This is a genomic window from Caulobacter sp. ALps2, from assembly GCF_058681635.1.
In genome coordinates this window covers 2746506-2801802 of record NZ_CM178743.1, presented here as the reverse complement: position 1 = coordinate 2801802, position 55297 = coordinate 2746506, and the positions used below count along the sequence as shown (strand labels likewise).

The window sequence follows — 55297 nt, the reverse complement described above, 5'->3', positions numbered from 1 at the left end:
CTCGGGTATCGGTTACGCGGGCGTCTGGGCTTCGAACGTCGACTTCGGCGCCGATGATCCGACCGCCGAGATCGACGCCTATGTTGGCGTGCGTCCGACCGTCGGCGACACTTCGCTGGACTTCGGCGTCCTCTACTACGGCTACGTCAAGGACAAGGGCCTGACCCCCGGCTCGTACAGCTACGTCGAACTGAAGGCCGCTGCGTCGCGCGCCTTCGGTCCGGCCACCCTGGGCGCGGCCGTCTACTACTCGCCGGAATATCCGGGCAAGGGCGGTGGCGCGACCTATTTCGAAGTGAACGGCGCGGTGCCCGTCGCCGAGAAGCTGACCCTGTCGGGCGCCGTCGGTCGCCAGACGATCAAGAACTACGGCGACTACAACACCTGGAACGTCGGCGTGGCCTATGCCCTGACCGACAAGCTGTCGGCGGATCTGCGTTACCACGACACCGACGAACACAACTACGGCAAGATCTACGACAGCCGCGTCGTGGTCAGCCTGAAGGCCGCCTTCTAGGTCTTACGGCTTAGGATCAAGGATCAGCCGCTCCGGTTCGCCGGGGCGGCTTTTTCTTTGCCCGTCAGGCCACCGGCGCCTTGGGTGGGCGCATGGCCAGAACGGCGACAAACACCACCGCCGTCACCGCCGCGAACAGCTGGAAGGTCGGCGCGAAACCGCCCAGACGGTCGCGCATGGCCCCGGCGATGAATGGCCCCGCCGCCGAGATCGCCCCGACCAGGCAGGTCAGCGAGAAGAGCTCCAGATTGCTCTGGCGGCCGTAGTAGTTCAGCAGCAGCACGGTGACGGCCAGCACGGTCAGACCAAAACCCACGCCCGTGCCGATAGCGTAGACCAGCATCAGCGCCGGGTTGGCGGCCTTGGCCAGAGCCAGAAGACCAACAACCAGCATCCCCTGGGCGAAGACCAGCAGCCAGCGTGGGTCGACGCGGTCGCCCAACGCGCCGCCGGCCAAGCGGGCCAAGGTCTGCATCAGCGATTCCAGGCTCAGCATCTTGGCGGCCAGGGCGGCGGCGGCCACGGCGGCGACGCCGGCGGCGACGCCCAGTTCGGTCAGGTGAGTCACCGAGACGCTGGCGACGGTCACGCCCACCAGCAGGTGGCTGAAATAGGCGGCGACCAGGATGTAGAACTGCGGCGTGCGCAGGGCCTGCTGGACGGTCCACTCATGCGACGTGCGGTAGACGCGGGCGTCGGCGGGGGCCTGGCGGGCCTCCTGCTCGACTTCCAGGTCGACCTCGTGCGCGGCTTGGGCCAGCCACTTGGTCCCGCCGACCATCAGGGCGCAGATCAGGCCGACTGCGGCGGCCAGCACCGCCTGGACGATCCAGTAGAGGCGCCAATCATCGTCGCTGCCGCCCATCAGGGAGAGCGCCATCCACGGCCCGGCCGCGCCGCCCAACGAGCCGAAGGTGAAATAGATCCCGAACGGCAGGGCGCGCTTGCGAAACAGCGACGACAGCACGTGAGTGCCGGGGATCAGGGCCGCCATCTGGAAGCCGACGCCGCACGCGGCCGCGCCGACATAGTAGCTAAGCAGGCTCTCGGAATTGGCCAGCCCCAGGAACCCGGCCGCCAGCACCGCCGCCCCGGCCAACAGGGTCCCGCGCACGCCGATCTTGCGGATCAGGATGGCCGGCAGCCACGACGAGGCGCCGGTGAAGACGCCCAGCACGGAAAAGCCCAGGAACGCCTTCTCGAAGCTCCACTTCAGCTCGCCGATCATGGTCGGCAGGACGACGCCCAACGAGCCGTAGGTCGAGGCGGTGATCAGAAACAACAGCAGACTGAAACCGGACAGCAGCAGCCAGGGACGGAAGCGGTCTTCAGAAGTCCCTCGATGGAGATTTGGGGTCACGATCAGAACGTCCGCTTCAGGGTGGCCCGCCATTCCCGGCCCTTGCCCGGCAAGGCGCCGAGGTTGGCGTAGGTGTCGGCGTCTGGCGTGAAATAGAACTTGTCGAACAGGTTATCGATGTTGACCGACAGGGTGTACGGGCCACGGTTCACGAAAGCTGAAGCATTGACCAGGCTGTAGGCCGGATAATGCACCGCGTTCTGCACGGTGCCCGCGGTGCGGCTGACATGGCTGACGCCGAGCGTCGCGCCGGCCTGGCCCCAGTCGTAGCCCTTGCCGCTATAGGTCCCGTACAGGCTGACCACCGACTTGGGCGTCAGCGTGTAGGCATAGTCGCCGCTCCGCCCCGGCAGGCCGGCGAAACTCCACACGACGTACGAGCCGCCATAGCCCTGCGCGCCGGGCACACCGGCGGCATAGGCCGGGATGTACTGGAACGACGTATCCGGCCCCTTCACGGTCGTGCGCTGGCTGTTGCCGGCGAAGGTGAACGACAGGCGCTCGGAGGCCAGCCAACGGACTTCCAGCTCGACGCCCTTGGCCCGCGTGCCCTGCACGGTCGGCGGCGAGATGGCTCCGGCGATCTGGGTGCGGTTCTGCCTGTAGGCCGCCAGCGAGCCGATCAGGGTCCCGCGCAGAAGCTGGAACTTCACGCCGGCCTCGGTCAGGTCCGAGCTGGACAGCCACGCGCCGTCGGCCACCAGGTTCGGAGCGACGTCGCCGGCCTGGCTCATCTCCAGCGCGGTGGCCTTGGCGTAGCTGACATAGGGCATCAGCCCCAAGGGCAGCTTGTAGGTCAGGCTGGCGCTGTAGGTGGCCTTGTCGCGATCGCCCTTCTGCAGGCCGGCCGGCACGTAGGACAGGATCCCGGTGTCCTGGCTCTCGACGTTGTAGCGGTCCCAGCGGCCGCCCAGCACCAGGTTCAGCCGACCGACGTCGATGTCGGAAGTGGCGAAGACGCCGGTCTGTTTCCACTTGGAGCGGTTGTCGTTCTCCCACTGCACGCCGATCCCGCCCGGCTCGGTGTCGAAGGGGCTGTCGATGGTGTCGGTGGCGGTGGCGCCGAAGCTGATGTCGCGGCGGTCCAGGGCGATCAGGCCGCTGTTGTAGCTCTCGCGGCGGCGGCCCTCGAACCAGCGGTGCGAGCCGCCGACCAGGGTGCGAGCGCGCACGGCCCCGACATCGGTCGGGAAGGCGTAAGTTAATCGGATCTCGCTGACCTTGGCGTCCACCGCCGAGGGATAGCCGTACGAGACGAAACGCTTGTTGTCCTGGCGGTCGTGAAACAGCTGCAGCTTCAGCGACCGGTCGCCGCCGAGGTCCTTGGCGAGGTCGAAATAGAGCGTCTGGGTGTTGGTCTTCGAGAAGTCGGCCGGGCTGATATAGATCGTGCGGCGATCCAGCTTCGTCGTGCCGACGCCGACATCCAGGGTGTGGACCGCATCGCTCGTCGGGAAGCCATGGTACGGCAGGTAGAGGGCGCTGGCGTAAGGATAGAAGCCGATCTCGTTGGGCGTCAGCTTGCCGTCGCCGTCCACGTCCCGCAGCGTCGTGTCGCGACCGGTGATGTAGGTGCGGTTGTCGATCAGGTCCTGGGTCAGGCGGTTCCAGCCGGGCGTCTGCACGTCGCCGTCAGAGTGGAACACCATGCCGCCGAAGGCCGTGCTCCAGCCATCGCCCAGGTCGAAGTCGGACGACACTTCCAGCGTCTGGTGACGCGGATAGACACCCTTGTAGTAGCTGTGACTGTCTTCGACCTCGCCATAGACATAGACGCCGCCATCGGCGCGACCGAGGCCGACCGGCGCGCCGAACTGGCCGGTGACCAGCTTCTTGTTGTAGCCGCCGAAGGTGGCGGTGACCTCTCCTTCCGGCTCCGCGAGAAAGCGGCCCTCGTCACGGGCGGACTTGGGGATGAAGTTGACCAGCCCGCCGACCTTGCCGGCGCCATAGACCGGGGTCGGCGGACCACGCAGGATCTCGATGCGCGAAGCGCCGCCGATCGGGGTCGAATAGGTCCCGCGGTTCTCCACCCGCTTGAAGCCGCGGAAGTAGTTCTCGGCCAGGGTGCCGCGGATGTTCAGCGATCCGGGCACGCCGTAGAAGCTGGCGGTGTGGGTTCCTGGCGAGACCTTGGTCGCGCCGTCCAGGGTCAGCACACCGTAGCGCTCCAGGGTCACGTCGCTGACCAGGCTGGCCGAGCGTGGCGTCTCGATCAGCGGCTTGGCGATGCCGAACACCGTCTGGCTGGGCTGTCTTTCCAGCAGTCCCGCCTTGTCCCGCGCGACGATAAGCACGGCGTCGACCTGGTCGGCCACCTGCGTCTCGGCCAGGGCCGGCGACGCCAGCAGGGTCAGGGCGGTTGCGGAGAGAAGCGCGGTTCTGGACGACATCGGACAACAAGCCTTCAGGCCGCCAGGCGAAGAGTCTCCAGCGGTCGCGCTCCGATATCTGGTGACGCCATGATGTTCGTCAAAATGCCTTCTGACATTTCAGTTAAGATTGCGAAGACTCTGTGGCGCCGATGCCGCAGCTTACGTAAGGGCTAGGCCGCGCCGACGTGCGGCCGGGTCTGGGCTTCGGGCTGGACATTCAGGATCCGCAGCATGGCCTGGCGGGAGGCCTCGGCGTCACCGCCGGCGATGACACGGGCGACCTGGCGGTGCTCTTCGATCTCGTCCATCAGCTCCTGCTCGGTGGCCCCGTTGAACGAGAACACCCAGAAGCGGGCGGCCTTGTGCTGCAGCGGGATCAGGATCCGGGCCAGGGCCAGGTTGCCGGAAGCCCGCGCCACCAGGGCGTGGAAGCGCAGATCCATGGCCACCAGAGCCGGCAGGTCGCAGGTCTTGGCCGCGGCCTCGCCCTCGGCGAAGACCTCGTACATGGCCTGGGCCTCGGCCTTGCTGGCGTTGCGGGCGGCCAGCTGGGCGCAGTGCGGTTCGATCAGCACCCGCGCCTCGTAGCCCTGGCGCAGCTCCACCAGGTCCAGCGGCGCGACCATCGTGCCCGAACGGGCGCGGCGGATGACCAGCCCTTCCAGCGCCAGACGGCCCAGGGCGTCGCGCACCCCGGCCAGGCCGGTGTCGTAGTGGGCGGCCAGCGACTGCTCGTCCAGTCGCGCCCCGGCCGGCAGCGATCCCAGGATCACGTCCAGCAAGATCCGCTCATAAACCTTGGTCTTCTGCAGGTCGGGCGACCAGTCCTCGAGGCCCGAGGAGTTGGCGACGTCCAGCACCAGGGTGCGGCCGGGATTCAGCGAAGGCGAGGCCATGAGCGATCCGTGAGCAACGATCGCTGATAGGTAGTGTGAAATGTCAGACGGCGCTAGCTAGAACGCCGGCACCACCGCGCCGTTGTACTTCGTCGCCAGGAACGCCTTCACGTCCGGCGAGGTCAGGGTGGCGGCCAGTTTCTTGACGCGCGGGTCGTCCTTGTTGTCCGGGCGACCGACCAGGTAGTTCACATACGGGCTGGTCTTGTCCTCGGCGATCAGGGCGTCCTTGGACGGGTTCAGCTTGGCGTCGAGGGCGTAGTTGGTGTTGATGACCGCCAGGTCGACCTGGTTGAGAATGCGCGGCAGGGCCGGCGCTTCCAGCGCCTTGAACTTCAGGTTCTTCGGATTGCTGGTGATGTCCTTCAGCGTGGCAAGATCGGTCTGGTTCTTCAGGGTGATCACGCCGTTCTTGGCCAGCAGGAGCAGCGAGCGGGCCTCGGTGCTGGCGTCGTTGGGGATGGCCACTGTCGCGCCGTTCGGGACCTGCGCCATCGACTTCCACTTCAACGAATAGGCGCCGATCGGCTCGACATGGACTCCGGTGATCGTCACCAGGTTCGTGCCCTTGTCGCGGTTGAACTCATTCAGGTAGGGCAAGGTCTGGAAGTAGTTCACGTCGATACGCTTCTCGGCGACCTGAGTATTGGGCTGGACGTAGTCGTTGAACACCTTGATCTCGATGTTCAGCCCCTCGGCGGCCAGCTTCGGCTTGATGAACTCAAGCACTTCGGCGTGCGGGATCGCCGTGGCGGCCACCGTCAAGGTGTTGGGCGCGCTGGCCTTGGGCTCTTTCGGGCCGCAAGCAGCGAGCGTCATGCCTGAGAGCGACAGGGCGGCGAGGCCGAGAACGAGAATAGCGCGGCGGGCGACCATGAACGGCTCCATAAGGCGATCAGACGGGTAGGGTTTTGCCCGTTCAGCCGCCCCGGAGGAAATCAGATTTCCTGAGGGGCCGTCGAGCGATCACTTGACCCGGCCTCCGAACAGGCGGCTTGGATGGGGATGGCCAAGGAAACCGTCCACATCGTGCAGTCCTACATCGCCGGGCGCGGCAAGGGCCTGAAAGCCGAGCAGCAGGTCGGCTGCAAGACGGCCGAAGAGGCGCGCCGCAAGGCCGAACGCCTGGCGCCGCTTCGCGAGGGCGTCGTGGCCTTCACGGTCAGCGCCGACGTCGAACTGGGCGACTACGATGAGAACCCCGACATCCTGTTCAAGGCCGGCCGGCTGCCGTTCCCGTTCGACCAGGCCTAGTCCCCAAGCCTAGTCTTCGTCGTTGGCCGCTTCAGGGACGTCAGGCTCGCCGTGGATGGCCCAGTTGGCGACGAAGTCGGGCTTGTCGCCAGACAGCGTGGTGACGCCCGCTTCAGCGGCCTGGATCGCCGAGGTCTGAGGCGGCAAGGTGTAGGTGTCGCCGTCGTGCTCGCCCATCAGGTCCAGCACGATACCCTCGGCTTCGGTGGCGTCGATCACCACGCCGAAGAACTGCTGGCGCTCGACCACGTCGCCGTCGTCGTCCAGGAAGGTCAGGTTCATCAGCAGGGTCTTGCCGATCAGGCTCTCGGCGAAGGCGGCGTCCCAGTGCTCGTCGGTATCCGTGTCGTCGGTCATCTCTAGCTCTATTTGTGCGACACGCGGCGCACCACCGCATCGCCGATCATCTGCAGGAACTGCACCAGCACCAGCATCAGCACGACGGTCACGATCATGACGTCGGTCTGGAAGCGCTGATAGCCGAAGCGGATGGCGAGATCCCCCAGGCCGCCCGCGCCGACCACCCCGGCCATGGCGGTGTAGCCGACCAGGGCGATGGCGGTCACCGTCGCCGCGGCGATCAAGCCCGGCAGCGCCTCGGGCAGCAACGCGCCCAGCACCACCTGCCGCCGCTTGGCGCCCATGGCGAAGCTGGCCTCGATCACGCCCTTGTCGACTTCGCGCAAGGCGGTCTCGACCAGGCGGGCGAAGAACGGCGCGGCGCCCATGACCAGCGGCGGGATGGCCCCGGCCACGCCCAGCGAGGTGCCGACCAGGGCGACGGTCAGCGGGATCATCACGATCAGCAGGATCACGAACGGCACCGAGCGCAGGATGTTGACCAGCAGCGACAGCAGGCCGTTGGCGGCGCGGTTCTCCAGCATCTGCCCTTTGCCGGTCAGGAACAGGATCACGCCCAGCGGCAGGCCCAGGGCGATGGTCAGGATCATCGAACCGCCCAGCATGGCCAGGGTGTCGAGCGTGGCTTGGCCGATTTCCGACCAGTCGATGTTTTCCATCACGCGCCCTCCCCCGCCGATAGGTCATCGACGCGGACGCCCGCGGCCTGGAACTTGGCGATCGCCGCGGCGACGTCACCGCCGGTCAGCGCCAGGGTCAGCTGGCCGTAGGGCGTCTCGCGCAGGCGGTGGATGCGGCCGCCCAGGATCGAATAGTCGACGCCGGTGGTCCGGGCGACCTCGCCCAGCACCGGCTTGTAGGTCGCTTCGCCTCGGAAGGTCAGACGCACCAGGCGACCGTCGACGCCGGCCGCCGAGACCTCGCCATCCGCCTCGCGAACGAAGCGGCGGGCAGTGTCGCTGGCCGGATGCAGGAAGACATCCTCGACCGGGCCTTCCTCCACCACGCGGCCGGCCTCGAGCACGGCGACGCGGTCACAGACGCGGCGGACCACGTCCATCTCATGGGTGATCAGCACGATGGTCAGGCCCAGCTCGCGGTTCAGCCCCGAGATCAGATCCAGGATCTGTTCCGTGGTCTCGGGATCCAGCGCGCTGGTGGCCTCGTCGCACAAGAGGATCTTGGGACCGGTGGCCAGCGCCCGGGCGATGCCGACCCGCTGTTTCTGGCCGCCCGACAGCTGGGCCGGGAACTTGTCGGCGTGGGCGTCCAGACCCACGCGCTCCAGCAGCTCGGCCGTCCGCGCCTTGACCTCGCCCGCCGGACGACCGGCCAGTTTCAGCGGGAAGGCGACGTTCTGGGCGACGGTCTTGCCCGACAGCAGGTTGAAGTGCTGGAAGATCATCCCGACCCGGCGACGCAGGGTCCGCAGCCCCTCGACGCCCAGGGCCGCCACGTCGTCGCCATCCACCACGACACGGCCGCCGGTCGGCGTCTCCAGGCCGTTGATCAGCCGGATAAGCGTCGACTTGCCCGCGCCCGACGCGCCGATCACGCCGAACACCTCGCCGGCCTTCACCGACAGCGAAACCTCGCTCAACGCGGCGTGGCCACCTTTCGAATAGGTCTTGGAAACAGCCTCGAAGGCGATCACGTCGAAGGTCCTGTGATTTTCGGAGCGCTGCACTTAGGCGCTCGCGCTCCGATAGTCGAGGCCAGGAGGATGTCAGGGCTGTTTGATAACGGCCCCGCCCTTCATTACGAACACCGGCTTTTCCAGCGTCGTCACGTCGGCCAGCGGATCGCCCGAGACCGCGATGATGTCGCCCCAGCGGCCGAGGGCGACCTGGCCGACGTCCTTGGACTGACCCAGGGCCTCGGCGGCGGTGATGGTCGCGGCCTGGATCGCCTGCAGCGGCGTGGCGCCATAACGAACCATCACGGCGAACTGCTTGGCGTTGTCGCCATGCGGATAGACCCCGGCGTCGGTGCCGTAGATCATCTTCACCCCGGCCTTCAGCGCCTTCTTGAAGTTCTGGCGCTGGACCTCGCCGATGTCGCGGTCCTTGCGCAGGTTGTCTTCCAGCACGCCGTTCTTCTTGCCCTCGGCCTGGGTGTAGTCGGTGTTGTAGATATCCATCGAGAAGTAGGTCCCGTGCTGGACCGCCAGCTTGATCCCCTCGTCGTCGACGAGGCTGGCGTGCTCGATGGTGTCGATGCCGGCCTTGATGGCCTCCTTGATGCCGGTGGCGCCGTGGGCGTGGGCGGCGACCTTGAGGCCGGCCATGTGGGCCTCGTCGGCCACGGCGCGCATCTCGTCCTGAGTCAGTTGCTGCTGGCCCGGCTCGTCGCCGCGCGAGAACACCCCGCCCGTCGCGCAGATCTTGATCACCTGAGCGCCATATTTTTTCAGCGTCCGGACGACCTTGCGCGCCTCCTCCGGGCTGTCGATGTTGTAGGGGCTCTTCTCGTCCATCGACGGCGGGAAGAAGGTCGAGTCGCAGTGGCCGCCCGTCGCGCCGATGGCGTAGGCAGCCGTGATGACACGCGGACCGACCACGTAACCAGCATCGATCGCCTCGCGCAGGCCAACGTCGTCGAAATCGGCCGAGCCGACATTGCGGATGGTGGTGAAGCCGGCGTCCAGCGTCTTCTTGGCGTTGGCTACCTGGACCACGCTCCAGAAGCGGTCGGCGTACTGCAGGCTGTTGTAGCCGCCGATCTCGGCCAGGCCGTCGATGTGGGTGTGCATGTCGATCAGGCCCGGCAGCAGGGTCGCGCCCGGCAAGTCGAAGACCTTGGCGCCGGCCGGAACGGCGTCGCCCTTCTTGCCGATACTGGTGATGCGGCCGTCGGTGACGATCACCAGCGGATTGTCGACATACTTGCCGGTCGCCACGTCCAGCAGGCGGGCGGCGCTGACCGCCTCCACCCGCGCGGCCTGCGCGACGCTGGCCCCCAGCAGCACGGCAGCCGCCACGGCGGCCTCGATCCCCTTACCCATACGATCCGTCCCCCGTCCAAAATTGAGCACGGCGACGCTAGCACGGCGGTGGAGAGGGTCGAGCCCCCTTGAGCGCGCCGCCTCCACGTCAACAAATCAAAGCTTTGCCGCATAAATCTTAAGTACGTCGAGGAACCGACACAGATTAATTTCGCTAACTCTCCAGTTTCGTTTGAACAACTCGATCGCTCATCCTCCCAGAAGCAGCGACTTACGGAGACTTAGCCATGACCAATAGCAAAGCTGTTCTCATTTCGGCCGCAATCGGCACGCTCGCCATTGGCGCCGCTTCTTCCGCCCTGGCGCAAACCAGCGCCCAGACCCTGTCCGACCGCGCGCAATATGAGTTCGCGGCCAACAACAACTGGATCGCCACCAATATGCAGAAGCGTGTCGTGGCCGAAGCCCCGACCATTCCCAACCGCTTCAACCTGGCCACCGGCTATCAGCGCACCGGCCGCCTCGAGACCGCCAAGACCTACTACCAGACGCTCGCCAACGAAGGCGAAGGCGTCGGCATGGAGCAGGGCTGGCGCAGCCGAAACTTCGACGTCGGCATGACCTCCGCCGACCGTCTGCTCTATATCGACTGGCTTCAGAACGGCGCGACCCGCCGCTCGGGCGCGGTCGCGGCCGGCGAGGCGGCGACCAACGTCTCGGCCACGATCGGCGGCAATGGCGACGCCGAGGTCACCGACGAGCAGGCCCGCGCCCTGGACCGTCAGGCCCGCGCCCGCTGAGGCGTGGAAACACGCTCCCCTCCTCGACCCCGGCCGATCGATGGCTATGGGGTCGAGGCACGGGGACGTGTCTTCCTAGGATCAATGCTACCCCTTGTCCGCCCGAGGCCGTGGATTCCATAAGCCGGGGCTTCGGATGTGCTTAGGTTTTTCTTCGTTGAGCGCTAGGCGCGGCCCACACGCCGCGTCACCACCATTGCCCTTCGCTCATCGACACGCGACAATAGCGTGGAGCGCTCGATGCGCCGAGGGGAACCTGTGATTGCTCGCGCGGACAGTCGGCTAGGTCGTTACGTGGGGGCGTTGGCCGTCATGCTCGTGACCCTGCTCGTCGTCCAGGCGCCTATCGCGACCGTCGATCGGCTCCTTCATGACGCTGGGCGCGCGCACGCCGCCAACGCCTTCGTGGGCGCGGTCGTCGATCTGCCCGAGCATGAGCAAGATAGCCGCCACGATCACCCGAGCATCGCGGCCGACCATGACAAGCACGACGCCGCTCCAGCCGCACAGGCCCTCGCCGATGAACCGTCGTCCGACCCGGCGACACCGGGGCTGACCCATCACCATCACGACAACCCGTCCGTCTACGGACTTGTGGAAAGCCTGAGCCTGGCCGTCGCCTGGTCATCGTCGCCCACGCCTTTCAGGTCGGATGACGATCTCCGCAAGGGGATCGATGCATTCCTGCAAGACCGCCCGCCCAAAGCCCTCCTCGTCCACGTCGCCTGATCCGCGCGGCCCCGCGCCGCGTCCCCGCACGTTCGAGGATTTCCCATGCCTGCCCTCCACCAAGGCCGCGCTCCGCGGTCCTGGCTGCTCGCCACGGCGCTCGCCCTGGCGACTCCCCTCTTGGCGTATGCCGAGCCCATGACCTTGCCCGAAGCGCTGAGCCGCGCGGCCAAGGCCGATCCCTCGCGTCCGGCGTTGGCGGCCCGGCTCGACGCGGCCGAGGCCGCCGTCCGGCAAGCGGCGGTGCGTCCCAACCCTGTCGTCGGCGTCGAGGTCGAAGACGTCGCGGGGAGCGGATCCTACTCGCTGATCGATCGCGCCCAGGCGACTGTCTACTATCAGCAAAGCCACGAGCGCGGCGGCAAGCGCGCCGCGCGTAGCGCCCTGGCCCGCAGCGATATCTCGCTGACGCGCCTGCGCGACGACGTCCGCGTTCTGGATCTTCTCCATGAGGTGGAATTGGCCTGGATCGACGCCGTGGCCGCGGAGGCCGAGGCGCGGCTCGCCGCCGACCGGCTCGCGATCGCCCAGCGCGCGCAAGCCGAAGTCAATCGTCGTGTGAAAGCCGCTCGCGACCCCCTGTTCGCCGGCGCCCGCGCCGACGCCCAGGTCGCGGAGGCCGGGATCACCTTGTCCCAGGCCCAGGCCAAGGCCGCCAACGCTCGCCGGGCGGTCGCCGCCTTCTGGGGCGGTGGCGAGATCGAGATCGACGCGGCCGCGCTGGAGGACCTCTCCCCCGCCGACCAGGTCGCCGGTCCCGCGTCGGCGACCGATCTGGCGCTGATCGAAGCCCAGCGCGGCGTCGCCGCCGCGCGGGTTCGCGTCGAGCGGAGCAAGGCGGTCCAGGACCCGACCTGGCGCGCCGGGCTGCGCTATCTGAACGACGGCGGCGATGTCGCCGCCATCGTCGGGGGCTCCATCCCGCTGGGCCGCTACGACACCAATCGCGGCGCTATCGACCAGGCCCGCGCGGCTCAGACCGCCGCCGACCTCGAGCTGATCGGAGCCAAGACCGTGTTCGAGCGGAAGATCGCCGCCGTCCAGGCCTCCCTCGCGCAGAAGGCCGGAGAAGCGCGCCGGATCGAGGCCGAGGTCGTACCGGCCAACGCCCGCGCGGTCGATCTTGTTCGCGACGGCTTCAATCGGGGCGGCTTCTCCTATCTCGACGTCATCGAGGCCCAGAAGGCCCTGATCGACGCCCGAGCTCGCCGGCTGGCCGTCCTCAAATCCTTTCAGATCGACCGCGCCCAGCTCGACCGCCTGACCGGCGCATATGCGAGCCTGGTTCCCGCTTCGGAGACCACCCGATGATCCGCCGCAAAACGCGCCTCGGCGCTTCCCTGGCTCTGGCGTTGGCTGGGGCGCTGACCCTCTCGGCCTGCGGCGAGAGACCCAAGACCGCCGAAACCGAAGGCCATGCCGCCACGGCGGGCGACTACGAGCGCGGCCCCCATCGTGGCCGCATGCTCCGCGAAGGCGATTTCGCCGTCGAAGTCACGATCTTCGAGGATGGGGTGGAGCCCGAATTCCACGTCTACGCCTATCGCAAGGACAAGCCGATCGCGCCCAAGGACGTTCAGCTCTCGATCGAGCTTTCGCGCCTGGACGGCGAGGTGAACCGCTTCGCCTTCGCGCCCAAGGAGGACTATCTGCGCGGCGGCGGGGTGGTTCACGAGCCGCATTCCTTCGACGTGAAGGTGGTGGCGACCTATCAGGGCCAAACCCACCGCTGGGGCTATGCGTCGTATGAAGGTCGCACGAGCTTCTCGGCCGCGGCGGCTCGAGCTGGCGGTGTCAGGACCGAGATCGCCGGGGGCGCGCAGATCGCCGAGTTGGTCGACATGGCTGGCCGTGTCGAGATAACCCCCGAGGGCAAGGGCGAGGTTCGCGCCTGGTATCCCGGCCGGATCATGAGCCTGCGTGGCGAGCTGGGCCAAACCGTTCGCAAGGGCCAGATCCTGGCGCGGGTGGAATCCAGCGAGAGCCTGCAAACCTATTCGATCCCGGCCACGATCAGCGGGGTCATCGTCGAGAAGAACCTGAACGTAGGCGATGTGGCCGGCGAGCGGGCCATCTTCGTGATCGCCGATCCCACCAAGCTGCACGCCGAGTTCCTGGTCTATCCGCGCGACGCCGAGAAGGTCCGCGTTGGCCAGCCCGTGGAAGTGCGCAGCCTGTCGGGCGACACCAAGCTGATGGCCAAGGTCGAGGCGGTGCTGCCGACGGCCGACCTCGTCAGCCAGACGCTGGTCGCCCACGCTCACCTGCCTGGCGGCGCGGCGAGCGCGTTCCGGCCCGGCATGGGCGTGGAGGGCTCGTTCCAGGTCGGCGCCACGAACGCGCCGCTGGCGGTGCGGACCAAGGCCATCCAGCGCTTCCGCGACTTCCAGGTCGTCTTCGTGAAGGTGCGCGACACCTACGAGGTGCGGATGCTGGAGCTGGGCCGCCAGACGCCCGAGTGGACGCAGGTGTCGAGCGGCCTGAAGCCCGGCTCCGAATACGTCACGGACGGCGCCTTCCTCATTCGCGCGGACATCGAGAAGTCCGGCGCGAGCCACGACCACTAAGGGGGCGACCATGCTTGAACGCATCATCGCCGCGTCGATCCGGCTACGCTGGATCGTGCTGGCGCTCGTCGCCGTGTCGGCGGCCGTTGGCGTCTGGAGCTTCCAGCGCCTGCCGATCGACGCCACGCCTGACATCACCAATGTCCAGGTCCAGATCAACACCGAGGCCCCGGGCTTCTCGCCTTTGGAGGCGGAGCAGCGGATCACCTTTCCAGTCGAAACGGCCATCGCCGGGCTGCCGGGGCTGCAACACACCCGCTCGGTCTCGCGCTACGGCCTGTCCCAAGTCACCGTCGTCTTCAAGGACGGGACCGACATCTATTTCGCTCGCCAACTGGTCGGCGAGCGACTGCAAAGCGCCCGCGCTCAGCTGCCTGCCGGCCTGAATCCGGAGATGGGCCCCATCTCCACGGGGCTGGGCGAGATCTTCATGTACACGGTCGAGGCCAAGCCCGGCGCGCGCCGTCCCGACGGCAAGGCCTGGACGCCCGAGGACCTGCGCACCCTGCAGGACTGGGTGATCCGCCCCCAATTGCGCAACACGCCCGGCGTCACCGAGGTCAACACCATCGGCGGCTTCGAGCGGCAGTATCACGTCACGCCTTTGCCCGACCGGCTCTCGGCCTACGGGCTGACCATGGCCAACGTCGTCTCGGCGCTGGAGCGAAACAACACCAATGTCGGGGCGGGCTACGTCGAGCGCTACGGCGAGCAGTACCTGATCCGCGTTCCTGGCCAGGCGACCGGCGTGGACGATCTGCGGGCCGTGATCGTCGCCAGTCGCAACGGCGCGCCCATCCGTGTCGCCGATGTCGCCGACGTGGGACTGGGCAAGGAGCTGCGCACGGGCGCCGCGACCGAGAACGGCCAGGAGGTCGTGCTGGGTACGGTGTTCATGCTGGTCGGCGAAAACAGCCGCACGGTGGCGCGCGCCGCCGCCGAGCGCTTGGCCCAAGCCGCCAAGGCCCTGCCTGCCGGTGTCACGGCCGAGCCGATCTATGACCGGACCCATCTCGTCGACCGGGCCATCGCCACCGTCGAGAAGAACCTGGTCGAGGGCGCGATCCTGGTGATCGTCGTGCTCTTCCTGCTGCTGGGCAACATCCGCGCGGCCCTGATCACGGCGGCGGTCATTCCACTGTCGATGCTGCTGACCATCACCGGCATGGTCCAGACTAAGGTCTCCGGCAATCTGATGAGCCTGGGGGCCCTGGACTTCGGCCTGATCGTCGACGGCGCGGTGATCATCGTCGAGAACTGCTTGCGGCGTCTGGGTGAAGCCCAGCATCGCGAAGGCCGGCGCCTGTCTCGCGACGAGCGGTTCGGCCTAGTCGCCGGCGCCGCCAGCGAGGTCATCCGGCCGTCGCTGTTCGGCATCCTGATCATCACGCTGGTCTATGTCCCGATCTTCGCCCTCACCGGCGTCGAGGGGAAGATGTTCCACCCGATGGCCATCACCGTGGTCATCGCCCTGACCGCCGCCTTGGTGCTCTCCCTGACCTTTGTCCCCGCCGCCGTGGCCCTCTTCGTCACCGGCAAGGTCGAGGAGAAGGAAAGCCCGATCATGCGAGGCGCGCGCCGGCTCTATGCCCCGGCCTTGGAGACGGCGTTGCGTCTACGCGTGGCCTTTGTCGCCGGCGCGGTCGTGCTGGTGGCGATCGCGGGGTTGGCGGCCTCGCGGATGGGCTCGGAGTTCGTGCCCAATCTCGACGAAGGCGACATCGCCATGCACGCCCTACGTATTCCCGGCACGAGCCTCTCCCAAGCCATCGCCATGCAGACGGCGCTGGAAGCCAAGGTCAAGACGCTGCCCGAAGTCGATCGGGTGGTCTCCAAGATCGGCACCGCCGAGGTCGCCACCGATCCGATGCCCCCCTCGGTGGCCGACACCTTCATCATGCTGAAAGACCGCAAGGACTGGCCCGATCCGAGGAAGCCGCGCGCCGAACTGGTGGCCGACCTCCAGGCCGTGGTCGTCAAGGTTCCGGGCAACAACTACGAGTTCACCCAACCGATCCAGATGCGCTTCAACGAACTGCTCTCGGGCGTTCGGGCGGACGTCGCGGTCAAGGTGTTCGGCGACGACCTCGACCAGCTTCTGGAGATCGGCAAGCAGATCGGGGGCGTGGTCGAGAGCGTGGAGGGCGCCCAGGACGTTGGGGTCGAACAGGTCACGGGCCTGCCTGTCTTGCAGATCACGCCCGACCGCGCGGCCCTGGCCCGTCTTGGCCTCAATGTCGACGACGTCCAGTCTGTCGTCGCCACCGCCATCGGCGGCACGGTGACCGGTCAGGTGTTCGAAGGCGACCGGCGCTTCGACGTCGTCGTGCGCCTGCCCGAGGCGGTGCGAGGCAAGGTCGACGACATCGGCCGGCTGCGGATCCCGCTGCCCGGGACCATCGATCAGCCGCGCGGCTTCGTGCCCCTCCAGGACGTCGCCAAGATCGAGATGGTCATCGGCCCCAACCAGATCAGCCGCGAGGACGGCAAGCGCCGCGTCGTGGTCACCGCCAATGTTCGGGGCCGCGATCTGGGCTCGTTCATCACCGAACTCGAGCAGACGGTCGGCGCCGAGGTCGAGCTGCCCACGGGCTACTGGATCACCTATGGCGGGACATTCGAGCAGCTGATCTCGGCGGCCAAGCGCCTGCAACTGGTTGTGCCGGCGGCGCTGCTGCTGATCCTTGGCCTGCTCTACGCGCTCTTCCGATCGGTGAAGGACGCGGCCATCGTCTTCTCAGGCGTGCCCCTCGCCCTCACCGGCGGGGTGGCGGCGCTGATGATGCGCGGCCTCCCGCTGTCGATCTCGGCGGGTGTCGGCTTCATCGCGCTGTCGGGCGTGGCGGTGCTGAATGGCGTGGTGATGGTCAGCTTCATCCGCTCGCTCCGGCGGGAGGGCGCGGATATAGACCATGCGATCCGCGAAGGCGCCCTGACGCGCCTGAGGCCAGTGTTGATGACCGCCCTCGTGGCGAGCCTGGGCTTCGTGCCCATGGCCTTCAACGTCGGAGCCGGCGCGGAGGTGCAGCGGCCGCTCGCCACCGTGGTCATCGGCGGAATCCTGTCCTCCACCCTGCTGACGCTGGTGGTGCTGCCGGCCCTCTATCGACTGGTCCACGGCCGAACCCAGACGCCACGCTAGTCCTAAGCCCGCGTTGGCTAAGCCAGCGCGGGCGACCAGACCATCGGCTGCTCGCCTTTACGGATGGCTAGGACCGTCGATCGCCCCGCGGAGCTGGCCGGGTCCAACGGTGGCGCGCTGACCTGGCCCGGCGTATCAAAGGCGGATGTTCTACTTCATCATGAAGTGCGCGATCTCCGGGCTCCTGATTGGCGCCGCGTCAACGATCGCGCGTCGCTATCCAGGCGTGGGCGCAATGATCGCATCGCTTCCGCTTGTTTCGGTATTGGGAATGATGTGGCTTTGGCGTGAGAAGCCCGATCCGGCCAACATGGCGGCGCATGCACAGGCCACGTTTTGGTATGTGCTGCCGTCTCTGCCGATGTTTCTGCTGATCCCAATGCTGCTTCGGCGAGGCTTGGGGTTCTGGTCCGCGCTGGTTGCGGGGTGCGCGCTCACAATCGTGCTGTACCTCACAATGACCTGGGCGGCCCCAAAGCTCGGACTTCGCCTGTAGAGCGCCAGCAGGGGTCCTTGGATCACCTCCAGGAAGGTGACGTTTAGCGGCGCGCCGCGCTTTCGCACCACGCTGTGCGGCTGCCCACCTCGGCAGTCATGCGGTTGTTGCCGGCTCATCCCACGGGGCAGCCGCGGGCCTCGTGGTGGCCCTAGTGATGGTCGAACGGAAGCCGATACATTGGGTCCAACGGTGGCGCGCGGCTAACGCCGAATTTCGAAATCACCTCACCATGGAGACCGGTCGATGCGCTTGACGTCGAACAGGGTCACCGGGCCGCAGGCCGACAGTGTGTGCGGGCCATCACGATAAGCGCCCGCGCTCAATGGCCCGAGCAGCGGCGCACTCGCCTCGGCCTCGAAGCGACGGGGCGAGAGCTCCAGGATCTTCAGCACGCGTAAGGCCCCGCCATAGGTGCGCTTACAGTCCTGGACCGGCAGATGTGGAACGCCATTCTCCAGCCACGCCGTGCCGCCCGGTCTGCTTGACGCCAGGTCGTCGCGCACCGGATTGCCCGGGTGCGGTCGCCACGGCCCCGTCAGCCGTTCGGCGAACGCGAAATGCAGGCGTCCCTGTTTCCAGCGCTGGGATCCGGCTGGCGAATAGGCCAGCCACCAGAAACCGTCGTGGCGGAAAGGCGTGGCGTCGATGGCCGGCGTGTCCAGTTCCAGCCGAGCGACCGGCTCCCACTGATGCGGAAATGCCGAGGCGCGATAAAGCGTCAGAACGCCGGAGCGGTGCGCCTCCGGCATCATCCACCAGTCGCCGTCGGCCTCGAAGACCTGCGGATAGGATAGATGCCACGGCTCGCGCAGGACCACCGAACGCCGCGCGGGCGAAAAGTCAGCGCCCAGCTCGATCAGTTCGATGACGCCATGGCGGGTCCTGTAGTCATAGGCCTCGGCGAAGAGAAGGAGACGTCCGTCGAGCCAAACGCCAAACGGATCGGCCACGAACTTCAGGCGTCCTTGTTCCGGCAGCCAATGGACTGGCGCGTCGGGCGGAAACCCGTGGTTGGCGATTTCCACGATCGGCGCCTCGACCACGCCGATCCGCCAGATATCCCGCCCAGGAAGGCTCCACCTAAACATTCGGCGCGCCTGTCTCGGCGGCGGCGGCGATCGTCCCGCTCGGAGGCGCGCATAGACGGCGGATCAGGTCCACCGCGCTCAGTCCGACGATGACCACGAGATGGAGCAGAAGCGTCATCAGCGCCAAGGCCGCCAGCAGCACCGCGATCGGCGCGTGGGCGCCCAGCAGCAGCAGGACCAGATTGCCGAACACCAGATCCTTGTTTGAGATCAATGGAATGCGCGAGACCAGACAGCGGACCGCCAGGAGGGCGATCCACATGCTCGGGGTGGACTCCGGCAGCGCCATCCGCCAGATCAGGACGGTGAGGCCGGCCCAAATGGCCAGACGCAGGCAGTTGACCGCGCCGATGTAGACGAGTTGCGTCAGGGGTAGCGAGAACACCCGCCGCCCGAAGAGCAGGACCCCGACCGAGATCGCCAGCGGGATGACCCCTGACCAGAGCGCCAGCCCCACCTGCCGGATGAAATCGAGTTCGCGCAGCTGCGTCGCGCTGATCGCCGCCAGGACCAGGGTCAGGACGTTGCCCAGCAGGGCCGAGACGATGCCGGCGTCCTTGATGGCGGCGAAGGGCGCGACCGCCGTGTCGGCCTCGCGACGCGCCCAGACATAGAAATAGGCGTCGCCGCTATAGCCGAGCACGACCTCGTTGATGACGTTCTTGCGCAGCAGCGCCTCAAGACCCGCCGGAGGCAGGTTCCAGAGCCGCCGATAGACCATGAAGTCCAACAGCGGCTGGCTGAGATATAGCAGCAGCAAGGTGGGCCAGACGAGCGGCGGCAACCTGGCCATCGTCGCCAGCACAGTGTCTGTCGCGCCCCCGAGCTGCAGCACGATGGCCAAGGCCATGCCTGCCCCGAGGACCCCGCCCAGCCAGACCCAGCGCCGCGAGGCCTTGTTCCCGAGAGCGTTCGACGCCGCGTGATCGGCGACATCCCGCGCGCTCATCCGCGTCACGCCCGTGCGCCGGCCGCGACGGACCAATAATGGTCGAAAAGGTCGGCGAAATGATCGATATCGCGCCGAACCCTGATCGCCGCCTCGATCGCGGCCGCCTTCAGCGCGATGGGATCCCGGGCCAGCAGCCGGCCAAGAGCGGCTGCCGCGGCCCCAACATCGCCGGCGCGGTAAACTTCCGAGATTTCCGGTTGGGCCAGATGGGCAAAGCCGCCGCGGTCGGGACCCACGACCGGCAGCCCGCTAGCCATGGCTTCCGCGGGGATCAGGCCGAAGGTTTCCGACTCGCAGCCATGGACCAGGACGTCGGCGCTGGCCAGGTGGGCGGCGAGTAGGGCGCGGTCACGAATGGGCGGGAGGATTCGCACATTAGGATTGCCGGCGGCGGCGCGCTGAACCCGCTTGCGGTCGATGCCGTCGCCGACCAGCACCAGGCCGATCGGGGCGCTGGCGCTGGCCCGCGTTACCGCCTCGATCATCATCGGCCAGCGCTTTTCGGGATGAAATCGGCCAACGCCCAGGACCAGGCGGGCCGTGTCGGAACAGCCGCAGGCGTCGAGCAGCGCCAATCGCAGGCGCTCGTCGCGCATGGCGGGCGAGAATGCGCCGCGGTCGACGCCCAGGGGGACGCTGGTCACCAAGTCGACGCCCTGGCGCCAGAGGCGGTCTGACAGCCATGGCCCGCCGGTGACGATCGAGGAGAACCGCCTGGTCAGACCGCGAAGGTACGACCAGAACCAATCGAAGAGGCGATCTACCCGTTGGGGACTAGCCACCGGGGCCAGCCAACGCTGGGGATAGGACGCCACCGGATCGGCGTGCATGAACATGGCGCGGGGCGCGGCGCCAGCCCAGCTGGCTACGATCCAGCCGCCCCGCCAGGGCGACGAGGCTTCGACGAGGTCGGGCGAGAGCCGGTCGAGCCAGCCGTGCACCGGCGCGGCGTCCCAGAACATGTGATAGTTGGCGTCGAACGGCAGGCCGGGCGCGCGGACCTGGATCACCCCGCCCGCCTCGCGGGCTTCGAAGGCGTCCGAAGGTCCCGGCGCGATCACGAAGAGCTCGTGGCCCATGTGCGCCGCCGCCTCGAACTTGCGGTCGATATAGGTCCGAACGCCCCCGCCGGTCGGGGAATAGAACTCGGCGACATCCACTACCCGCATCGCACCTTCGCAGCTTTCTGAACACGCTCGCCTTCGCCGCGAAAGCATCACCGTTACGGTGATGAGGGGGCTGGCTTCACAAAAGGACGGCGAGGGCCGGTGTATCCCTCATCGATTTCGAAAATCCATGTGGTGGCGCTGGCGGCGCGTCGTCTTGGTCGGCGGGACCGGGCGACGATTTGGAAGGACTAGCATGGACATCAAGGCTTTGACGGGCGTCGAGCGCGCGCGCCTGATGCGGATCGCCCTGTTTTCGGGGAACTACAACTATACGCTCGATGGGGCCAATATGTCCCTGAACCGGCTGGTGGGCCATTTGCAGGACACCCTGGGCGCGACCGTGCGGGTCTATTCGCCGACCTCGCCGACGCCGGCCTTCGCGCCGGTCGGGGACCTGGTGTCCGTGCCTTCGGTGAAGATCCCGTTCCGGGCCGACTATCGCCTGGCCCTTGGTCTTCCCGGCGCAATCCGCCGCGACGTCGAAGCCTTCAAGCCCGATCTTATCCACCTCTCGGCTCCCGACCCTCTGGGCCGCGCGGCGCTTAAACTCGGCCGACATCTCAAGGTCCCGGTCGTCGCCAGCCTGCACACCCTGTTCGACACCTATCTCGACTATTACGGACTGGGCTTCCTTCGCCCGAAGGCCCGTCGCCAGCTCTGGAGATTCTACGGCGCCTGCGACTACGTCATGGCGCCGACCGACGCCATCGCCGACGAACTGCGCAAAGAAACCCGCTCGACGGCGGTTCGCACCTGGGCGCGCGGCGTCGATCCCGAACTCTTCCATCCTGGCCGCCGTGACGAGGCCTGGCGGCGGCGCGTCGGTTTCGATCCCGACCGTCCGGTGATCGTGTTTCTAGGCCGGCTCGTCTTGGAAAAGGGCCTGGCGGCATTCGCCGACACGGTCGCTCGGCTCGAGAACGCCGGCCACGCGCCTCAGGTCCTGGTCATCGGCGACGGCCCGGCCCGCGCCTGGTTCGAGGCGCGGCTGCCGCGCGCCGTGTTCGCTGGCTTCCTGACCGGAGAGGCCCTGGCCGCGGCGCTGGCCAGCGGCGATATCTTCCTCAACCCCAGCACGACCGAAACCTTCGGCAACGTCAATCTCGAGGCCATGGCCTGCGGCCTCGCCATGGTCTGCGCGGATGCGCCCAACACCCGCGCCATAATGCGCCATGAGCGCAATGCCTTGCTCTGCGCGCCCGACCATCCAATGTCCTATGCCGAGGCGCTTTCGAAGCTGCTCGTCGACGACGACGCGCGGCGCGGGCTGGGGGTCGAGGCGCTCGAGCGCAGCGCCGCCTATCGCTGGTCGGAGATCCTGGACGAGGTCGCCAAAGTCTATGTCGAGGCGCGCGATCGTCATGCCGCTTCGCCGGCGCTGGTCAAGCCGTTGGCCGCGGACGCCTCGCTTCTTCATCCGGAACGGAGCGGTCGCGTCGAACCCCAGCCGGCCGGCCTGCCCGCGCTCTAGGCCGGACTGAACAATGATCCTGACCCGCCTCGACCGGTACCTGCTGCGGCGGGCGGTGACGCCGATGTTCGCCGTGCTGATCAGCACGATGGTGGCGTTCCTGATGGAACGCCTGATGCGCTCGTTCCAGCTTCTTTCGCAAACCACCGAGGGCTTCAAGTTCCTGACCGAGCTGCTGATCAACCTGGTGCCGCACTATGTGGGGCTGACCCTGCCGGGCGGCTTCTTCATCGGCCTGTTCGTGGTGGTCAACGGCCTCAACAAGAGCTCGGAGATCGACGCGATACTCGCCAGCGGCATTGCGCTGGGCCGCTTCGCCGCGCCGTTCGTCGGTCTGGGGGTCGTGCTCATGCTGTTCAGCATGGCGCTGTTCGGTTTCATCCAGCCTTATAGTCGTTATGCCTATCACGCCGTGCTGCATGCGGCCGCCAATGCGGGCTGGAACGGCGACATTCGCCCCAAGGCGCTGCTGTCGGCGGGCCCGGACGTCTTCCTGACCGCGGACGACACCGACGCCAGCGGTCGCCACCTGCGGCGCGTGTTCATTCGCAAACTGGATCCGGAAGGCCGCGAGGACGTGCTGACCGCCGGCTCCGCCGACGTCCTCAAGCCGCCGGGCGCGCACGAGGTCACCCTGGTGCTGAACGGCGGCCGGCAGGTCAGCACCACACGCGAGGGGCAGGTCTATGTCACGGATTTCGCCAGCTTTAAGTTCGATCTGCCCCTCGCTCAGTCCGCCAAGCTCCTGCGCGCGCGCGGCGACGAGGTCAGCGAGCTGACCTTGGTCGAGCTGGCCCAGCAGGGTTTTGGCCACCTCGAACCGGCCCTGCCCCGTCAGGTCCTGCTGGCCGAGCTCTTCTCGCGGCTATCCCGGGCCCTGATGCTGCCGCTCCTGCCGCTTCTCGCCGTCCCCTTCGGGCTGAGCGCCAAGCGCGCGGGCGCGGGCCCCACGATGGTGATCGGCGGACTGATGCTCTTTGGCTTCGAGACCGCCATGATCCTGGGTCAGGCCATGGTGACGTCCACACCCCTGCCCGCCGCGCTCACGATCGGCGGACCAGCCGCTCTCTTCGCGACCGCATGCGTGGCGACCTGGATCGCCAGCCGCAAGCGGCCGGGCCAGAACCCGGTCAGCTGGCTCTCCGAGCGCGTCGCTGAACTCTTCGCCGCGATCGCCAGCACCCTGGGCCAGCGACAGGCCCCGTAGGAATGTCGCCGCCGCCGGACGGCGTCAGCGCTTGCCTTCGCCGCTCCGGCGCTTCATGTCTCAACCTCCCACCAACTCTGTCAGCGGGCCCCGCGTCCTGGCGATGACCAACGATGCCGACCGTCAGATCCCGCCCCCGCGCCAGAGCTGAAGATGAAGGACACTTCCCCCGACCTCTCGCCCCTGGCGAGCGCCTATCTAGAGCGCCGCGACGACATGCGACGCTTTTTCCTGGCGCGCCTGGGCGGCCGGGGCGATGTCGAGGACCTGGTCCAGGACCTGTATCTGAAAGTCCAGGCGGTCACCGAGGCGCCGATCGAGAACCCGCCAGCCTATCTCTACCGCCTGGCGTCCAACCTGATGCTGGATCGACTGCGGCAGGCCAAGCGGTCGGGGGCCCGCGAGACCGAATGGCGGCGGACCCACCATGCCAGCGTCGGCGCGCTGGACGTGGCCGACACGCCCGACGCCGAGAGCGCGATGATCGCCCGCCAGCGACTGGAGAAGCTCTCTTCGGCGCTGGAGGCGCTGGCGCCGCTGACCCAGAGGGTCTTCCGCCTGCACAAGTTCGAGGGCCTAACCCACGCCCAGACCGCCGAACGCCTCGGCATCTCGCGCAGCGCCGTCGAGAAGCACGTCAGCCTGGCCCTCGGCCATCTCGTCACCAAGGTGGGGCGATGACTGTGGCACGGATGCATCGCCACACCGGGATGTGGGGAGGGCCTTGGGGCGGAGGGGCGTCATTGTGGCGACGCCCGTCCAAGGCCGGGCGCGAAGAAAGCGCGAACCGCCGATGACCGAGCTCCTTTCTCAAGATGCGATCCATCAGGCCGCCGCCGACTGGTTCGCCAGATTGCAGGGCGACGCCGCCCTGGAGGACTGGACGGCGTTCCAGGCCTGGCTGGAGGCCGCCCCCGAGCACGCCGCGGCATATGAGGCGGTCGAGGCCGTCTGGCTCGATCTGGAAGACCTGCCCGCCGATGCCCCGGAGACATCGCCACTGGCCGCCGATGTCGTCTCCCTGCGCCCGCGCTCCAGCCCTCCGGCGAGACGCGGGCTGCTGATTGGCCTTGGCGCGGCCGCGGCGGCGGCCATCGTCGTCCTGGCGCTGACGCCGCGGTTGACGGGCCCGTCCTACACCGACTACGCGACCCGGCGCGGCGAGACGCGCGAGATCGTCCTGGCCGACGGCTCGCGCCTGACCCTGGGCAGCGCGACAACCCTGCGCGTGCGCCTGGGCCGCCAGCAGCGCGATGTGACCCTGGTCGATGGCGAGGCCAGCTTCGACATCGCTCATCTGGAGAACCGCCCGTTTGTCGTGGCGGTCGGCGCGCGGGAGGTACGCGTGCTCGGCACGGAGTTCAACATTCTCAGCCACGCCGGGCGCCTTGCCGTCTCGGTGCGCCGCGGCCGGGTGGCCGTTTCGGGAGGGCGGGAAGGGACGGTCAAGCTGGCGCGGGGCCAGCAGTTGGTCCAACTTCCCGGCGCGAGCGCGCGAACGCGCGAGGTGGTCCCGGACATGGCCTTCGCGTGGAAGTCCGGCAAGCTGATCTATGACCGCACGCCCCTTACCGAAGTGGTCGACGACCTAAATCGGTATGTCGCCACGCCGATCCGCGTTGATCCAAGCGCCGCCGCGGTGACAGTCTCGGGCGTCCTGCTGATCGACGAGGAGGCCGCCATGGTCCGTCGCCTGGAACTGTTCGCGCCGATCGTCGCCGAGACGATGGCGGGCGAGGTAATCCTCAAGGCCAAGACGGCGCGCCGCTGATCGTGACGGGGCAGGTCGACCGCCTCACCGCCCGACTCCGGGCCGCGGCCCTGGGCGCGGGCCTGGCAGGCCTTGTCGGCGCTCCCGCCGACGCCGCGCCGCGACTGTTCGCAAGCCGCGGCTCCCCCGTCGTCCGGTTGCGGATCCCGGCCAAGCCTGTCCGTGCGGCGCTGATCGAATTCGCGCTTCAGGCCGAGCTCTCGCTGGGCGGCGATCTCGACGCGTGCCGCGGCCAAGCCCCCGCCCTGACGGGCCGCCTCTCCGTGTCGGCCGCGCTCGACGGCATCCTGGCCGACAGCGGTTGCGGCTACCGCCAGCCCGATCCGCGCACGGTGATCATCCACCGCCTCGCGACAGCGCCCGCGCGTCCCGCGCGGCAGGCCCCGGCGCCGGCGCCGATGGGCCTGGGCGAGGTGGTGATCACCGCCCAGCGCTATCCCAACCTTCCGGGCCGCACGCCCTACGCCATCTCGGTGGTCTCGGCCGATGGGCTTGAGCGCCAGGCGCTGAGCAGCCTCCACGACCTGACCGGTCAGGTCGCCGGAATGACGGTGACCAACCTTGGGCCTGGCCGCGACAAGGTGCTGCTCCGTGGCCTGTCGGACGGCGCCTTTACCGGTCAGGCCCAGTCGATGGTGTCGCTCTATCTCGACGACGTGCCGATCACCTACAGCGCTCCGGATCCAAACCTGCGTCTGACCGACGTCGCGCGGGTCGAGATCATGCGCGGCCCGCAGGGCACCCTCTATGGCGGCGGCTCGTTAGGCGGGGTGATGCGGATCGCCACCCGCAAGCCCGATCTCGACCGCTATTCGGCCAGCGTGCTGACCGGGGTCGGCTTCACCCAGGGCGGCGGACGCGGCGGCGAGCTCGAGGCGGTGGCCAACCTGCCGCTCATCCGCGGCCGGGTGGCGCTGCGGGCGGTGGTGTATCGCGAAGCGCAGGACGGCTATATCGCCAACCCCAGGCTGGGCCTGAGCCGCGCCAACGGCTCCGACCAGGTCGGGATGCGAGCGAGCCTGCGCGCGATGGTGACGCCGAACTGGACTTTGACGCTGGGGATGACCCACCAGTCGAACGACAACCAGGACACTCAGTACGGGCTGCGGCGGCTGGGGCCGAAAATCCGCGACTCCTTCGTGCGCGAGCCGCACGACGGCGACTTCGATCACGCCTCCCTGACCGTGGCTGGCGAAGGCGGCTGGGGCCGGGTGACGGGCGCGGTCTCCCGCCTGTCGCACAATTTCGGCAGCCGCTACGACGCCACCGCGGCCTCGACGCTCTACGGCCTGGCGGAGGTTCCGGCGGCGTTCGACGAGGACAAGGGCATCAACCTGACGGTGGCTGAAATCACCTACTCCACGCCCAGCCAATACCGCCTGCACGGCCTGGTCGGGGCGTTCGCCTCGGATGGCGCGATCGGGCTCGCCTCCAGCCTGCACGCCCTGCCCCGCTCGCCGTTGGTCTACGCCGAGCGCCGTCGCGACGAGATCAACGAGGAGGCCCTCTATGGCGAAGTGACCCTCGACGCCACCGCGCGCCTGTCGGTCACGGCCGGGCTGCGCTGGTTCAACTTCAGCTTCGACACCGATTCCACGGTGACCCAGCCGGCCGGCCAGCGCCAAGTCCGTCAATCGGCTGAAGCCGCCGGCTTCTCGCCCAAGCTGCTCGTCACCTATGACGTTCGACCCGGGGTGCTGGTCTACGCCCAGGCGGCCGAGGGCTATCGGCCAGGCGGGTTCAACACGGCCGGGCGGATCGGCCAGATGTTCGACGCGCCCGAAACGCCGCCGCGTCGCTACGCGGCCGACGAGCTGTGGAACTACGAGCTGGGGGCCAAGTTCCGGGCCTTTGATGACCGCCTTCAAGGCCGAGCGGCAATATTCTACGCGACCTGGGAGTCGGTCCAAAGCGATCAGTATCTGGCCGACGGTACGGCCTACACCGTCAATATCGGCGACGGCGCCAACCGGGGCTTCGAGGTCGAAGCGGCCTTCCGCGTCAGCGAGCGACTCGACCTGCGCGCCGCGGCCCTGCTCAACGATCCCGAGGTCACCACATTCAACGCCGCTTTCAGCACGCGCAAGGGCGCGGCCCTTCCCGGAGTCTCCCAGGCCTCGGCCAGTCTCGGCGTCGACTATCATCGGGATCTGGCGGCGGGGCCGACCCTGCGCCTGCAAGGCCAAGCCTCCTATGTCGGCTCGTCCTATTTGACCTTCGGCGCCGACAGGGCCCACGAGATGGGCGATTTGATGAGCCTGCGCGGCGTGGCGAGTCTGACGACGCCGGGCTGGACGCTGAGCGCCATCCTGGACAATCCGCTGAACGGCCAAGCCAACAGTTTCTCGTTCGGCAATCCCTACCTGATTAGCCGGGACCAGATCATCACGCCGCCTCGCCCCCGCACCGTGAGCTTTCGCTTCAGCAAACGGTTCTAGAGACACGCGGAGGCGCGCGGCGGGTGGCGCACCAGGGCCGCGCGATGCTGGAGATAGGCCGATCGCACGGTCGCATAGGGATCCGTCGCGTTCTCTAGCGCCCGAACCTGAGGGTCGAGACGAGTCCGCGTGTTCAAAAGGGTCGCGGCGAAAACAGGAACGGACCGTGGTCGAGTTTGTGTCCCAGCAGCCCCGGAGTTCACCGATCGTTCCATTCCTCACATCAGCGAAAGCCTTGTGATTGGGGCCAGAAACCCTTACGCCACGGGCATGGGGACGTGGCGGAATCGGTAGACGCGCCGGACTTAAAATCCGTTGGAGCAATCCGTGTGGGTTCGAGTCCCACCGTCCCTACCAAGACTAGAAAAACAAGCGGTCCACCTGCGAGGTAGACGCCGAATTACTTCTCGCCATTCGGGAATAAACATTCCTTGCAGGAATAAACGTTTCTCGATGCTTCGACTCCCGCCACGATCGCGCCCGCGTCACGCAGGACGGTCGGTCTCGCGCGACGGCTCGATGAGCTACCTCCCACCCGTCGCGTTCGAGTATCTGACATGGCTGAAGACAAGACCCCCGATCCCGTCGACATTCATGTCGGCCGCCGCCTCCGCATGCGCCGCAAGGACCTGGGCTATTCCCAACAGGCGCTTGCCGACGCCCTGGGCCTGACCTTTCAGCAGGTGCAGAAGTACGAGGGCGGCAGCAACCGCATCAGCGCCAGCAAGCTGCAAGCCACGGCCATGTTCCTGAAGACGCCGATCGGCTTCTTCTTCGAAGGCCTGGACGATCCGGAAGGCACGGACAGCACCGCGGCCGATCTCGCCAACGAGATGGCCGATTTCTGGTCGCTGCCCGGCGCCCCCGAACTGGCTCGCGCCTTCACCGCCATCAAGTCGACCGGCATGCGCAAGCATCTGGTCGACCTGGCCAAGGCGGTCGCGGGCGAGGAATGACCGAGGTTTAGGCCGGCTCCGCCAGCAGCTCGATATTGCTGGCGCCCGCCTCGGTCAGCGCCGTGATCAGTTCGGCGACCGCCGCGTCCAGCTCCGCCGCGTCGCGTCCGCGCAGCACCAGGTTGGCGCCGTAGACGTCCGGCGGGCTGAAGAACGGATAGCTGCCCAGCGACATGTCCGGATGGGCTTTCGCCACCGCTTCCAGCGGCGCGGCGATCGTGCCCTCGCCCGTGCCGGTGACCCGCACCGTCTTGCTCAACACCACCGCGCCCGTGCGCAGGCGCGGTCCGACGTCCTCCAGCATGCCGCGCATGATCGCCGGCACGCCCGCCAGGACGAAGACATTGTCCTTCTGGAAGCCGGGCGGCCCCTGCACGGGGTTCTTCACCAGGCTGCCGCCCTCGGGCACGTGGGCCATGCGACGACGGGCGGCGTTGGGCTCGCCCCAGCGCTCGCGCAGCATGGCCATGATCTCGGGATGCTCGGGCGCGGTGACGCCGAAGGCCTTGGCGATCGAGTCCGCGGTGATGTCGTCGTGGGTCGGGCCGATGCCGCCGGTGGTGATGACGTAGTCATAGCGCGCGCGCAGGGCGTTGACCGCGTCGACGATGTCCTGCTCGACATCCGACACCACCCGCGCCTCGCACAGGTCGACGCCATAGGTCCCCAGGTATTTGGCGATGGCCGAGAGGTTCACGTCCTGGGTGCGGCCCGACAGGATCTCGTCACCGATGATCATGACGGCGGCGGTGACGCGCTCGCCTTTCCCACTTTGAGTGGTGGTCATCGCTTCGATCCCTTATGTCGCTTCGGTCTTACGCACCGACTTAGGCCCCGCATGCTGCTCCCGCAACCGCTCGTTCATGGCCGCCTGGTCAGCCGCTACAAGCGGTTCTTCGCCGACCTCGTGCTGGACGACGGGCGCGAGATCACCGCCCACTGCCCCAATCCCGGCGCGATGCTGGGCGTGCGCGAGCCGGGCCAAGGCGCCTGGGTGTCGTGGTCGGACGATCCCAAACGTAAGTTGGCCTGGACCCTGCAGTGCGTGGAGCAAGGCAACGCTCTGGTGGGCGTCAACACCCTGCTGCCCAACAGGCTGGTCGCCGAGGCCTTGGCGCAGGACGCCATTCCGGAACTCGCCGGCTACGAGACCATCCGCCCCGAGGTGAAATACGCCGAGGCCAGCCGCGTCGACTTCCTGCTGACCCATCCCGACCGCCCGCCCTGCTGGCTTGAGGTCAAGAACTGCCATTTCAGCCGCACGCCGGGCCTGGCCGAGTTTCCCGACTGCGAGGCCGCCCGCTCGACCCGCCACCTGGAGGACCTCGCCGCCCAGGTGCGTCAGGGCCACCGCGCCGTGGTGCTGTTCATCGTCCAGCGCGAGGACTGCGAGACCTTCAGCGCCTGCGCCGACCTGGACCCGGCCTTCGCGCGCGGCCTGGACGCGGCGGCCGAGGCGGGGGTCGAGGTGCTGGTCCATGCCTGCGCGATGAGCACGGAGACGATCCGCGTCGCCCGGCGGATCCTGTGGACCAACGCTCACCTAACAGCGATTTAACCCGCAATCGTCGCGCCTTCGGTTACCCATGCGCACGCTAACGGCCAGGGCTCGGGGACTAAGGGGATCGCATGAAGAGGACCGTTCTGGCGCTCGCCGTCTTGGCGCTCGCGGTGTCGGGTTGCGGGCCTAACGATCCGAGCAAGCCGGAGAGCGGCTTCATGACCGGCCTGCGGGCTGTGTTCGCATTCAAGGCCTGCGCCGGCGAACTGGAAGACCGCTTCGGCCTGAAGGAAATCGGCGGCGTCAATTCCAACGACATGAAGCCCGTCTCGACAGGCAAGCCCGGCGAGTGGGACGTCAGCTTCACCGCCGACGTCACCGAGAAGGAGAGCGGCCGGGTCACGCGCTACAAGGGCGTCTGCCATGTGCGTCGCGACAAGCCCACGGCCCTGGACGCGACCTTCATCAAGGAAATCCGTCCGGCCACTGACACCGTGCGACGCATCAACCCATCCCGCTAGGCGTTTGAAAGCGGGCCAGGGGTTGAAATTCGTGCTAGGATCAGCAGATACGCCCCTTCCCGCCTGATCGCCGCCCCACGCGCGGCGGCGACCGCTGAGTAGAGCATGACCTTGGACAACGCCCTCGAGATCGAAGCCGAGACCCGTACGGGCCAGATCAAGATCCACAAGCCGGAAGACTTCGAGGGCATGCGCAAGGCCGGCAAGCTGGCCGCCGAGTGCCTGGACATGCTGGTCCCGCACGTGCGGGCGGGCGTCTCGTCAGACGAACTGGACCGGCTGGCCCGCGAGTTCATCCTGGACAACAAGGCCCTGCCGGCCTGCCTGTACTACCGCGGTTATCCCAAGACCGTCTGCATCTCGCGCAACCACGTGGTCTGCCACGGCATCCCGGGCGACTGGTCCTTACGTGACGGCGACATCGTCAATATCGACGTGACCGTGATCGTCGACGGCTGGCACGGCGACACCTCGCGCATGTACGGGGTCGGCGAAGTCGGCCCGCGCGCCCGTCGCCTGGTCGAGATCACCTATGAAGGCATGAAGCGCGGTCTGGAGGCCGTGAAGCCGGGCGCCACGCTGGGCGACATCGGCCACGCTATCCAATCCTACGTCGAGGCCCAGCGCTGCAGCGTCGTCCGCGACTTCTGCGGCCACGGTCTGGGCAAGGTGTTCCACGACGCCCCGAACATCCTGCACTTCGGCCGTCCGGGCCAGGGCGCCGTGCTGAAGCCGGGTATGTTCTTCACCGTCGAGCCGATGGTGAACCTGGGCAAGCCGGCCGTGAAAGTGCTGAACGACGGCTGGACCGCCGTGACCCGCGACAAGTCGCTGTCGGCCCAGTGCGAGCACTCGATCGGCGTCACCGAAGACGGCTACGAGGTGTTCACCGCCTCGCCCGCCGGTCTGTTCCAGCCGCCGATCCTGGGTTGATAATCTGCTCCCCCGCTGGGGGGAGCTGTCGGCCCACGGGTCCGGCTTTGCCGGCCCGAGGATAAACTCCGCCGACTGAGGGGGCGTCGCCGGCCTATGCCGAGCGACCCCCTCCGGCCCTCTGGGCCACCTCCCCCAGAGGGGGAGGAGATAACACCCCGAGTATCCCTATTTCCCCGCCACGCTCTTGGCGTAGGCCTGCGCGCCGGCGACCAGGCGCAGCACGTTGCCGCTCCAGATCGCCTGGATGTCGGCGTCCGAATAACCCTCCGCCTTCAGGCGGGCGGTGATCTTGGGCAGGTCGGCCACGTCCTCGAAACCCTCGACGCCGCCGCCGCCGTCCCAGTCGGCGCCGACGCAGACGCCCTTGGGTCCCGCGATCTTCAGGGTGTGCAGCATGCTGGCCATGAAGGTGTCGAAGTTGGCGCGGACCGGCGGATACTGCTTGTCGACCGCCACCCGCTTGGCCATCCACGCCACGACGTCGGCCTGGCTGGCCTCGTCGCGCGGCGGACGGCCGATGGCCTCCAGGGCCGCCTTGCGCTCGGGGCTGTCGGCGCTGGCGCGCAGATAGACCGAGTTGATGCAGATCGCGCCGCCGCTGTCGGCGATCTTCTTGATGCGGGCGTCGTCCAGATTGCGCGGGTGATCGAAGATCGCCTTGGCGCCCGAGTGCGAGGCGATGACGGGCGCCTTGGACAAGGCCACCGACTGATCGACGATGTCGTCGCTGGCGTGGCTGACATCGACCAGGATGCCCAGACGGTTGGCCTCGGCCAGCCAGCGCAGACCCAGCGGCGAATAGCCGTTCCAGATCTTGCCCTTGGGGTCGGTCGAGCTGTCGGCGAACTGGTTGTTGCGGAAGTGGACCGGCCCGGCCATGCGCACGCCGGTGGCGTAGAAGGTCGACAGCAGGGTCAGGTCCTCGCCGATCGGCCAGGAGTTCTCGATGCTCTGGAAGACGAAGCTCTTGCCGGCCTTGTTGATCCGGACCGCGTCCTCGGCGGTGTAGGCCAGCTCGAACTGGTCGGGGTGGGCGGCGACCATCTCGCGGATCTCGGTCGCGCGCTCCAGGGCGAAGTCGCGGGCCTTGCGATAGCCCTCGGCGGTCAGGTCGCCCTGGCCGGTGTAGATCACATAGAAGCCGCCATCCAGGCCGCCGGCCTTCATGCGCGGCAGGTCCACCTGGCTGCCGTCCTTGGCGACGCCGTGCTCGTCCAGCATCGACCAGCCATGGCGGGCGAAGTGCTCGGGCGTGTCCAGGTGGGTGTCCAGGGTCAGGAAGCTGTCGTGCAGCGTCTTGATCGCCTTGGTGACTTCACCGGGCTTCTCTGGGGGCTTCTTGTCAGCCGCATGAGCCATGCCGCCCAGCAGGGCGGCCGATCCGAGCAGGATGGTGAGCAGGCGACGCATGGGCAGACTCCGGACGAAACCAAGGCCGCGACGCTCAAGGTTTCGATGCGGGGCGTCAAGCCGAGCTGGGCCGTCCGGCTCAGAAAATTCCCATCCTGATCAGGCAAGTCGCAGCGCTACATCAAGCCCAGCGCCTTGAAGCTGGCCACACCCTCGCGGCCGACCACCAGGTGGTCGTGGACGGCGATCTTCAAGGCCTTCCCCGCTTCCACGATCTGCCTGGTCATGTCGATGTCGGGCCGCGACGGGGTCGGGTCGCCCGAGGGATGGTTGTGCAGGATGATGATGTTGCTGGACGACAGCTCCAGCGCCCGCCGCATCACCTCGCGCGGATAGACCGGCGCGTGGTCGACCGTGCCGCGGTTCATCACCTCGTCGGCGATCAGCTGGTTCTTCTTGTCGAGGAACAGCACCCGGAATTGCTCGCGCGACTCGTTGGCCAGGGCGACGCGGACATAGCCCAGCAAGGCGCTCCACGATGAGATCACCGGTCGCTTGACGATCTTGTCGCGGCCGGCCCGCAAGGTCGCCTCGTGCAGCAGCTTGAGATCCATGGCCGCCGCCTCGCCGACGCCCGGCACCGTGGCCAGCTCCTCGACCGTCGCGCCCAGCACCGCGCCCAGCGAGCCGAAGCGGGTCAGCAGCGCCTTGGCGATCGGCTTGACGTCGCCGCGCGGAAAGGTGCGGAAGAGATAGAGCTCCAGCAGCTCATAGTCCGGCAGGGCCACGAACCCGCCCAGCTTGGCCCGCTGGCGCAGGCGGTCGCGATGGCCGGCGTGGTGGGCGTGGGCGGAGGGCTTCTTGGCCTTGACCGCGACCGGCGTCGTCGGAAAGAGCTCGGCGTCCGAGACGCCCAGGGATTTGACGCTGACCATGCCGCCCTCGACTCCAGGCGAACATTACGCGTTATCGCCCCATGGTTGTCTAGAGGGCGGTTTGCCTCCTGGCTTCCCAGACCCGCCACCCCATCAGCAAGACGAACACCGCGCCATAGATCAGCGGCGGCCGATGATCGGCCTTGACCAGCAGGTAGTAGTGCACGACGCCCAGCGGCACGATCAGATAGATCAGCCTGTGCAGCCGGCTCCACGCGGCGCGGCCCATGCGGATCACCCAGCCGTTGGTCGAGGTCACCGCCAGCGGGATCAGCAGCAGAAAGCCCAGCATGCCCAGGGTGATGAACGGCCGCTTGAGGATGTCCTTCCACAGCTGGCCCCAGTCGAAGAACAGATCGACGCCGATATAGCTGGCCAGATGCAGCAGGATGTAGCTGAAGGCGAACAGGCCGATGGTGCGCCGAAACCTCACCAGCCTGGGCATTTTCAGGATGCGCGCGACCGGCGTGATCGCCAGTCCGACCAGCAGCAGGCGCAGGCCCCATACGCCCAGCTGGCGGATCAGCTTCTCGATCGGATTGGCGCCCAGGTCGCCGCTGAAACCCTTCCAGGCCAGCCAGACGATGGGCGCGAAACAGGCCGCCCAGACCAGGGCGTAGACCAGGTTGTCCCGCGCCTTCGAGGGACGCTTCTTGCCCCCCCCTTTTGTGTTTGGCGCCATCAGTAGAACTTCTTCAGGTCCATGCCGCGATAGAGGTCGCCGACCCATTCGCCGTAGCCGTTAAATGGCAGGGTTTCGCGGCGACGGAATTCGCCGATGCGGCGCTCCGTGGCCTGCGACCAGCGGGGGTGGTCCACGGCCGGATTGACGTTGGCGAAGAAGCCGTACTCTCGGGCCGCCAGCTTGTTCCATGAGGTGACCGGCTGCTTTTCCACCAGGCTGATGCGGACGATCGACTTGACGCCCTTGAAGCCATACTTCCACGGCACGACCAGCCGCAGCGGCGCGCCGTTCTGATTGGGCAGCACATCGCCATACAGGCCCACGGCCATCAGGGTCAGCGGGTGCGTGGCCTCATCGATCCGCAGGCCTTCGCGATAGGGCCAGTCGAGCGTGTTCCAGCCCTGGCCGGGCATTTCGGACGGCCGCATCACCGTCTCGAAGGCGACGTACTTGGCCTTGGATGTCGGCTTGACCGAGGCGATCAGGTCCTTGAGCGGGAAGCCGACCCACGGGATGACCATCGACCAGCCCTCGACGCAGCGCATGCGATAGATGCGCTCCTCCAGCTTGGCGCCGCCGATCAGGTCCTCGATGCCGACGGTGCGCGGCGCCTCGCAGGCCCCGTCGATGCGCACGGTCCAGGGCTGCGGCTTGAACTTGCCGGAGTTCTCGGCCGGGTCGCCCTTGTCGACGCCGAACTCATAGAAGTTGTTGTAGCTGGTGATGTCCTCTTTCGAGGTCGCCTTCTCGGTCGTCGAGAAGCCCTTGGTGAAGGCCAGGCCCGCCTTGGCCTCGCTGGCCATGCCGACCAGGCCCGCGCCCGCCAGCCCGGCCATCAAGGTGCGGCGCTTGAGGTAGAGGCCGTGGTCGGTGACGTCGTTGTCGGTCAGGTCGGGAGCGTGGCGGATCAGCATGGGAGACTCCGAAGCTACGTCCAGAGATACGTCGGCGCGGACCGTTTGGTTACGTCCGTCGTGAATTATTCCTGGCCGCCATTCCGGGCCGCCTTGCGCGGGGCGTAGATCCGCGACAGGCCTTGCGCCAACACCACACGCTCCTGGGGCGACAGGGTGGCGGCGTAGCTCGCCAGCGCGGCCTCGACATTGCCCCGGGCCTGGATGTCCAGCGTGCGGGCCGTGGTCAGGCGGCGCGAGACCTCGGCGGGGTCGAAGCCTGGTGAGGCCAGAGCATCCAGCGCCGCCTGGCGCTCGGCGCGGGCCTGGCGCGTGATCGGGCGGTTCTTCTGGTTGGCCGCGTGCAGGGCCAGGCGCAGGGCGCGGCGGCTCCCCGGCGACAGGCGTTCGCCAGCCGACCACAGCGGCGGCCGAGCCTGGCGCTCGCCTTCCCGCGCGGGCGGCGCGAGCGGCGCGGGCCGCGCGGGGCGGCTGGGCGCGACCCGATCGGCGGGCGTCGGCGCCGACGCGGCCCGCGGGAGATAGACCGTCTGGGGCCGCGGCTGAGGCGTCGCCGGAGGCGGACTGGTCAGGCGCACATAGGCCATGCCCGCCACGCCGCCGACCAGGAACACGTTGAGGGTCGCCGAAGCGATCAGGCCGATCAGCAGCGGACGCGACAAACTCATAGCTCGGAAGCCTCCTCGAGGGCGTCCTGCAGGTCGGTCGAGACGTCGACGGCGGTGATAGTGTCGGCGCGCCCCATCGCGATCTTGGCCGTGATGACCGGCGCGGCGGCCTGGGGCTGGGCGTGGTCGGCGATCGAGACCCCGACCAGCACGCCCGCGAAGGCGGCGGCCGACAGACCCACGGCCGCGCCCAGGCCGGCGAGCCAGCGCCGCGCGGTGGTGGGCGCTCGTGGCGCGGCGGCGATCAGCCGGCCCAACAGGGCGGCGTCGGCGCTCTGGGCGGGCGCCAGGTCCAGCAGGCGGTCCAGTTGCGCCGCGCCGGCCAGCACCGGCGACAGGCGCTCGGGGTTGGCGACCAGCAGGGCGCGCGCGGCCTCGCGCTCGCCTTCCGGCCAGCGGGCGATCTCGCCGCCATAGATCTCGGCCAGGTCCTCGAACCTTTCAAGGGTCATCACAACCACGCCTCCTTCATCCCCCTGCCCCCCGCAGATCCGCCAGCGACGCCTTGAGGGCCCGACGCCCTCGCCCCAGCAGGCTTTCCAGCGCCTCGACGCTGATCTCCATCAAACGCGACGCCTCGATATTGCCCAAGCCCTGGTGATGACAAAGCACGATCGCCTCGCGCTGGCGCGGCGGCAAAGCGGCCAGGGCCGCCTCGACGCGCCTGGACAGGTCCGCCCCGATCAGGCCGGCGTCCGGCGCGGGGCCCGGATCGACCTGTTCGGGAGGCTCGCTGGTCACCACCTCGCGGCGGCGACGCAGGCGGTCGTAGCAAAGGTTCAAGGCCACGCGGTGCAGCCAAGTGTCGAACCTGGCCTGGCCCGGCGTCCAGCTCCGCGCCTGCTTCCAGGCGCGCAGGAAGGTCTCCTGGGCCACATCCTCGGCCTCGCCAGCGTCGTTCAGCATCCGCCGGGCCAAGGCCAGTATGCGCGGCAGGCGTCGGTCCAAGAGCTGGCGTACGGCGGTCGGGTCGCCCCGTCCCACCCCCGCCAGCAAGGTTTCGTCGGGATCGTTCCCGTCGGACGCCAAGCTTCAACCCGCCGCGCACGTCGTCATCAGACCCCGACCTTGGCCTTGCCCTTCTTGGCCTGCAACTCTTCAAGCGTGAGGATGCCGTCATTGTTGGCGTCCATTCGCTTGTAGCGCCAGGCCAGCACGTCGTCGGCCTCGGCGCGCGAGAGGAAGCCGTCCTTGTCCTTGTCGAAGCGCGCGAACATCCGCTCGCCCCGCTTGCCGGCCTTGGTCGCCTTGGCGTCGACCTCGGCGTTCTGTTTGCGGAAGGCCGTGAACTCCTCGGCGGAGATCTTGCCGTCCTTGTTGGTGTCCAGCCGCGTGAACAGCTTGTCGCCGTTCGAGGCCTGGAACCGCTGCAGGGTCATGCCCTGCGGAGCCGCCCCGCTGGCGGTCTGCGCCAGGGCCGGCGCCGCCGCGGCGAGCACGCCGGCGGCGATCAGGATGCGTATGATCATCAGTCTCTAGGTCTCCAAGGGTGGAAGGCCCGTCCCATGGAGAGATGAACGCGTGGGAGTGGGGATTCCGTCGCGCGATTTATCCCGGCGCCTTCACGATCGCCTCATAGGCTGCCCGCGCCTCGGCTTTCGCCTTGGCCAGCTTGGGTTTCAGCGACTTGAACTGGCTGACGTGGCCGGCCTTGGCCAGCAGGGCCTTGAAGGCCTTGGGCTCGGCTTCGACGTCGAGACTGTCCTCAAGGGCGACCTTGATCAGTTGGGAGAGGTCCTGCTCCAGTCGCCAAGCGGCTTCCAGCCGGGCCAGCGCCCCATCGTCGGCCAGGCCGGCCTCGCGCAGGGCCGCCAAGGCTTCGCCGGTGTTCTGGCGCAGCGGGCCGCCCTTGGCCGCGTGGGCCAGTTGCAGGAACTGGGCGGCGAACTCGACGTCGACCAGGCCGCCGGGATCGAGCTTCAGGTCCCAATCGCCCTTGCCGGGCCGCTCGCGCTCCATCAGCTCGCGCATGTCGATGACGTCGGCGGCGGTCTTCTTCCACTCGCGGCTCCGGCGCAGCGCCGAGGCGATCGCTTCCTCGGCGCGGGCCTTGAAGGCGGGCGAGCTGGCCCAGACCACCCGGGCGCGGGTCAGGGCCAAGAGCTCCCAGGTCTCGGCCTCGCGCTCGTAATAATCCTCGAAGGCCCCGAAGCTGACCGCCACCGGGCCCTTGGTCCCGGACGGACGTAGCTTCAGGTCGACCTCATACAGGGTCCCCTCCGCCGTCGGCGCCGACAGGGCCGAGGTCAGGCGCTGGGTGAAGCGGGCATAGAAGGTGTCGGCGCTCCATTCCTTCAGGGCGGAATGGGCCGCTGGCCCATCGGCGGCGTACAGCGTCATCAGGTCGAGGTCGGACTTGGCGGTCATCTCGCGCGAGCCGGCCTTGCCCAGGGCCACCACCGCGACCTGGCCTGGGAAGGCGCCGCCCAGCCGTTCGGTCTCGGCCAGGGCGGCGGGCGCCAGGCCGCCGATGATCAGGTCGGCCAACTCGGCGAAGGCGCGGCCGATGTCGCGGGCGTCGGCGCTGCCGCTCATCACCCGCACGCCGATGCGGAAGCTCTGGTCGCGGAACAGCCGGCGGGCGGCGTCCATCGCGCCCTCGAAGTCGGCCGGGTCCCACGGCGCGACGGCGGGCGTCTCGATCGGGCCAAAGAAGCTGGGGTCCAGCAGGGCGTCCAGCGCCGTCGGCCGCTTGGCCATGGTCGCGGCCAGGCGCGGGGCGAAGGCCATGACCTCGACGATCAGCTCGAACAGGCGCGGCTGAGCCAGGAACAGCGACTGGATCTGCACGCCCGAGCTCAGCGACGCGAAGAAGTCGGCGAAACGATTGAAGGCCTGGTCCGGCGCGCCGGTGGCGTTGGCCGCATCCAGCAGGCGCGGGGCCAGGCGGGTGAAGAGCTCGCGGCCGCGTTCGGTGCGCGTGGCGGCGATATGGCCGTGATGCCAGCCGCGGATGGTGGCGGCCACGCGCTCGGGACTGGAAAAGCCCATGCGCTTGAGGGTGGCCAGGGTCTCGGGATCGTCCTCGACGCCGGTGAACACCAGGGAGCCGAACCGCGAGGACAGCTCCTCCTCGCCGGCGAACAGGCGGCCGTAGCGCTGGTTGACGCCCTTCAGGATCTTGCCGACGGCGGCGTCGAAGGTTCGCAGATTGTCGTGGTTCCAGAGCGCGGCGACCTTCTTGCGGTCGTTGTCCGACTCCGGGAGCTTGTGGGTCTGGTCATCGGCGATCATCTGGGCGCGGTGCTCCAGGGCCCGCAGGTCCTGATAGGCCTTCGACAGCCAGCCGGCGTCCTCCAGCGTGACGTGGCCGGCGGCGGCCAGGGCCAGCAGGGCGTCCAGGGTGCGAGGGCCGCGCAGGTCGGGCTGCCGGCCGCCCAGGATCAGCTGCTGGGTCTGGACGAAGAACTCGATCTCGCGGATGCCGCCCCGGCCCAGCTTCAGGTCCGCGCCCTTGGCGGTCAGGCGGTCGTCGACCTTGTAGGTGTGGATCTGGCGCTTGATCGAGTGGATGTCGGCGATGGCCGCGAAGTCCAGGTTCCGCCGCCAGATGAAGGGCTGCAGCCCCTCCAGGAACGCCGCGCCCTCCTTGAGGTCACCGGCCGCGATCCGGGCCTTGATGTGGGCCGCGCGCTCCCAGTTCTGGCCGACGCTCTCATAGTAGTCCATCGCCGCGTCGACCGGCATGGCCGGCGGGGTCGACGACGGATCGGGGCGCAGGCGCAGGTCGATGCGGAAGACGTAGCCGTCGCCGGTCCGCTCCTGCAGCACCCGGCCCAGATGATTGGCGATCCGCACCGCCACGGCCTGGGGTTCGTGCCCCTCGGCGACCGGCAGCTTCTCCGGCGCGTAGAAGATCGAGAAGTCGATGTCGCTGGAATAGTTCAGCTCGAACGCGCCGTGCTTGCCCATGGCGATGCAGAACAGACCCGGCGCGGGGCCGTCCTCCCCCTCGCCCACATGGGTCAGCGCGCCGCGATCGACCTCCTGCCGAACGGCCTGGGCCAGGGCGGCGCGCAGCACGGCGTCGGCGAAGCGAGTCAGGGCGCCGGTCACCTGGTCCAGGTCCCAGACCCCGCCCAGGTCGCACAGCGCCGTCAGCAGGTGCAGGTCGGCCTTCAGCTCGCGCAGGGTCCGGCGGGCGGTCTCGAAGTCCGGCTCCGCGGCGACATCCAGGGCGGCGGCCAGAATGGCGGCCAGGGTCCGTCCGGGATCGCCGTCCAGAAGCCTCGGCAGCCGCTGCCCGTCGCGACGCGCCAGGCCGGCCAGGTACGGCGAGGCGGCGAAGACCGGGGCCAAGGCGGCCCAGGCGGCGTCGACGCCGGCCATGGCCTCGCCCGCCCGCTTGGCGATCGCCTCGTGCGCCCGCTCGGCGGCCTTGGCGTCGAGGACGGGACCGCAGGGGCCTAAACGATCAGCGAGACGAGTCATGCGGGCACCGTGGCCCGCGCTGCTCGTGCGGGCAAGATCAGGCGGCGCGCGGGCCCATGCGGGCGAAGAGGTCGGCGATGGTCGTGATCGCCGCGCGCGCCTCGGCCATGTCGGCGACCTCGCGATCATCGGCGTAGCCATAGGCCTCGCTGTCGCCGACCTGCTGGAACACGATGCCGTCGCGGCGGGGCAGGACCGACACACCCTTGTAGTAGAGGCCGTAACGCAGCTCCGGCTGGGGGATCAGCCAGGCGATCTGGCCCCGCACCGGCACGACGGTCTCATCCTTCCACAGCGCTCTGGCGCCATAGCCGGTGCAGTTGACGACCACCGGCTGCGTCAGCCCGGTGAGTTCGCCGGGCGCGTTGAAGGTCCGCGTCTCGATCTTGCCGCCCGCCAGCAGGTAGTCGGTCATCAGCACGTGAGCGTATTCGGTCACGTTGAACTGCAGCGAGGCCGCGCGGCGGGCGTTGGCGACCGGGAACGGATTGGCCTCCGGCGGCAGGGCGACGGCCCGAGGCGAGATGTCCCGCACGCGCTCGACGTACTGCGCGAAATGCGGCGAGCCGGGCGTCGCCGCGCCCTGGCGCTCGCCCGGGGCCCCGTCGAACAGGGTGTAGCGGTCGCTCCACTCGACCGGCGAGCCCGCCAGCCCGACGTAGTTCTGGAACGCGGCGAACGAGGTTCGGCACATGGTTTCCCAAAGCGCCTCGAAGCCCGCCGGCGTCTCGCCTTCGGCGGCGATCCGCGAGTCGGGCGACCAGGTGCCCGTGGCCCGCGCCGAGCGCGTCTGGGGCAGTTGCTCCGCGGCATAGATGGTGACGTTGGCGCCCGCCCGGCGCAGCACGGTGGCGGTGGTCAGCCCCAAGGCGCCGCAACCGATCACCGCCACGTCCCGCGCTCCGCTGGCCAGGGCCTGGCGCGTCGCATGCTCGGCCGCGCCCCACGACAACGACCAGCCGCTGCCGCCGTGGCCATAGTTGTGGACCACGGTCTTGTCGCCCAGCGTCTCGACGTCCATCCGGGGCCCGGCCTTGCGGAACGGCCGCAGGCAAACCGTCACCCGGGTGATCCGGTCGAGCTCCGCGCGGACCGGCGGCAGGAAGGATCTGGCTGGCAAGATCAGGCCAGGCTTGGTCGACGGCATCGGTCCGCCAGCGCAGCCCGCCAACCCCGTCGCCCCCCAGCCGGCCAGCCCGGCAAGCACGCCGCGCCGCCCCAAAGTCGCCATGCCCATGGTCAAGATTCACCTCCGTCGCCGCGCGCCGATCGCCAGTTGATGTCGTCCGCGTCGTCGGGTCACGCCCCGAAAGAGCTAGACCCGCGAGTTTGTCGGGTGCGCTTCGTCACTGGGCGCCCCTTCCTGTAAGCGTAACAGTTGCGGTCATTCCGAACACACGCCGGCTTGACGCGAGAAATTACAGTTGTAACGATTGGATCCGGGAAACGGTCAGGACTGCATCCGACGATGATCGAGCTCTTCGCCCTCGCCCTGGTTCGGGCCCAGATCGCCGCCGCGGCCGCCGTGCTGCTGGTCGTCATGCTGCGTCCGTCCGCGCGCCAGCTGTTCGGCCCGCGCCGCGCCTACGGCCTGTGGGCCATCGTGCCGGCCGCCGCGGCCGCCGCCTTCCTGCCCAGCCTGGCCGAGACCATGGACCTGGGCTCGCCCGCCCGACCGCTGGGCGCCTGGGCGTCCAAGCTGATCCTGCTGTGGCTGGCCGGCTGCGCGGTCGCCACCGCCATCCTGGTCCTGCGCGAGCGCCTGTTCCGGCGCAAGGTCGAGCAGGGCCTGGCCGGTCCGGCCGTCATGGGCGCCCTGTGGCCGCGCGTGGTGCTGCCGTCCGACTTCAACCAGCGCTTCGACGCCCGCGAGCGCGAGATGATCACGCTACACGAGCGCACCCACATCAATCGCGGCGATCCGATCGCCAACCTGGTCATCGCCGGGGCCGGGGTGCTGGGCTGGTGCAATCCGATGATCGCCCTGGCCGCGCGCCTGGTCCGCATCGACCAGGAACTGGCCTGCGACGCCACCGTCGTGGCCCTGCGCGGCGACATCCGCGCCGACTACGCCAAGACCCTGATGAAGGCGCAGATGAGCGTCGCCACCTCGCCCCTGGCCTGCGGCTGGGCCACCCATCCGCTGATCCTGCGCGTGTCGCTGCTGAACCGGCGCGAGCCCAGCCTGCACCGCGACATCGCCGGGTTCCTGACCATGACCTTCCTGGCGATCATGGCCATGGTCATCGTCTGGAGCGTCTCCCCCCGCGGTCCCGACGCCGGCGATCTGCGCCCCGGCATGGCCGCCCAGATGGACCCGTACACGGGCGCGATCACCTGGGTGCAGGGCCAGTAAGCCCGACTAACCCAGGAACAGCTTCAGGTACTCGTCGACCGGACGGCGGCTGACCGTATCGTTGATCCAGAAGTCGATCGCCCCGTCCTTGTCGGGCCTGGCCAGGCGGACGCCGGCCTCGCGCATGCGGTCGAAGACGCCCTCGGCGATCTTGGGATTCAGCACCAGCTGGCGGATATTGGAGGCGTTTGGCGCGGGTCTGGCCTTGGCCGCCCCGGCCTTCTCCAGCGCGCCGAACAGCTGGTCGGCGGCGGCGAATGCGGCCTTGTGGCGGGCCTCGAAGTCGTCCAGCGCCGCGAGCGCCAGCACCGCGCAAGGCCAGGCCTGATAGATCGTCCCGCCGAACTGGTGGCGCAGGGCGCGGGCCCTGGCGATGTCGGCCTTGCCGCCCGCCAGCACCGCCCCGAACGGCGCGTCCAGGTACTTGTAGAGCGAGACATAGACCGTATCGAAAAGGCCCGCCGTGCCGGCGATGTCGTAGCCGGGCGGGGCCAGCAACAGTCGCGCGCCGTCCAGGTGCAGGCGGATGGCCTTGCCGCGGGCATAGGCGGCGATGCTCTGCAGCGCGGCGGGATCCAGCAGCTCGCCCTTGGCTCGCCGCACCGGGCTCTCCAGCGAGATCGCCCCGACCTTCAGCGGATAAGGCCCGTTCTCGGCCTCGTCGACGGCGGCCTTGATCTCGTCCAACGAGGGACCGGCGCGACCGGGCGCCAGGTCGATCAGGTTCAGGCCGCTCAGCAGCTGGGCGGCGTCGCTTTCGTCGCGATAGAGATGGCTCTCGTGCTGGACGATCACCCGCGTGGCCTCGCCGGCCAGGATGCGCACGGCGACGTGGTTGGCCAGGGTCCCGGTGGGCAGGAACGCGCAGTCCTCCTTGCCCAACATCGTCGCGAACCGCTGCTCCAGCTCGGTGACGGCCCCACCGGCGATGTAGCTGTCGCGCGGCTTGCCCTTCTGGACCAGCTCCGCCAGGCGGGCGGCGGTCTTCACCGGATCGGGCGGCGCGCTGTCGCCGACCAGCCAGACGCTGCGGGCGTCGATCGGCGGGAATGACGGCGGGGGCGCCTGGGTCTGGGCTTGAGCGAACGCGACACTGGGCGCGAGGGCCAGCAGGGACGAGGCGAGAAACTGGCGGCGGTCCATCAAACTCTCCTCGGGCCGACGCCCTACTCCACGCGCGGCAGCACTAGCGCGACCCGAAGCCCCGGGCCCATGCCGTTGTATTCCCCCGGTCCCTCGGCCAGTTCCAGCCGCCCGCCGTGCGAGACGGCGACGGCGCTGACCAGGGACAATCCGAGGCCCGCGCCCGGCTCGCTGCGGCTATTCTCCAGGCGCACGAAGCGCTGGACCACGCGGGGCCGGTCCGCTTCGGGCACGCCGGGGCCGGTGTCGGTGACCGAGAATTCCAGCTCGCCCGACGAGGTCCGACGCGCGCGCAGCATGATGGCCCCGCCCTCGGGCGTATATTTGATGGCGTTGTCGAGCAGGTTGGCCAGGGCCTGGGCGAGGAACTCGCGGTTGCCCTTGATGTTCAGGGCCGGCGTGATCTCGGCCTTGAAGTCCAGACCCTTGTCCTCGCACGAGAACTCATAGAGCTCGGCCATGTCGGTGGCCAGCTCAGAGGCGTCGAAATTGCGCTGGTCCGGGGCCGAGCCGGCGGCCTGCAGGCGGGCGATGGCCAGCACGGCGTTGAAGGTCTTCAGCACCCCGTCGGCGTCCTGCAGCGCCGTCTCCAGCGCCGCCACCGGATCGCCCTTGCCGTTCTCGGCGTCGATCAAAGCGACTTCCATGCGAGCGCGCAGGCGGGTCAGGGGCGAGCGCAGGTCGTGGGCGATGGCGTCGCCGGCGTGGCGCAGGCCGCCCATCAGGCGCTCGATCCGGTCGAGCATGTCGTTCAGGCCCTCGGCCAGCTCGTCATACTCGTCGCGCGTGCCGCGCACACGGGCCCGGGCGTGCAGGTCGCCAGCCCGGACGTCGTTGACCACATCCACCAGCCCCTGCATCGAGCGACTGACATTGCGGCTGATCAGGACGCCGCCGGCCATGCCCAGCAGGATGACCAGCGCCCCGGCGCCCCACAGGGCCCGGACGATCTTGCGGACATAGGCTTCGGAGGCGTCGACATCGGCGCCGACGAACAGGATCTCGCCGTGCTCCAGCCGCTGCTGCACCCCACGCGCGGCGGCCTTGACCTCGGCGCCGTCCAGGTCGGTCTCGGTGACCTTGAAGCTGGCCCATTCGGGACCGTCGCCGCTGAAGTTGCTGACCGGCGACTCCTCGATCGAGCCCGAGATGCGCTTGCCGCTGGAGTCGGCCAGAAAGTACAGGAACGGCCGTTCGCCCGTGGCCCGCTCGACGATGGTCTGGTTCAGGGCGTCGACGCCGCCCTGGCGGTAGGCCGCCTCCAGGCTCTCGAACTCACGGCTGATCTCGGCCTGGGAGCGACGGTTCACCTCGCCCGCCGTGGCCACGTAGATGTAGCCCAGGAAGGCGCTGGCGGCCGCCGCGAAAAGGGCCAGGAACAGCAGGGTCAGCCGGAACGGCGTGGTGCGGAGAAGGCGCGGCAGACGCATGGGCTTTTTAAGTCTTCTTGCCGAGCAGCGCCGAGATGTCGCGACGGCTGTCGAGGATACGGAGAACGATCACACCACTGCCATCGGGTAGTGGACGGTGGAAGATCGTCCATCGACGGAAACTGAAGCTGTGAAGCTGATCAGGCAGATCAACGCGTTCGGGCCCCAATAGCGGCCTTCGCGCTAGCCGTTCGATCGTCTCGTCCAGCGCCCTGAAGATGCTCTTCGCGCGTGCCGGACCACCATCAAGGACGATCCGGGCGTAGATGGCGCGCAGGTCACGTAGAGCGCCTGGAGCTTTGACGACGAGTGACCTCTCCATCAGCCTTTCTGGCTTTTTTCGAACTCAGCCGCGCAGTCGGCCAGGATTTCCTCGATATCCCAAGGCGTACCCTCACCTTCGGCGATCTCATCGAGCGCTTCCTGAACCAGCTGACCAATAGCTTCGCGGTTGCGCTCGTACCAAGCGTCCATCTCGGCTTTGGTCGGAATCGGACCCAGGCCGTCACCGACCGAAGCCAGATCGTCGACGTCGTCAGCCTCGGGTTTCGCCGGCTTGTTCATGGTCTGATCCTACCACGCCCTCGCCCGACCGCCTACGGATCGAGGCGATAGCCGGCGCCGCGCACGGTCTGCAGCATGGCCCGGTCGAAGCCCTTGTCGATCTTCGAGCGGAGACGCGAGATGTGCACGTCGATGACGTTGGTCTGCGGGTCGAAGTGGTATTCCCAGACCTTCTCCAGCAGCATGGTGCGGGTCACCGACTGGCCGGCGTGGCGCATCATGAACTCCAGCAGCTGGAATTCGCGCGGTTGCAGGTCGATCTCCTTGCCCTGGCGATGGACCGTCCGGTTGATCAGGTTCATCTCGAGCTCGCCGACCTTCAGGGTCGTGGCGACGGCGCCGGTCTCGCGACGGCGCGACAGGGCCTCGACACGGGCCATCAGCTCGGGGAAGGCGTACGGCTTGACCAGATAGTCGTCGGCGCCCGCCTTCAGACCCACGACGCGGTCGTTGACCTCGCCCAGGGCCGACAAGAACAGCACCGGCGTCTGGTCGCCCTCGCGGCGCAGGGTCTCGACGACGGTGACGCCGTCCATCTTGGGCATCATCCGGTCAACGACCAGGACGTCGAAGCCGCCCTTCTGGGCCTCGCCCAGACCGGCCTCGCCGTCGGGCGCGTGCTCGACGTCGTAACCAGCCTCCTTGAGGCCGTGCGCCATGGCGGCGGCGGCTTCCAGGTCGTCCTCGATAATCAGAATACGCATCAGTGAGCCTCTCATGCGCCCAGACAGAATGGCGGAACGATCGACGTTCTCCCGATTCTGGTCCATCGCGCGACAGTTGCAGGCTTGATAGCGGTTTCGGCGACCGGCGTAACTTAAACCTTGGACAGATACGAAAAAGCCCCGCTCCGGCGAACCGGAACGGGGCTCATTCAGTTAATCGACGTCAGCCTACGGCGCGATCTTCAGCGGAACGAAGACCGGACGGTTCTGGCGGATCACCTTGACCAGCACGCTGTTGCGGCCGGCCTTCTTGGCGGCGGCCACGGCGTTGTTCACGTCCGCGACCGTGACGACGGCGGCGTTGTTGATGTTGGCCAGGACGTCGCCCTTCGCCAGACCCTTCTCGCCCGCGTCGCTGTCGCCCTTCACTCCGGTGATCAGCAGGCCCTTGATCTCGCTGTCGATCTTGTAGGTCTGGCGCGAGGCCGGATCGATCGGACCCAGGGTCAGGCCCAGAGCGTCGACCTTCTGGCTGGCCGGCTTGTCCGGGGTCGGCGCCGTACCGCCATCCTGATCCTGATCGTCGTCGTTCAGCCCCAGGGAGCCTTCGGCCGGACGGGTGCCCGACACGACATTGACCATCCGCGGCTTGCCGTCGCGCAGGACCGACATGCGGATAGTGTCGCCCGGACGGGCCTTGGCCACTTCGCGCGTGAGTTCAGAGCGGTTGGCGACGGACACGCCGTTGACGGCGACCAGGATGTCGTCCGGCAGCAGGCCGGCCTTGGCGGCGGGACCGCCGGCGACCAGCTCGGCGACGATCGCGCCCTTGACGTCCTTCAAGCCCAGGGCCTCGCCGGCCTCGACGCTGAAGTCCTGGATGGTCACGCCGATATAACCGCGCACGACCTTGCCGCCGGCGATCAGCTGCTTGGCGGTGTCCTCGGCGATGTCGGCCGGAATGGCGAAGCCGATGCCGACCGAGCCGCCCGACGGCGAGTAGATGGCGCTGTTGACGCCGATCACCCGGCCGTAGATGTCGAAGCTGGGACCGCCCGAGTTGCCGCGGTTGATCGGCGCGTCGATCTGAATGTAGTTCACGAACGACGAGGTGTTGTCGCCCAGGTCGCGGTTGTAGGCCGAGATGATGCCGGCCGTGGCCGTGCCGCCCAGGCCGAACGGGTTGCCGATGGTGATGACCCAGTCGCCGACGCGCGGCTTGGCCTGGTTCTCGAAGTTCACATACGGGAAGTCGGCGCCCTTGGCCTTGGGATCGACGACCTTGATGACGGCGAGATCGGTGCCCTCGTCGCGGCCGATCAGGGTGGCCTTCAGCTCGCGGCCGTCCTTCATCACCACCTGGATGTCGTCGGCGTCGGCCACGACGTGGTTGTTGGTGACGATGTAGCCGTCGGCCGAAATAAAGAAGCCCGAACCGGCCGACTGCTGCTTCGGCGTGGTCGGCGTGTCGCCGTCCTCGCCGTCCTGGCCTTGGCCCGGTTTGCCCTTCTGGCCGCGCGGCACGATGTCGAAGCCTTCCAGGCCCGGGATACGCAGCGACGGCGGCGAAGCCTTGGAGGTCACGTTGATCTGGACGACCGCGGGCGAAACCTTCTCGAAGATGTCGGCGAACGACATCGGCGCGCCCGGCGGCGGCGCGAAGGCCGGCGCGCCAGCCATCGACGCGCGGATCGCCGGGGCTTCGGCGGCGTCCGCCCCACCCATGCGCATGCCCACGCCTGCCAGCGCCGCACAGGCCACGCCCGCGCCAGCGACGGCGCCCACAATGAATCCCGACTTCCTAGCGGTCATTCGTCTTTCCTCATCCGCGCGCATCACGCGGCTTCGTTCGCGTCACCCGCGCGCCCGGCGCGCGGTCCCAGTCGATCTGAGAACCTAGTCCCGACAATAAAAGGTGCAATGGTTCTCGAATTATCTTTCCGTCATCCGAAAGGCGCTTCTTGAGGCTCCTTTTCGGCGCAATCGTGTCAATCGTCTTCGAGCAGGCGCCGGACACGCTCTTCTTCGTCCCGCGAAAGCTCGGTGTGTTCAGTCTCTCGGCGACGCAGGAGCCCGAACATCAGACCGCCTCCGACCAGCAGCACGCCCAGCGGAGCCAGCCACAGCACGGCGTTGCCGGCCGAAAAGCGCGGCTTCAGCAGCACGAACTCACCGTAGCGCTGCACGAGAAACGCGCGGATCTCCTCGTCGCCGCGGCCGGCCTTGACCTGTTCGCGGACAATCCGCCGCAGGTCGCCGGCCAACTGCGCCTCGGAGTCGTCGATCGACTCGTTCTGGCAGACCAGGCAGCGCACTTCCTTGAACAGGTGGCGGGCGCGGGTCTCTTGCGCCGGATCGGCCAGGCGCTCGGACGGCTCGTAGGCGCCGGCGGTCATGGCCAAGGCGGCCACGGCGATCAGAATCGCGCGGAGCCGGCTCACGTCACGACCTCGCCAGCGCGGCGGCCCACGCCCAGGCGCACGCGACGGTCCGACAGCGACACCGCGCCGCCGATCGCCATGATCAGCGGGCCCAGGAAGATCAGCCGCACCCAGGGGTTCACATAGGCGCGGACCAGCCAGGCCGGCTTGCCGCCCTCGCCCGCCCGGCGCTCGCCTAGCACGATATAGATGTCGTCCAGCAGGCTGGGGCAGATGGCGACTTCCGAGGTGGTCTGGCCGCCGGTGGGGTAGAAGCGGCGCTCGGGCTCGGCGCGGCAGACTTCGACGCCAGCCTTGTTGACGACTTTCACGATGCCGCGCTCGGCCAGGTAGTTGGGCCCCTCGACCGTGCCGACGTCGCTGAGCGTCAGGGTGTAGGCGCCCAGGGCGTGGCTGTCGTTGAGGCTCAACGCCTGGGCGGCCTCGACGCGCCAGGCGGTCTCGAACGAAGCGCCTAGCACGAACAGGCCCATGCCCGCGTGGGCCAGGGTCGTGCCCCAGGCGCCGCGCGGCAGACCACGAGCACGGCGCAGGCTCTCGGCGACGGGGGCGGCGAACAGCTTCAGGCGATCGGCCAGCTCGCGCAGCGCGCCGCCCACCAGCCAGAAGCCCAGCACCAGGCCGCCGCTGGCCAGGGCCTTGCGTGGCTGGATGAGGCCGTAGGCGACGAGGCCGAGCACGGCGGCGACCGCCAGCACGATCCACAGCTTGCGGGCGACCCCCTTGGCGTCCCCGCGCTTCCAGGCCAGCAACGGGCCGGCCGGCAGCACGGCGAAGGCCAGCAGCATCAGCGGCACGAAGGTCAGGTTGAAGAATGGCGCGCCAACCGAGACGGCCTCGCCGTCCATGGCCTCGCGGATCAGGGGGTACAGGGTGCCCAGCAGCACCACCGCCGTCGCCGTCGACAGCAGGATGTTGTTGAGCACGATGGCGCTCTCGCGGCTCACGGGGCGGAACTGGCCGCCCGGGTTCAGGCTGGAGGCGCGCAGGCCAAACAGCAGGAAACCCGTTCCGGCGGCCAGGCCCATCATCATCAACAGCAGCACGCCGCGCGTCGGGTCGACGGCGAAGGCGTGGACGCTGGTCAGCACGCCCGAACGCACCAGGAAGGCGCCCAGCATCGAGAAGGTGAAGGCCGCCAGGGCCAGGAACGCCGTCCAGCCCGGCAGCGCCCCGCGCTTCTCGGTGACGATGGCCGAGTGCAGCAAGGCCGCCCCGATCAGCCAGGGCATGAAGCTGGCGTTCTCGACCGGGTCCCAGGCCCACCAGCCGCCCCAGCCCAGCTCGTAATAGGCCCAGAAGGCGCCCAGCGTGATGCCGATGGTCAGCAGGCTCCAGGCCGCCAGGGTCCAGGGCCGCACCCAGCGCGCCCAGGCCGCGTCGATCCGGCCCTCGATCAGCGCCGCCAAGGACAGGGAATAGACCACCGAGAAGCCGACATAGCCGGCGTAGAGGAACGGCGGGTGCACCGCCAGCGCCCAGTCCTGCAGCAGCGGATTGAGCGAGCGCCCCTCGACGGGCGCGTCCAGCAGGCGGGCCAGCGGGTTCGAAGCGAGGACGGTATAGGCCAGGAACAGGACGCCCAGCGCGCCCTGGATGGCGATGGCGTAGGCCCTCGGGCGCGGCGGCAGGCTGTCGCCGAAGAAGGCCATGGCCGCGCCGTAGCCGGTCAGCACCAGGCACCACAGCAGCATCGAGCCCTCGTGGCTGCCCCAGGCGCCGGCCACCTTGTAGAACAGCGGCTTGGCGGTGTGCGAGTTGGCCGCGACATTGGCGACCGAGAAGTCCGAGGTCACGAAGGCGTGGATCAGGGCCGCGAAGGCCACCGCCACGGCGACGAAGGCCGCCACGGCCGCGCCGCGTCCCGCGCCGGCCAGCACTGGCGAGCGCCGCGCGCCGCCGACGGCCGACAGGCCGGTCTGCGCCACCGACAGCATCAGCGACAGGATCAGGGCGAAGGCGCCCAGCTCGGTGATCATGTCTTCTTCTCGGAAGGGGGCTTCCCGTAGGTCGGCGGGGCAGAACCCTCACCGCGCCACTCGCCCTGCTTCTTCAGCGCCTTGGCCACCTCGCGCGGCATGTAACGCTCGTCATGCTTGGCCAGCACCTGCTTGGCGACGAAGGTCCCGTTGGCGTCGAAGGTCCCTTCGGCGACGATCCCCTGCCCTTCGCGGAACAGGTCGGGCAGGTCGCCGTGATAGCTGACCTTGGCCGTGGCCTGCTGGTCGGCGACCACGAACTCGACGTCCCCGCTGGGATGCTTGACCACGCTGCCGTGCTGCACCAGGCCGCCCAGTTGCACCTTGCGGCCCGGCGCGACATTGGCCGCCTTGGCCTGGGCGGGCGTATAGAACAGCGAGATGTTGTCGCGCAGACCGTACAGCGCCAGGCCGACGGCCAGGGCCAGCACCGGCGCGATGGCCAGCAGAATTGTCAGGCGGCGACGCGCCTTACGGGATTTGGGCCAGAAACTCATGGGGCGGTCTTCTGCGGAGGCGTGTCGGCGGCCTGGCGCAGGGCCGACAGCACCTTGGGCTGGTCCTTGAAGCGAGCGGAGGCCGAGGCCAGCGCCGCGTCGCGCTTTGCGGTCTCGCCCAGTACGGCATAGGCGCGGACCAGGCGCACCCAGCCGTCGGGATCGTCGGGGGACTGGGCGAGACGCGCGGCCAGGCCTTCCACCATGCCGGCGATCATGCCCTGGACCCGCGGATTGGCGTCCGCGGCGGGCTCGGCGCTGGGCAGGCCGCCCTTGGCCTCGACCTGGGCGATCTCCTGGGCCAGGGCCGCGCGGCCTGGGTCGGCGGCGGGCAGGCTGGCGGCCAAAGCGCGCCAGTCGGCAAGGCCGCCCCGCACGTCGCCGTCGGCGACCTTGCCACGCCCCAGATAGTAGCGAGCCCGAATGTCGTTCGGATCGACCTTCAGCGCCTCGCCGAAGGCCAGCTTGGCGTCGGCGCCGATCTGGCCTTTGGATTCCATGACGAAGGTCTCGCCCAGCAGGCTCCAGATGTCGGCCCGCTTGGGGGCGATGCGGACGGCCTTGCGCAGGGCGGCCTCGGCGCCGGACAGGTCGCCGGCGGCGGCGCGGGCCTTGGCCAGGAACACCAGCGGCTCGGCGTCCATGGGACGCTCGGCGGCGACGCCTTCCAGCACGGCGGCGATCTGCTCGGGGGCCAGGGTCGCGGGATCGGCGGCCTTCCAGGCGGCGACGCGCTCGGCCCGCGGCTGATCGGGCAGTTCGGGACGCCCCAGCGCGACATAGAGGCCGACGGCGGCGACGCAGGCCGCGCCGGCGGCGACCACGACGGCCTTGCGCGGGCCAACGCCGTCGCGCTCCCACACCTGGGTCTGGTCGGCGGCGGCCAGCAGGCCCCGCGCCGCCTCGGCGCGGGCGGTCTTCAGCTCGTCCGGGGCCAGCAGGCCGTCGATGGCCAGCCGCTCGACCTCGGCCAGGCGACGACGGTGCGGCTCCAGCCGCGCCTGGGCGTCGTCGATGGGCCTGGCCCGCGCGGCCCCGCGCAGCACCATCCCGGCCGTCACGGCCGACAGCCCCGTCGCGGCGATCCAGAAAGCGATCATGGCCGCGTGTTAGCCGGTAACCGCGCCGTCCGTTAGCGAAAAAAGCGCTTAAGTGGGGTCTGGGCGCGCGCCATGGTGACGCTGCTCGACGAGGGAAGGTTCATGACGCCGATCGTGGTGGTCGCGGAGCCGTGCGGCGCGTGGTCGCGCTGGACCGGCCCGAGGTCGTGAACGCGGCGCTCGTGGAGTGGTTGGCGGGGCGGCGCCAGGCGGCCACCCCAAACGAAAGACTTAGGCCGCGATCGCCGCCGCCGCCCGCCGCCGCACGATCTCGGCCGTCTTGTCGTCGCGGGTGTAGGCGATGAAGCCCGCCGCCACGTCCAGGTACTTCACGGCCAGGCCTGAGTCGCCGCCGTCGCCCGTGCGGGCCACGTGCAGGACGTCCTCGATATAGGGGTCCAGCCGGCTGTTGAGCTTTTCCAGGATCTTGTTGCGCGAGCTGCCGTAGCCGGCCTTGTCGGCGCACGAGCGCAGCTCGGCGATGAAGGCCAGCGCCGACTGGGCCCGGCGGATCATCGCCTCGTCCGGCTCATCGGTCAGCTTGGCCGCGCCCTTGCTGCCCTTCTTGGACATCATCGAGAGCGACCGCAGCGGCAGGGCCGCTTCCAGCTGCTTGTCGGCCTGGTCCATGCGCTGTTCGCAGACCTTGGCCATCTGCTGCTTGTGACGGGCCAGGCGCTTGCCCCACGGGCCGTCCTTGGCGATGTCGACCGACTGCTGGAACTCGACGATCTGCAGCTGAGCCTTGTGGGCGCCCTGGGCGGCCTGACGGCCGGCCTTCTCGCCGTCGGCGAAGTTGAAATTCTCGATCCGGGCGATCGAGGCGTCGATGTCGGCCAGGATGCGCTCCCCGAACGCCTTGACCTCCGACGAGGCCAGGTAGCGGTCGCTGGGACGGTCCATGACCGCCGAGATCACGCGCATGATCCGCCAGTCGTCCGGCAGGTGGGCCGACAGCATGTCCAGCAGCAGCGGGCCGGCGTCCTCGCTGATCCGGCAGGCGTCGCGATAGGCCAGCTTGGCGGCGAAGGCGCGCTCGTCCGACATGCGGCTGACCCATTCGGCCAGCTTGGGCAGGCACGAGCGGGCGATCGCCGACAGCTGCAGGCACAGGGCCAGGTGCTCGGGATCGCAAAGCGAGCGCACGCTGTCGAAGGCGGCGTTCTCGGGGTCGCGCAGGCCGGCGGCGGCCGTCTTGCACAGTTCGTCGAAGACCTCGGGCGTGCCCTGCTCCAGGTCCCACGGATTGCACTTGGCCGAGGCCTCGTCGACGCGCGAGGGGGCGATGACCTTCAGCGCCTTCCACAGGCGGCCCAGCACCATGCTGGGGAACGAGACGCAGCCCTCGCCGCGCGGCGCGCACAGCGGCACGATGGGGGCCAGGATGTTGTTGCGGACGAAGCGGCTGGCGGTCTCGTCCTCGACGAGGGCCCGCACGGCGGCCAGGGATCCGGTCGCGCCGGCGCTCGACAGCGCCAGCTCCAGGCTGCGCAGCGCCGCGTCCGGAGCGGTTTCCACCAGCGTCCGGATGATCTGCAATTTATGCGCGGCGATAGCGGCCATGGTCCCCCGTGTCGGCCTCACACGGCCGACAGACGTCAACCATGTTCGAAACGAGGTTAAGGATTTCCGAAATTGGTTAAAAATCCAAGGTCTTGGAACGAGATGTCGCGGACCGAAAAGCCTTGGCCTACCAGAAGTTTAGGCGACCGGTAGCAAAGTCGCCCGCGCGCGCCGCCGCGACGGTTCGTCGCAACCATGGGTTACGATTCGGCGCGCGGCAGGTCGAGCGTGACGCGCAATCCGCCCAGGGGTGATTCACCAAGCTGGACCGAGCCGCCATAGGCCCGGGCCAGCTCGTCGACGATCGAGAGGCCCAAGCCTGAGCCAGGGGCGTTCTCGTCGAGTCGCTGACCACGTTTCAGGGCCTGAGCTCGTTCCTCGGGCGGCAGGCCGGGACCATCATCGTCGACGGTCAGCAGCATGCGCCCCTCGCCGGACGGCGCGGCGTCGGCGCGGATCTTGCCCCGGCACCACTTGCCGGCGTTCTCCATGACATTGCCGGCCAGTTCCATGAAGTCCTGCTTCTCGCCCTGGAAGGCCAGATCCTCGGGGCAGCGCCAATCGATCTCGACGCCCCGGCCGTCCGACTTGTCCTGGAAGATCCGCTCAAGCGTCACGGCCAGCTCGTCCAGGATCGGCTCGACCGGCGTGCGTTCGCCCGAGGTTTGGGAGCGAGCGGCGGCGCGGGCCCGGCGCAGGTGGTGGTCGACCTGCTCGCGCATGGTCTGGGCCTGGCGCTCGACCACCTCGGCCAACTGGCCCGGCTGCTGGCTGGCCTCGGTCAGCATCACCGACAGCGGCGTCTTCAGGGCGTGGGCCAGGTTGCCGACGTGGGTCCGCTGGCGCTCGACGACCTCCTGATTGTGGGCCAGCAGGGCGTTCAGCTCGCGCGACAGCGGCTCCAGCTCTTCGGGATAGTCGTCGGCCAGCCGCTCGGCCTTGCCGCGCCGGACCGAGGCCACTTCGCGGCGCAGGCGAAACAGCGGCTGCAGGCCAAAACGCACCTGCACCACCACCGCCAGGATCAGGCCAAAGCCCAGGATCAACAGGGCGACGGCCGTGGTGCCGGCGAAACGATCGGCGTCCGCGTCGATCGGCGAGCGGTCCTCGGCGGCCAGGAACA

53 protein-coding genes and 1 tRNA gene (2 of these 54 only partly in view) are annotated in these 55297 nt (G+C 68.5%); 19 read left to right on the top strand and 35 right to left on the bottom strand.

Going from position 1 to position 55297, the window contains the following annotated elements; all coding sequences use genetic code 11:
• A protein-coding gene (locus ACW173_RS13345; RefSeq protein WP_492080493.1) for a TorF family putative porin crosses the window boundary here: on the top strand, positions 1-517 show its 3' portion. Its footprint begins 176 nt before the window's first position; the window shows 517 of its 693 coding nt (coding positions 177-693); the start codon falls outside the window, past its left edge; it ends in the stop codon at positions 515-517.
• A 64-nt stretch (positions 518-581) separates the two neighbouring features.
• Here the strand turns inward: ACW173_RS13345 and ACW173_RS13340 are convergent, their stop codons facing one another.
• From ACW173_RS13340 to ACW173_RS13325, 4 genes are all read right to left on the bottom strand, one after another.
• On the bottom strand, positions 582-1910 hold the full coding sequence (locus ACW173_RS13340) for an MFS transporter (RefSeq protein WP_492080492.1): 1329 nt from the start codon (positions 1908-1910) through the stop codon (positions 582-584).
• Positions 1880-4270, bottom strand: coding sequence for a TonB-dependent siderophore receptor (locus ACW173_RS13335; protein WP_492080491.1), 2391 nt, complete (start codon positions 4268-4270; stop codon positions 1880-1882). The genes ACW173_RS13340 and ACW173_RS13335 overlap by 31 nt, the downstream gene beginning before the upstream one ends.
• A 152-nt stretch (positions 4271-4422) precedes the next feature.
• Positions 4423-5148, bottom strand: coding sequence for a GntR family transcriptional regulator (locus ACW173_RS13330; protein ID WP_492080490.1), 726 nt, complete (start codon positions 5146-5148; stop codon positions 4423-4425).
• A 57-nt stretch (positions 5149-5205) separates the two neighbouring features.
• Positions 5206-6036, bottom strand: a complete 831-nt coding sequence (locus ACW173_RS13325; RefSeq protein WP_492080489.1) for a MetQ/NlpA family ABC transporter substrate-binding protein — start codon at positions 6034-6036, stop codon at positions 5206-5208.
• 117 nt (positions 6037-6153) lie between these two features.
• On the opposite strand from ACW173_RS13325, the gene ACW173_RS13320 reads away from it, so the two are divergent.
• Positions 6154-6402, top strand: a complete 249-nt coding sequence (locus tag ACW173_RS13320) for a hypothetical protein (RefSeq protein ID WP_492080488.1) — start codon at positions 6154-6156, stop codon at positions 6400-6402.
• 9 nt (positions 6403-6411) lie between these two features.
• On the opposite strand, the gene ACW173_RS13315 is transcribed toward ACW173_RS13320, so the two are convergent.
• The 4 genes from ACW173_RS13315 to ACW173_RS13300 all read right to left on the bottom strand — a co-directional run bounded on the left by ACW173_RS13315 (position 6412) and on the right by ACW173_RS13300 (position 9766).
• Positions 6412-6759: a hypothetical protein gene (locus ACW173_RS13315; RefSeq protein WP_492080487.1), complete on the bottom strand. Its 348-nt coding sequence runs from the start codon at positions 6757-6759 to the stop codon at positions 6412-6414.
• An 8-nt stretch (positions 6760-6767) separates the two neighbouring features.
• Complete coding sequence (locus ACW173_RS13310; protein ID WP_492080486.1) at positions 6768-7421, bottom strand: methionine ABC transporter permease; 654 nt, start codon at positions 7419-7421, stop codon at positions 6768-6770.
• Entirely contained in the window at positions 7421-8416 is a 996-nt protein-coding gene (locus ACW173_RS13305) for a methionine ABC transporter ATP-binding protein (protein ID WP_492085991.1), read from the bottom strand. The genes ACW173_RS13310 and ACW173_RS13305 overlap by 1 nt, the downstream gene beginning before the upstream one ends.
• A gap of 72 nt (positions 8417-8488) precedes the next feature.
• Complete coding sequence (locus tag ACW173_RS13300) at positions 8489-9766, bottom strand: Xaa-Pro dipeptidase (RefSeq protein WP_492080485.1); 1278 nt, start codon at positions 9764-9766, stop codon at positions 8489-8491.
• 227 nt (positions 9767-9993) lie between these two features.
• Between ACW173_RS13300 and ACW173_RS13295 the strand changes: the two genes are divergently transcribed.
• The 6 genes from ACW173_RS13295 (at position 9994) to ACW173_RS13270 (ending at position 17440) form a co-directional block, all read left to right on the top strand.
• Entirely contained in the window at positions 9994-10506 is a 513-nt protein-coding gene (locus tag ACW173_RS13295) for a hypothetical protein (protein WP_492080484.1), read from the top strand.
• Positions 10507-10818: 312 nt separating this feature from the next.
• Entirely contained in the window at positions 10819-11235 is a 417-nt protein-coding gene (locus ACW173_RS13290) for a hypothetical protein (protein WP_492080483.1), read from the top strand.
• A 45-nt stretch (positions 11236-11280) separates the two neighbouring features.
• A complete protein-coding gene (locus tag ACW173_RS13285; protein ID WP_492080482.1) occupies positions 11281-12546 on the top strand; it encodes a TolC family protein in 1266 nt (421 codons plus the stop codon).
• Positions 12543-13802: an efflux RND transporter periplasmic adaptor subunit gene (locus tag ACW173_RS13280; protein ID WP_492080481.1), complete on the top strand. Its 1260-nt coding sequence runs from the start codon at positions 12543-12545 to the stop codon at positions 13800-13802. Before ACW173_RS13285 ends, ACW173_RS13280 begins: the two co-directional genes overlap by 4 nt.
• A 10-nt stretch (positions 13803-13812) precedes the next feature.
• Positions 13813-16944: an efflux RND transporter permease subunit gene (locus ACW173_RS13275; RefSeq protein ID WP_492080480.1), complete on the top strand. Its 3132-nt coding sequence runs from the start codon at positions 13813-13815 to the stop codon at positions 16942-16944.
• A gap of 145 nt (positions 16945-17089) precedes the next feature.
• On the top strand, positions 17090-17440 hold the full coding sequence (locus ACW173_RS13270) for a DUF3147 family protein (RefSeq protein ID WP_492080479.1): 351 nt from the start codon (positions 17090-17092) through the stop codon (positions 17438-17440).
• Between the two features lie 227 nt (positions 17441-17667).
• Here ACW173_RS13270 and ACW173_RS13265 read toward each other — a convergent pair whose 3' ends face one another.
• Genes ACW173_RS13265 through ACW173_RS13255 form a run of 3 tightly spaced genes read right to left on the bottom strand, consistent with a single transcriptional unit; the run spans position 17668 to position 20652 of the window.
• Positions 17668-18531: a glucosamine inositolphosphorylceramide transferase family protein gene (locus ACW173_RS13265; protein ID WP_492080478.1), complete on the bottom strand. Its 864-nt coding sequence runs from the start codon at positions 18529-18531 to the stop codon at positions 17668-17670.
• A complete protein-coding gene (locus ACW173_RS13260) occupies positions 18524-19480 on the bottom strand; it encodes a hypothetical protein (protein ID WP_492080477.1) in 957 nt (318 codons plus the stop codon). The genes ACW173_RS13265 and ACW173_RS13260 overlap by 8 nt, the downstream gene beginning before the upstream one ends.
• Positions 19481-19485: 5 nt before the next feature.
• On the bottom strand, positions 19486-20652 hold the full coding sequence (locus ACW173_RS13255; RefSeq protein WP_492080476.1) for a glycosyltransferase: 1167 nt from the start codon (positions 20650-20652) through the stop codon (positions 19486-19488).
• Between the two features lie 193 nt (positions 20653-20845).
• Between ACW173_RS13255 and ACW173_RS13250 the strand changes: the two genes are divergently transcribed.
• From ACW173_RS13250 to ACW173_RS13230, 5 genes are all read left to right on the top strand, one after another.
• A complete protein-coding gene (locus ACW173_RS13250) occupies positions 20846-22123 on the top strand; it encodes a glycosyltransferase family 4 protein (protein WP_492080475.1) in 1278 nt (425 codons plus the stop codon).
• Positions 22124-22136: 13 nt separating this feature from the next.
• Positions 22137-23330 (top strand): LptF/LptG family permease, encoded by a 1194-nt coding sequence (locus ACW173_RS13245; protein ID WP_492080474.1) that lies wholly within the window; start codon positions 22137-22139, stop codon positions 23328-23330.
• A gap of 153 nt (positions 23331-23483) precedes the next feature.
• A complete protein-coding gene (locus ACW173_RS13240; RefSeq protein WP_492080473.1) occupies positions 23484-24011 on the top strand; it encodes an RNA polymerase sigma factor in 528 nt (175 codons plus the stop codon).
• 112 nt (positions 24012-24123) lie between these two features.
• Positions 24124-25101, top strand: coding sequence for a FecR family protein (locus tag ACW173_RS13235; protein ID WP_492080472.1), 978 nt, complete (start codon positions 24124-24126; stop codon positions 25099-25101).
• A 2-nt stretch (positions 25102-25103) separates the two neighbouring features.
• Positions 25104-27539 carry a TonB-dependent receptor gene (locus ACW173_RS13230; protein ID WP_492080471.1) on the top strand — a complete coding sequence of 812 codons (2436 nt, stop codon included), beginning with the start codon at positions 25104-25106 and terminating at the stop codon, positions 27537-27539.
• On the opposite strand, the gene ACW173_RS13225 is transcribed toward ACW173_RS13230, so the two are convergent.
• Entirely contained in the window at positions 27536-27754 is a 219-nt protein-coding gene (locus tag ACW173_RS13225; RefSeq protein ID WP_492080470.1) for an MlaA family lipoprotein, read from the bottom strand. The genes ACW173_RS13230 and ACW173_RS13225 overlap by 4 nt on opposite strands.
• 57 nt (positions 27755-27811) lie before the next feature.
• On the opposite strand from ACW173_RS13225, the gene ACW173_RS13220 reads away from it, so the two are divergent.
• Positions 27812-27896 (top strand) — tRNA-Leu (locus ACW173_RS13220).
• Between the two features lie 200 nt (positions 27897-28096).
• The gene (locus ACW173_RS13215) at positions 28097-28495 is read left to right on the top strand and encodes a helix-turn-helix domain-containing protein (protein WP_492080469.1); all 399 of its coding nucleotides are present in this window, start codon (positions 28097-28099) and stop codon (positions 28493-28495) included.
• Between the two features lie 7 nt (positions 28496-28502).
• On the opposite strand, the gene ACW173_RS13210 is transcribed toward ACW173_RS13215, so the two are convergent.
• The gene (locus ACW173_RS13210; protein WP_492080468.1) at positions 28503-29282 is read right to left on the bottom strand and encodes a competence/damage-inducible protein A; all 780 of its coding nucleotides are present in this window, start codon (positions 29280-29282) and stop codon (positions 28503-28505) included.
• A 51-nt stretch (positions 29283-29333) separates the two neighbouring features.
• Here ACW173_RS13210 and sfsA point away from each other — a divergent pair, with 51 nt between their 5' ends.
• The 3 genes from sfsA (at position 29334) to map (ending at position 31450) form a co-directional block, all read left to right on the top strand.
• Positions 29334-30053: a DNA/RNA nuclease SfsA gene (sfsA, locus tag ACW173_RS13205; protein ID WP_492080467.1), complete on the top strand. Its 720-nt coding sequence runs from the start codon at positions 29334-29336 to the stop codon at positions 30051-30053.
• Positions 30054-30124: 71 nt separating this feature from the next.
• Complete coding sequence (locus tag ACW173_RS13200) at positions 30125-30517, top strand: hypothetical protein (protein WP_492080466.1); 393 nt, start codon at positions 30125-30127, stop codon at positions 30515-30517.
• 105 nt (positions 30518-30622) lie between these two features.
• Positions 30623-31450 (top strand): type I methionyl aminopeptidase, encoded by an 828-nt coding sequence (gene map / locus ACW173_RS13195; RefSeq protein WP_492080465.1) that lies wholly within the window; start codon positions 30623-30625, stop codon positions 31448-31450.
• A gap of 168 nt (positions 31451-31618) precedes the next feature.
• Here the strand turns inward: map and ACW173_RS13190 are convergent, their stop codons facing one another.
• The 10 genes from ACW173_RS13190 to ACW173_RS13145 form a co-directional block, all read right to left on the bottom strand.
• A complete protein-coding gene (locus ACW173_RS13190; RefSeq protein WP_492080464.1) occupies positions 31619-32863 on the bottom strand; it encodes a dipeptidase in 1245 nt (414 codons plus the stop codon).
• 116 nt (positions 32864-32979) lie between these two features.
• Positions 32980-33738 (bottom strand): RadC family protein, encoded by a 759-nt coding sequence (gene radC / locus ACW173_RS13185; RefSeq protein WP_492080463.1) that lies wholly within the window; start codon positions 33736-33738, stop codon positions 32980-32982.
• A 49-nt stretch (positions 33739-33787) separates the two neighbouring features.
• The gene (gene msrQ, locus ACW173_RS13180; protein ID WP_492080462.1) at positions 33788-34420 is read right to left on the bottom strand and encodes a protein-methionine-sulfoxide reductase heme-binding subunit MsrQ; all 633 of its coding nucleotides are present in this window, start codon (positions 34418-34420) and stop codon (positions 33788-33790) included.
• On the bottom strand, positions 34420-35337 hold the full coding sequence (gene msrP, locus ACW173_RS13175) for a protein-methionine-sulfoxide reductase catalytic subunit MsrP (RefSeq protein ID WP_492080461.1): 918 nt from the start codon (positions 35335-35337) through the stop codon (positions 34420-34422). The genes msrQ and msrP overlap by 1 nt, the downstream gene beginning before the upstream one ends.
• 65 nt (positions 35338-35402) lie before the next feature.
• Complete coding sequence (locus ACW173_RS13170; protein ID WP_492080460.1) at positions 35403-36005, bottom strand: periplasmic heavy metal sensor; 603 nt, start codon at positions 36003-36005, stop codon at positions 35403-35405.
• Positions 36002-36457: a hypothetical protein gene (locus ACW173_RS13165; RefSeq protein ID WP_492080459.1), complete on the bottom strand. Its 456-nt coding sequence runs from the start codon at positions 36455-36457 to the stop codon at positions 36002-36004. The genes ACW173_RS13170 and ACW173_RS13165 overlap by 4 nt, the downstream gene beginning before the upstream one ends.
• A gap of 16 nt (positions 36458-36473) precedes the next feature.
• On the bottom strand, positions 36474-37034 hold the full coding sequence (locus tag ACW173_RS13160; RefSeq protein WP_492080458.1) for an RNA polymerase sigma factor: 561 nt from the start codon (positions 37032-37034) through the stop codon (positions 36474-36476).
• A 26-nt stretch (positions 37035-37060) separates the two neighbouring features.
• Positions 37061-37474, bottom strand: a complete 414-nt coding sequence (locus tag ACW173_RS13155) for an EF-hand domain-containing protein (protein ID WP_492080457.1) — start codon at positions 37472-37474, stop codon at positions 37061-37063.
• Positions 37475-37553: 79 nt separating this feature from the next.
• Positions 37554-40436 carry a bifunctional [glutamine synthetase] adenylyltransferase/[glutamine synthetase]-adenylyl-L-tyrosine phosphorylase gene (locus ACW173_RS13150; protein WP_492080456.1) on the bottom strand — a complete coding sequence of 961 codons (2883 nt, stop codon included), beginning with the start codon at positions 40434-40436 and terminating at the stop codon, positions 37554-37556.
• Between the two features lie 37 nt (positions 40437-40473).
• Positions 40474-41673, bottom strand: a complete 1200-nt coding sequence (locus ACW173_RS13145) for an FAD-dependent oxidoreductase (protein WP_492085990.1) — start codon at positions 41671-41673, stop codon at positions 40474-40476.
• A gap of 231 nt (positions 41674-41904) precedes the next feature.
• Between ACW173_RS13145 and ACW173_RS13140 the strand changes: the two genes are divergently transcribed.
• The gene (locus ACW173_RS13140) at positions 41905-42792 is read left to right on the top strand and encodes a M56 family metallopeptidase (RefSeq protein ID WP_492080455.1); all 888 of its coding nucleotides are present in this window, start codon (positions 41905-41907) and stop codon (positions 42790-42792) included.
• Between the two features lie 6 nt (positions 42793-42798).
• Here ACW173_RS13140 and ACW173_RS13135 read toward each other — a convergent pair whose 3' ends face one another.
• The 12 genes from ACW173_RS13135 to ACW173_RS13080 form a co-directional block, all read right to left on the bottom strand.
• Entirely contained in the window at positions 42799-43935 is a 1137-nt protein-coding gene (locus ACW173_RS13135) for a threonine aldolase family protein (protein ID WP_492080454.1), read from the bottom strand.
• Positions 43936-43958: 23 nt separating this feature from the next.
• The gene (gene uczS / locus ACW173_RS13130) at positions 43959-45365 is read right to left on the bottom strand and encodes a two-component system sensor histidine kinase UczS (protein WP_492080453.1); all 1407 of its coding nucleotides are present in this window, start codon (positions 45363-45365) and stop codon (positions 43959-43961) included.
• Positions 45366-45372: 7 nt separating this feature from the next.
• Positions 45373-45687, bottom strand: coding sequence for a type II toxin-antitoxin system RelE/ParE family toxin (locus tag ACW173_RS13125; protein ID WP_492080452.1), 315 nt, complete (start codon positions 45685-45687; stop codon positions 45373-45375).
• Positions 45687-45929, bottom strand: a complete 243-nt coding sequence (locus ACW173_RS13120) for a hypothetical protein (RefSeq protein ID WP_492080451.1) — start codon at positions 45927-45929, stop codon at positions 45687-45689. Before ACW173_RS13120 ends, ACW173_RS13125 begins: the two co-directional genes overlap by 1 nt.
• 32 nt (positions 45930-45961) lie before the next feature.
• Positions 45962-46633, bottom strand: coding sequence for a two-component system response regulator UczR (gene uczR / locus ACW173_RS13115; RefSeq protein WP_492080450.1), 672 nt, complete (start codon positions 46631-46633; stop codon positions 45962-45964).
• Positions 46634-46822: 189 nt separating this feature from the next.
• Complete coding sequence (locus tag ACW173_RS13110; RefSeq protein WP_492080449.1) at positions 46823-48406, bottom strand: Do family serine endopeptidase; 1584 nt, start codon at positions 48404-48406, stop codon at positions 46823-46825.
• 176 nt (positions 48407-48582) lie between these two features.
• The gene (locus ACW173_RS13105) at positions 48583-49035 is read right to left on the bottom strand and encodes a cytochrome c-type biogenesis protein (RefSeq protein WP_492080448.1); all 453 of its coding nucleotides are present in this window, start codon (positions 49033-49035) and stop codon (positions 48583-48585) included.
• A complete protein-coding gene (locus ACW173_RS13100; RefSeq protein ID WP_492080447.1) occupies positions 49032-51014 on the bottom strand; it encodes a heme lyase CcmF/NrfE family subunit in 1983 nt (660 codons plus the stop codon). Before ACW173_RS13100 ends, ACW173_RS13105 begins: the two co-directional genes overlap by 4 nt.
• On the bottom strand, positions 51011-51511 hold the full coding sequence (ccmE, locus tag ACW173_RS13095) for a cytochrome c maturation protein CcmE (RefSeq protein ID WP_492080446.1): 501 nt from the start codon (positions 51509-51511) through the stop codon (positions 51011-51013). The genes ACW173_RS13100 and ccmE overlap by 4 nt, the downstream gene beginning before the upstream one ends.
• Positions 51508-52611, bottom strand: a complete 1104-nt coding sequence (gene ccmI, locus ACW173_RS13090) for a c-type cytochrome biogenesis protein CcmI (RefSeq protein WP_492080445.1) — start codon at positions 52609-52611, stop codon at positions 51508-51510. The genes ccmE and ccmI overlap by 4 nt, the downstream gene beginning before the upstream one ends.
• A 231-nt stretch (positions 52612-52842) precedes the next feature.
• Complete coding sequence (locus ACW173_RS13085; RefSeq protein ID WP_492080444.1) at positions 52843-54213, bottom strand: hypothetical protein; 1371 nt, start codon at positions 54211-54213, stop codon at positions 52843-52845.
• A gap of 161 nt (positions 54214-54374) precedes the next feature.
• Positions 54375-55297, bottom strand: the 3' portion of a protein-coding gene (locus ACW173_RS13080) for an ATP-binding protein (protein ID WP_492080443.1). 469 nt of this gene lie beyond the right edge of the window; only the last 923 of its 1392 coding nucleotides appear in the window; the start codon falls outside the window, past its right edge — the gene reads right to left on this strand; the stop codon is at positions 54375-54377.

What these genes read in the sequence shown, in the direction of transcription:
- ACW173_RS13340 (WP_492080492.1), bottom strand. Translation starts at nt 1,910, where the DNA reads ATGGCGGGCCACCCTGAAGCGGACGTTCTGATCGTGACCCCAAATCTC.
- ACW173_RS13335 (WP_492080491.1), bottom strand. Translation starts at nt 4,270, where the DNA reads ATGTCGTCCAGAACCGCGCTTCTCTCCGCAACCGCCCTGACCCTGCTG.
- ACW173_RS13330 (WP_492080490.1), bottom strand. Translation starts at nt 5,148, where the DNA reads ATGGCCTCGCCTTCGCTGAATCCCGGCCGCACCCTGGTGCTGGACGTC.
- ACW173_RS13325 (WP_492080489.1), bottom strand. Translation starts at nt 6,036, where the DNA reads ATGGAGCCGTTCATGGTCGCCCGCCGCGCTATTCTCGTTCTCGGCCTC.
- ACW173_RS13320 (WP_492080488.1), top strand. Translation starts at nt 6,154, where the DNA reads ATGGCCAAGGAAACCGTCCACATCGTGCAGTCCTACATCGCCGGGCGC.
- ACW173_RS13315 (WP_492080487.1), bottom strand. Translation starts at nt 6,759, where the DNA reads ATGACCGACGACACGGATACCGACGAGCACTGGGACGCCGCCTTCGCC.
- ACW173_RS13310 (WP_492080486.1), bottom strand. Translation starts at nt 7,421, where the DNA reads ATGGAAAACATCGACTGGTCGGAAATCGGCCAAGCCACGCTCGACACC.
- ACW173_RS13300 (WP_492080485.1), bottom strand. Translation starts at nt 9,766, where the DNA reads ATGGGTAAGGGGATCGAGGCCGCCGTGGCGGCTGCCGTGCTGCTGGGG.
- ACW173_RS13295 (WP_492080484.1), top strand. Translation starts at nt 9,994, where the DNA reads ATGACCAATAGCAAAGCTGTTCTCATTTCGGCCGCAATCGGCACGCTC.
- ACW173_RS13290 (WP_492080483.1), top strand. Translation starts at nt 10,819, where the DNA reads ATGCTCGTGACCCTGCTCGTCGTCCAGGCGCCTATCGCGACCGTCGAT.
- ACW173_RS13285 (WP_492080482.1), top strand. Translation starts at nt 11,281, where the DNA reads ATGCCTGCCCTCCACCAAGGCCGCGCTCCGCGGTCCTGGCTGCTCGCC.
- ACW173_RS13280 (WP_492080481.1), top strand. Translation starts at nt 12,543, where the DNA reads ATGATCCGCCGCAAAACGCGCCTCGGCGCTTCCCTGGCTCTGGCGTTG.
- ACW173_RS13275 (WP_492080480.1), top strand. Translation starts at nt 13,813, where the DNA reads ATGCTTGAACGCATCATCGCCGCGTCGATCCGGCTACGCTGGATCGTG.
- ACW173_RS13270 (WP_492080479.1), top strand. Translation starts at nt 17,090, where the DNA reads ATGTTCTACTTCATCATGAAGTGCGCGATCTCCGGGCTCCTGATTGGC.
- ACW173_RS13265 (WP_492080478.1), bottom strand. Translation starts at nt 18,531, where the DNA reads ATGTTTAGGTGGAGCCTTCCTGGGCGGGATATCTGGCGGATCGGCGTG.
- ACW173_RS13260 (WP_492080477.1), bottom strand. Translation starts at nt 19,480, where the DNA reads ATGAGCGCGCGGGATGTCGCCGATCACGCGGCGTCGAACGCTCTCGGG.
- ACW173_RS13255 (WP_492080476.1), bottom strand. Translation starts at nt 20,652, where the DNA reads ATGCGGGTAGTGGATGTCGCCGAGTTCTATTCCCCGACCGGCGGGGGC.
- ACW173_RS13250 (WP_492080475.1), top strand. Translation starts at nt 20,846, where the DNA reads ATGGACATCAAGGCTTTGACGGGCGTCGAGCGCGCGCGCCTGATGCGG.
- ACW173_RS13245 (WP_492080474.1), top strand. Translation starts at nt 22,137, where the DNA reads ATGATCCTGACCCGCCTCGACCGGTACCTGCTGCGGCGGGCGGTGACG.
- ACW173_RS13240 (WP_492080473.1), top strand. Translation starts at nt 23,484, where the DNA reads ATGAAGGACACTTCCCCCGACCTCTCGCCCCTGGCGAGCGCCTATCTA.
- ACW173_RS13235 (WP_492080472.1), top strand. Translation starts at nt 24,124, where the DNA reads ATGACCGAGCTCCTTTCTCAAGATGCGATCCATCAGGCCGCCGCCGAC.
- ACW173_RS13225 (WP_492080470.1), bottom strand. Translation starts at nt 27,754, where the DNA reads ATGGAACGATCGGTGAACTCCGGGGCTGCTGGGACACAAACTCGACCA.
- ACW173_RS13215 (WP_492080469.1), top strand. Translation starts at nt 28,097, where the DNA reads ATGGCTGAAGACAAGACCCCCGATCCCGTCGACATTCATGTCGGCCGC.
- ACW173_RS13210 (WP_492080468.1), bottom strand. Translation starts at nt 29,282, where the DNA reads ATGACCACCACTCAAAGTGGGAAAGGCGAGCGCGTCACCGCCGCCGTC.
- sfsA (WP_492080467.1), top strand. Translation starts at nt 29,334, where the DNA reads ATGCTGCTCCCGCAACCGCTCGTTCATGGCCGCCTGGTCAGCCGCTAC.
- ACW173_RS13200 (WP_492080466.1), top strand. Translation starts at nt 30,125, where the DNA reads ATGAAGAGGACCGTTCTGGCGCTCGCCGTCTTGGCGCTCGCGGTGTCG.
- map (WP_492080465.1), top strand. Translation starts at nt 30,623, where the DNA reads ATGACCTTGGACAACGCCCTCGAGATCGAAGCCGAGACCCGTACGGGC.
- ACW173_RS13190 (WP_492080464.1), bottom strand. Translation starts at nt 32,863, where the DNA reads ATGCGTCGCCTGCTCACCATCCTGCTCGGATCGGCCGCCCTGCTGGGC.
- radC (WP_492080463.1), bottom strand. Translation starts at nt 33,738, where the DNA reads ATGGTCAGCGTCAAATCCCTGGGCGTCTCGGACGCCGAGCTCTTTCCG.
- msrQ (WP_492080462.1), bottom strand. Translation starts at nt 34,420, where the DNA reads ATGGCGCCAAACACAAAAGGGGGGGGCAAGAAGCGTCCCTCGAAGGCG.
- msrP (WP_492080461.1), bottom strand. Translation starts at nt 35,337, where the DNA reads ATGCTGATCCGCCACGCTCCCGACCTGACCGACAACGACGTCACCGAC.
- ACW173_RS13170 (WP_492080460.1), bottom strand. Translation starts at nt 36,005, where the DNA reads ATGAGTTTGTCGCGTCCGCTGCTGATCGGCCTGATCGCTTCGGCGACC.
- ACW173_RS13165 (WP_492080459.1), bottom strand. Translation starts at nt 36,457, where the DNA reads ATGACCCTTGAAAGGTTCGAGGACCTGGCCGAGATCTATGGCGGCGAG.
- ACW173_RS13155 (WP_492080457.1), bottom strand. Translation starts at nt 37,474, where the DNA reads ATGATCATACGCATCCTGATCGCCGCCGGCGTGCTCGCCGCGGCGGCG.
- ACW173_RS13150 (WP_492080456.1), bottom strand. Translation starts at nt 40,436, where the DNA reads ATGACTCGTCTCGCTGATCGTTTAGGCCCCTGCGGTCCCGTCCTCGAC.
- ACW173_RS13145 (WP_492085990.1), bottom strand. Translation starts at nt 41,673, where the DNA reads ATGGGCATGGCGACTTTGGGGCGGCGCGGCGTGCTTGCCGGGCTGGCC.
- ACW173_RS13140 (WP_492080455.1), top strand. Translation starts at nt 41,905, where the DNA reads ATGATCGAGCTCTTCGCCCTCGCCCTGGTTCGGGCCCAGATCGCCGCC.
- ACW173_RS13135 (WP_492080454.1), bottom strand. Translation starts at nt 43,935, where the DNA reads ATGGACCGCCGCCAGTTTCTCGCCTCGTCCCTGCTGGCCCTCGCGCCC.
- uczS (WP_492080453.1), bottom strand. Translation starts at nt 45,365, where the DNA reads ATGCGTCTGCCGCGCCTTCTCCGCACCACGCCGTTCCGGCTGACCCTG.
- ACW173_RS13125 (WP_492080452.1), bottom strand. Translation starts at nt 45,687, where the DNA reads ATGGAGAGGTCACTCGTCGTCAAAGCTCCAGGCGCTCTACGTGACCTG.
- ACW173_RS13120 (WP_492080451.1), bottom strand. Translation starts at nt 45,929, where the DNA reads ATGAACAAGCCGGCGAAACCCGAGGCTGACGACGTCGACGATCTGGCT.
- uczR (WP_492080450.1), bottom strand. Translation starts at nt 46,633, where the DNA reads ATGCGTATTCTGATTATCGAGGACGACCTGGAAGCCGCCGCCGCCATG.
- ACW173_RS13110 (WP_492080449.1), bottom strand. Translation starts at nt 48,406, where the DNA reads ATGACCGCTAGGAAGTCGGGATTCATTGTGGGCGCCGTCGCTGGCGCG.
- ACW173_RS13100 (WP_492080447.1), bottom strand. Translation starts at nt 51,014, where the DNA reads ATGATCACCGAGCTGGGCGCCTTCGCCCTGATCCTGTCGCTGATGCTG.
- ccmE (WP_492080446.1), bottom strand. Translation starts at nt 51,511, where the DNA reads ATGAGTTTCTGGCCCAAATCCCGTAAGGCGCGTCGCCGCCTGACAATT.
- ccmI (WP_492080445.1), bottom strand. Translation starts at nt 52,611, where the DNA reads ATGATCGCTTTCTGGATCGCCGCGACGGGGCTGTCGGCCGTGACGGCC.